This window comes from Ruegeria atlantica (genome assembly GCF_013033965.1).
Taxonomy (GTDB): domain Bacteria; phylum Pseudomonadota; class Alphaproteobacteria; order Rhodobacterales; family Rhodobacteraceae; genus Ruegeria; species Ruegeria atlantica_D.
This window is the reverse complement of the sequence record NZ_WQFE01000005.1, coordinates 165,295-221,549: the sequence shown is the minus strand read 5'-3', so window position 1 is coordinate 221,549 and position 56,255 is coordinate 165,295. Positions and strand designations below refer to the sequence as shown.

Here is a 56,255-nt window from a genome sequence, read left to right as displayed (position 1 = left end):
CGATGGTTTTGAGGCGCTCAAAGGGGTGTCTTTGGATATCGAACAGGGCGAAATTCTGGCGTTGCTTGGCCCAAATGGGGCCGGAAAGACGACGTTGATTTCCACGGTGTGCGGTATAACCACACCGACTTCGGGCACCGTCACGGTTGGTGGGCACGATATCCAAACCGAGTTCCGTGCCGCGCGCCGGATGATCGGGTTGGTGCCGCAGGAAATCGCGCTTGAGCCGTTTGAAAAGGTTTGGAACACGGTTCGGTTCTCGCGGGGTCTGTTCGGATACAGCAGCGACAATGCCCGGATCGAAGAGATTCTGCGCAAGTTGTCGCTGTGGGACAAGCGCAAGAATGCGATCAAGGAATTGTCCGGCGGCATGAAGCGTCGGGTGCTGATTGCCAAGGCGCTGGCGCATGAGCCACGCGTGCTGTTTCTGGATGAGCCGACTGCCGGTGTGGATGTGGAATTGCGCAAGGACATGTGGGAGATCGTGGCCGAGCTGAAACAAGCCGGGGTCACCATTATCCTGACAACACATTACATCGAAGAGGCCGAAGCCATCGCCGACAGGGTGGGTGTCATTGATAAGGGTGAGCTGCGGTTGGTACAGGACAAAGACACCCTGATGGCCCAAATGGGCAAAAAACAGATCGAAGTTATGCTGACCGATCCTATCCAGGCCATTCCTGAGAGTCTGACCGCGCACAATCTGACGCTGAACGGTAATGGTGACGCGCTGGTGTATACCTATGACACGCACGCAGACCGCACCGGGATCACCACGTTGCTGAATGATGTAGCGCAGGCGGGGCTTGTTTTGCGCGACGTGCAGACCCGGCAGTCGAGCCTGGAGGAGATTTTCGTGAATCTTGTGTCCGGAGAGTCCCCATGAACTGGTCCGCAGTCGCAGCCATATACCGGTTTGAGATGGCCCGGTTCTTCCGCACACTGGCGCAGAGCTTTCTGTCTCCGGTCCTTTCGACCTCCTTGTACTTTGTGGTCTTTGGCACTGCCATCGGCAGCCGCATTCAAGAGGTTGAGGGCGTATCCTATGGTGCGTTCATCGTGCCCGGGCTGATCATGCTGTCCGTTGTGATGCTGGCCATCTCGAACGCGTCATTCGGGATCTACTTTCCTAAGTTTCTGGGTACGATCTACGAGTTGCTGTCCGCCCCGATTAACTTTATCGAAATCGTCATCGGCTATGTCGGGGCTGCGGCCACAAAGTCGCTGTTTGTCGGGCTCGTGATTCTTGTCACGGCCACGTTCTTCGTGGACATACGCATCGAACATCCTTTTGCGATGGCCGCCTTCCTTATCCTGTCTTGTCTCAGCTTTTCACTGCTGGGCTTTATCATTGGTATCTGGGCCAGCAATTTTGAGCAGATGTCTTTGGTGCCTCAACTGGTCGTTACGCCGCTGATCTTTCTGGGCGGCACCTTCTATTCGATCTCGATGCTGCCACCCGTCTGGCAGACGATCACCTTGTTCAACCCGGTTGTTTACCTGATCTCCGGGTTCCGCTGGTCGTTCTATGGTCTGGCGGATGTTCCGATCGGATTCAGTCTGTTGGCGATTCTGGCTTTCACCGGAATTTGTTTGGCGTTAATTGGGTGGATTTTCAAAACAGGCTGGCGCATCCGCAGCTAAGGTTTGGGCCGGGCGGTGCGTTGCATTTTTGCCCTCCATGTGTGTGAAATTGGTTCACGTCGCGTCTTAGGCCCGAACACTCCCTTGTTTAGCGCAGACCTGCACTCTACATCGGCACCCATGAAACTCAGCCTTCCGTTTGTCAATAAACAGCCCCTGGTGGCCGTGGTTCGATTGTCGGGCGCCATCGGAATGGCAGGGCGCGGGTCGTTGAACGACACCGCACTGGCCCCCGTTCTGGAAAAGGCGTTTCGCAAAGGTAAACCCGCCGCCGTGGCGCTTGAGATCAATTCGCCCGGCGGCTCGCCTGTGCAAAGCTCTTTGATCGGGGCACGTATCCGACGGCTGTCGGATGAGCTGGACGTGCCGGTCATCGCCTTTGTCGAGGATGTCGCGGCCTCGGGCGGGTATTGGCTGGCTGCGGCCGCTGACGAGATTTGGGCCGACGACAGCTCGGTCCTGGGGTCGATCGGCGTGATTTCGGCCGGGTTCGGTGCGCATGTGTTTTTGGCGCGGCAGGGGATCGAACGGCGGGTGCATACCGCAGGCCGGTCTAAATCGATGCTCGACCCGTTTGCGCCGGAAAAGGAAGAGGATGTCGCGCGGCTGCAAGGCCTTTTGGGCGATATCCACGACAACTTCATTAACCATGTCAAAACCCGCCGTGGCGACAAGTTGGATCAGAACGCGGACCTATTCACGGGCGAAGTCTGGCTGGCCCGACGCGCGCAGGAGCTGGGCTTGATCGAAGGCGTTGCGCATCTGAAGCCGAAAATGCAGGAGCGGTTCGGCGACAAGGTGAAGTTCCGCCGCTATGGTCTGCGCAAACCGATCTGGTCGCGGTTTGGGGCCTCTTTGGCCCAGGACGCAATAACCGGGCTTGAGGAGCGGGCGGCCTACGCGCGCTTTGGTTTGTGACGTGATTATTAAGATTGTCACCCTTTTTCTGATCGCCATGGGTGTCCTGGCGATGTTCGGCAAGCTGCGCTTTCCGGGGCAGAAAAGGCTGCAATCTGCAAGATGCCCGCGCTGTAAGCGATTCAGGATCGGTAAAGGCCCCTGCGCCTGCGAAAAAGGAGGCCGTACATGACGGCATGGCTGTTATCCGGCCTTGGATTGCTGATCCTGCTGCTGGCAGGTGATGCTTTGGTGCGCGGCGCAGTTAACCTGAGCCTGCGTCTGGGCGTACCTGCCTTGATCGTCAGCCTGACCATTGTGGCCTTTGGAACCTCGGCCCCCGAATTGTTGATCGCGATCAGCGCGATCAAGGAAAACGCGCCAGGGATCGCGCTGGGTAACGTGGTTGGGTCTAACACGGCGAACATTCTGTTGGTTCTGGGCCTGCCGGCATTGCTTGCCACCTTGCACACCAGCGAATGTGACAGTCGAAAGAACTATGTTTTCATGCTGCTGGCCACTGTGTTGTTCATTGGATTGGCATTTTGCGGTGTGTTCAATCTGGCCAGTGGCGCGATACTGCTTGCTGCTTTGGGTCTGGTCCTGCTCAACGCGTTCCGCGAGGCGCATGCACATCGCAAAGCTTGCGGCGAGGCCTGTGCGGAAGAGGATGAGCTTGAAGGCCTGGAAGAGGCCGATCCGGACATGCCATATTGGAAGCTTTCGATCTACTTGGTCCTGGGCCTGATTGGTCTGCCGATGGGCGCGCATCTGCTGGTTGACAACGCCACGATTATCGCTCGGACCTATGGTGTCAGCGAAACGATTATCGGCCTGACACTGATCGCAGTTGGAACATCCCTGCCGGAACTCGCAACGACGGTCATGGCGGCCCTGCGCAGACAGGCCGATGTCGCGTTGGGTAACGTGATCGGGTCGAACATGTTCAACCTTTTGGCCATTGTCGGCATCGCCACGCTATTCGGACGTATCCCGGTCGACCCGGAGTTTCTGCGTTTCGATCTGTGGGTCATGCTGGGCGCATCGCTACTGTTGATCCCATTCGTATTCTTAAAGAAAGATATCACGCGCAGCTGGGGTCTGCTGTTGACGCTGCTGTATGCGGTGTACATCGTCTCGCTGTTGGCGTGATCGGAAGATAGGGGGAAATCCATGGCCCGAGCATTGGTGACCGGTGCAGGTATCCGTCTTGGCCGCGCAATGGCCCTGTATCTGGCTAAACGTGGATATGACGTCGCCGTGCATTATGCGACGTCGGAACAACCAGCTGCTGAAACCGTGGCCGAGGTGCAGGCGCTTGGGCGAAACGCGGTTGCCATGCAGGCCGATCTGCTGAATGAGGCGCAGGTCGAAACCCTGTTGCCGCGCGCGGCTGAGGCGTTGGGTGGGCCGATCACCTGCCTGGTGAACAACGCGTCGATCTTTGAATACGACAACCTTCAATCCGCCACACGGCAAAGCTGGGACCGGCACCTCGACAGCAATCTGCGCGCTCCATTCGTGCTGACGCAGGCGATGGCCGCGCAGGGGCTGAAACCGGGCACGGACGAGGCGGGCGAGCCCGTTGCCACCGGTCTGATCGTTAACATGGTGGATATGCGGGTGCGCAAGCTCACGCCTGAATTCATGACCTATACGATTGCCAAGATGGGCCTGTGGGCCCTGACCCGGACCGCAGCTCAGGCGCTCTCGCCGTCGATACGGGTTAACGCGATCGGGCCGGGTCCGACGATGCAGGGCCACCGGCAAAGCGAAGAACACTTCAGCGCGCAGCGCGCAAACACGGTTCTGGAACGCGGGTCGAACCCGTCCGATATCACTGCCGCCCTGGGCTATTTCCTGGATGCGCATGCGGTCACAGGCCAACTATTGTGCGTTGACGGAGGTCAGCATCTGGGGTGGAAAACTCCGGACGTTCTGGGCTTGGAATAGGTAAAACTGCTGCAAGTTTTGCACCGCTCTCGGTTCTGTTACCTTCGCGTTACAAAAATGTCTTTTTTTTCATGCACTTGCCTTGTGAATTAAAATATTTCAAACAAAAACAACAGGTTAAATATTTGCTTAATTTTTGTGCAAATCAAGGAATCCTTAATGATTCAAGGGAATTTCGCCAAGCACGGAAACTTATCTTCACACTTATCCACAGAAACCGTGGATTTGTTTTCTCTTGATCTGAGGGCCACAAGATTGCAGCCATGGTCAGAGAATCATATCTCAGGCAAATGACAACAGACAGCGACCCAATCCCCGATACTCAACTGACCGGCTATGCCTGTATTCAGCGTTATGTGAAGACGCTGGACAGTTCACCGGGGGTGTATCGGATGTTGGATGCGGACAGCCGTGTGCTGTATGTCGGCAAAGCGCGCAACCTCAAGGCGCGGGTGTCGAACTATGCGCGGCCGGGGCATTCGGGGCGAATTGAGCGGATGATCGCGGCGACAGCTTCGATGATGTTCCTGACTACGCGGACCGAGACCGAGGCGCTGCTGCTTGAGCAGAACTTGATCAAGCAGCTCAAGCCTAAATACAACGTGCTGCTGCGGGACGACAAAAGCTTTCCCAATATTCTGGTCGCCAAGGACCATGCCTTTCCGCAGATCAAGAAGCACCGTGGCGCGAAGAAGGAAAAGGGTGCCTATTTCGGTCCCTTCGCCAGTGCGGGAGCGGTCAATCGTACGCTGAACCAGCTGCAGAAGGCATTTCTGTTGCGGAACTGTTCGGACTCGATGTTCGACAGCCGCACGCGACCCTGCCTGCTCTATCAGATCAAGCGGTGCTCGGGGCCGTGCGTTGGTCTGATTTCGGATGGGGACTACCGCGAAAGCGTGAAAGATGCCGAGCGGTTCCTGTCCGGGCGGTCGACCAAAGTGCAGGAGGAACTGGCAGAACAGATGATGGCCGCGTCCGAGGCAATGGAGTTCGAACGTGCAGCCGGACTGCGTGATCGCATCCGCGCGCTGACGCAGGTGCAGACCTCTCAGGGCATCAACCCGCGCGGCGTGGCCGAGGCGGATGTGATCGGCCTTTATATGGACAGCGGGCAGGCCTGTGTTCAGGTGTTCTTCATCCGTGCCAATCAGAACTGGGGAAACAAGGATTTCTATCCTCGTGTCGGTGTGGATGTGTCTGCGGCCGAGGCGATGGAGGCATTCCTTGGTCAGTTCTACGACAACAAGGAGCCGCCCCGGCAACTGATCTTGTCGGACGCCATTGAAAATGCCGACCTGATGCAAGAGGCGTTAAGCGAAAAGGCAGGGCGCAAGGTTGAAATCCTTGTGCCTCAGCGCGGTGAGAAACAGGAATTGATTGCCGGTGCCTTGCGTAATGCGCGGGAATCTCTGGCCCGTCGGATGTCGGAAAGCGCCACGCAGGCCAAGCTGCTGCGCGGTGTGGCCGAGGCATTTGACCTGGACGGTCCGCCGAACCGGATCGAGGTTTACGATAACTCTCATATCCAGGGGACCAACGCTGTTGGCGGGATGATTGTCGCTGGTCCCGAGGGGTTCATGAAAAACGCCTATCGAAAGTTCAACATTCGGGGTGATGATCTGACCCCCGGTGACGATTTCGGGATGATGAAAGAGGTTCTGACCCGCCGATTTACCCGGCTACAAAAGGAAGACCCGGATCGTGACAAGGGGTTGTGGCCCGACCTGTTGCTGATTGACGGCGGCGCTGGGCAAGTGAGTGCAGTGCGAGAGATCATGGTCGAGCATGGGGTCGAAGACATTCCGATGGTTGGCGTTGCAAAAGGCGTCGACCGTGATCATGGCAAGGAAGAGTTCCACCGAACCGGACAGCGCCCATTTGCGCTCAAACGAAACGATCCGGTGCTATACTTCATCCAGCGACTACGGGACGAGGCGCACCGGTTTGCAATCGGCACCCACCGCGCGAAACGCGCCAAAGCCGTCGGGGCGACGCCGCTGGATGAAATCCCGGGTGTGGGGGCGGCCCGCAAACGGGCTTTGCTGGCACATTTCGGCAGCGCCAAGGCTGTAAGCCGGGCCAATCTGGCGGATTTGAAAGCGGTGGAAGGGATCTCAGCCGGTTTGGCGCAGAAGGTCTATGACTTCTTCCACGACAAGGGCTAGGCCTTGCGTCCACGCCACAGGATATACAGGCCCGAGGCCACGATCAGCACGCTGCCGATCCACATCGTCTGATCCAGATCCTCGCCAAAGAAGACCACGCCCAGGGCGACTCCGAACAACAGACGCGAATAGCGGAAGGGTGTGACGGCGGAGACCTCTCCGGTCCGCATGGCTTTCATCAAGGACGTATATGCGATTGCGCCTAGGATAACTGCCCCGGCAAGATGCAGACTTGTGGTCACTGGCACCGGTGCGATGGGGGCCTGTTCCCAAAAGCTGTAGGCAATCCCAGCGACAATCACGCTGACAAAGCCATAGAAACCCAGCACTTCGGTTCCAAGACTGGCAGGGGCGGCTCTACTAGCGAGATCGCGACCAGCAAAGCCAAGCATCCCCAGCACAGCCAGCAAGGACAGGATGGTGAAGCTGTCTCCGGTCGGTTGGATGATGATCACAACGCCGATCAGGCCAACAAAGATGGCGCTCCACCGTCGCCAGCCGACGGTCTCGCCGAACAGAAGCGCGGCACAGGCGACGACCACCAAAGGGGTGGCCTGCAGGATGACAGTTGCTGATGACAAGGGAGTCAGCGTGATGGCGAGAACATAGAGTAACCGCCCAAGAATTTCGAAAACGGCACGGATTTTCATCGCAGGCGACAGCACATCTGGTTGCAGCAACCGCGTGCCCCGCGCGGTGGCGACACAAGCAAAGACCACCGCACCACCGAGACCGAAAAGGACCAGGATCTGCCAGATGGGCAGGGCAATCGCGGCCGCCTTCAGCAGCGCGTCCTCCAGTGCGAAACATGCCATCGCACCAATCATCCACGCGCTACCGATCAGGTTTGCGCGCGCGTCGGTCTTAATATTCGGAGTCATGGGTCGTCTTTGCCATTGGGCCTGATCGGCGGCACTCTGACGGCAATCCGCCCCGAGGCCAAGGCCAATAACCGGTGCCGCGCCCGGCTGCGGCGCTTTGACCAAGCCTCTGTGATCGGTGCAGTTTTTTTCCGCCCCGTCTTTTCTGTCCCCGACCGGCAATGTAGGGTCCGTTTCATGAAGTGGAACCTGCCGAATATCCTGACCGTCCTGCGGCTGCTGGCCGCGCCCGGTCTGGCCGTAATGTTTCTGTATTTCACCAGACCCTATGCCGACTGGTTTGCGCTGATCCTGTTCCTGACCGCCGCGATTACCGACTGGTTCGATGGCTATCTGGCGCGGGCATGGAAACAGGAAACCAAGATTGGCGCCATGCTGGACCCGATTGCCGACAAGGCGATGGTGGTGATCGCGCTGATGATCCTTGTGGGCTATTCGACAGAACACTGGACGCCCTGGCTGGTGCTGCCAGCCACGGTCATCCTGTTCCGTGAGGTATTCGTCTCAGGCCTGCGCGAATATCTGGGCGATACGGCCGGGACGCTGAAGGTCACAAAACTGGCAAAATGGAAAACGACCGCGCAGATGGTGGCGATTGCTATTCTGTTTTCGCAGGGGATTTTCGAGCACTATTTTGTGATGGCCACGTTCGGCATGGATGCCGCTACGATGGATCTGGTCCTGACGGGTCAGTTGGAAGACCTCAATCATATGCGCTGGCATCTTGAAGCGATGTTCTGGTCTGGCCGGATTGGCTTGTGGTTGCTGTGGATTGCTGCCGCGCTGACATTGATCACCGGCTATGATTACCTACGTAAAGCCATGCCCCACCTGAAGGAGAGCTAAGGGATGGACGTGCTGTATTTTGCCTGGGTGCGCGAACGGATCGGTCTGCCGAAAGAACGGATCGAGACCGAGGCCGCGACCGTATCCGATCTGGTTGCTGAACTAAGCGCGCGTGAAGATCGCTATGCCGCCGCATTTGCGGACCTGTCCGCATTGCGCGTCGCTTTGGATCAGGAACTATCCGATTTCGACGCATCACTTGTCGGCGTGCGTGAAGTGGCGTTTTTTCCGCCAATGACTGGCGGCTGACGCCATGCGCATCGCGGTTCAGGAAGAAGAATTCGATCTGGGGGCCGAGGCCAATACCTTTGCTGCTGGCGACGATGCGAATGGGGCTATCGTGACCTTCACAGGCGTTGTGCGGGACCTTGCATCAGGCGAACTGGATGTGATGGAGATCGAACATTACCCCGGCATGACCGAACGCGCGCTGACCAAAATCGCAGAAGAGGCACAGAGCCGCTGGTCGCTGGGCGATGTTCTGGTGATCCACCGCCACGGACGTCTGGCCCCGGGCGACCGGATCATGATGGTGGCCACCGCCGCCCGGCACCGCAAGGACGCGTTCGAGGCGGCGGAATACCTGATGGACTACCTGAAATCCCGCGCCCCGTTCTGGAAGAAAGAGATCACCAACTCGGGTGCGGAGTGGGTTGCCGCAAAAGACGAGGACGAAGACGCGTTGAAGCGTTGGTAGATGAGGCCGACGGATCAGGCGAGTGTCCCACCACACCGAAGATAATCTGCCCGGACTAGGCTGCAGTTCCAAACAATCGAGCACGAGGTCCTGTGCTCAGTCCGCGTTGTTGATACGTCCGCGTAGTTCTTCCGCATCTTGCCGGGCCGCACGCAGGCCGTCCATCGCCGCGGCCAGCTCCGCCTCGGTCTGGGTCAGTTGGTTAGTCAACTCAGCCTCACGCTGCTGCAAGTACGTGATTGCCTGATCCCGGGTTTCCTCGGCCTCATGCAACTCCTGACTCATGCGGTCCAGGTCGGCGACGTCGCTTTGGCGAACACGCGACAGGCGATGGGCCAGCCAGTTGGCAAACCACCCCATGCAAAAGGCGGCAAACAGTATGACGGCGGTGGCGATGATGAATTCGATTCTGTTCAACTTACTGGTCCCCTGCGGCCGAGTCTGTTTCCGTGTCTGTTTCCGCGGCTTCGGCCTCGGCCTCTGCGTCCTGTGACGTCTCGGTTTCGTCCTCCATCGCTTCCAGCGCGGTTTGGGACTCGGTGGTAGGTTCGGGCCGGATCAGGCGGAAATCGATGCGTCTGTTTTCCTCGCGCCCTTCCTCAGTGTCATTGTCGGCGATCGGCTGCGTTTCACCATAGCCCATGGCGGTATAGCTGGCGGTCGGTACACGCCGTGCACGCAACTCGTTGAGGATGGATTGTGCCCGCGACTGGCTTAGCTGCTGATTCATTTCTTCGCGGCCCTGACTGTCGGTGTGGCCTTGAATTTCCAACCGGATGGGCCCGCATTCCCGGAGAATGTCGGCAATCCGGTTGACTGTATCGCGCGAGTCAGCAGCGACCGTCGCCGAGCCCGGTTCAAAAGCGATTTTCGAACCTGACTGAACCTCTGCGATACGCTCTTCGCAAACATCCGGATCGGGCAGTTTGTCGGCGGGTTCAGGTGGTTTTTGATAGGTAATTGACAGGCTGAAGTCCTGCGCTTCGCCAAGTTTGCCCGACAATAGTCCTGAAATATCAGCCCGGGTTTTGGGATCATGGCTGACCCCGCTCAGAATTACCTCGTCCGGCGTCACGGTCAGCGCGCCATTGTGCAGTTGCGACAACGCCTCAAGCCCGCTGAGGACGCGAATGGGCCAATCGGCGGGCAGGTCGGGGGCGATGCGGGTTGCAGTATGAACGTGTTCGAAACCAAAGGCGGCGCGGGCATAGCTGTCGACCATGTCGCGCAAGGTTTCATCCCCCAATCGGCCGCGCATTTGCACCAATCCTTCGGGGCTGCGCGTTGCAGAGAATTCGGGCGGGCCGGATTGGTCTTCCGCTTCGGGTTCCGGCAGAACCGCGTGCAGGGCAAAGACCTCGGGCAGCGCATTTTCCAGCTCGCCGATCACTTGGTCGAACACTGCGGTACCAGTGCCTTCGGCTGCGACCAGAGTGATATCCGCATCTGACAAGGTAACCGTACCCTGACCAATTTCCGATAGGGCTCGAATGCTCAGTACGGCGGCATCAGGCCAGCGGGGTGAGGGTTCACCCAAACCGATGGTGCAGGAATAAGGTCCGGTCAGCCCTGCATCCCGTGCCGCCGAGACAATCCGGTCCCGCGCCTGTTCGTCCTGGGCCGAGCAGGCGTCGAACCGCCCGCCATCTTCGTCGATCAGGTAGCGCACGGTAAAAGGGGTAATGACCGGACGCGGCGCCGAAATGGAAAGGCCAATGCGCAGGCTGGGCGGCGCTGCACGCGTCAGCTCTTGCTCCAGCCGCTCCTTTTCCTGCTGGCTGTCGGCAATCGCTGTAACTTTCACTAGCCCGGGGCTGGCCGAGATTTTAGCCCGTGGCAACCGGGCCAGCGCCTCAACCGCGTAGGCAAGCGCATCGTCCCAGCCTTTGGGCTTTGGATAGTCGGCGGTTTCCAGCAAATCAGATACAGGCCCGTCATTCAGCCTTCGCAACCTGTCTGTTAACGCGTCGCGATCTTCACTGACCGGGATCAGGCCAATAACCGATATTCCGCTGTCATTGCGTAGAATTTCGGCTGAAAAGCGAGGGGGCGCCAACTGTGTTGTGGGCGCGACCTCCATTTCATCAATGACGCGCGAGGTGTCAACTTCGGTTCCGGCGGCCGTCAGAGCGTTGAACCGTGTGGCTTCATCCGAGGCGGTGCCGGTCAGAACCACGCGCAGCCCGTCCGACTGGACCTCGGCCCAGTCGTGGCCTTTCAGATCCAGCGCGCGACGCACCGCGAATTCCGAGGCTTCTTCGACCTTTGTCACAGCATAGCTTGCCGCCAGCAAGGACAACCCGGCGGATGCAAGGAAGACAAACGTAACGACGAAGACATAAGGCAGGCGCATGTGCGAACAATCGACTCCACGGGTGAGTGTGCAGAACTCTTACAGAGGCCTAGGCCGAGGTGCAATCAGAGCAACAAGGCGACGCAGAGGAAGATCAGCGGAATAAGGCCGGTGTCGCGGTTGGCGCGGAACAATTGCAGCAGTTTGGCGTTGTCCTCAATATCAAGTCCACGCAGTTGCCAGGCCATGTGCCACCCCATCGCCCAGGGTCCCGCCAACGCGACGACCAAAGCGACAAGCGAAGCCTGCGTGGTTGCTGCGTCGATGATTGCCAGCCCCAACAAAGCGACGGTGGCCACCAGAAAATACTTCAACCATCGCGCGGTGTCGGTTCCAAACAGCCGGGCCGTGGACTTGATCCCGATCAGCTCGTCATCTTCGGCGTCCTGATGGGCGTAGATCGTGTCGTAGAACAGCGTCCATGCGATCCCGGCCAGATATAACATGATCGCGGGTATACCCACGGTTCCCGTGTGCGCAGCCCAGGCCAGCAGGATGCCCCAGTTGAAAGCCAAACCCAGAAACACCTGTGGCCACCAGGTGAAGCGCTTGGCGAAAGGATAGATCGTCACGGGCAGCAGCGACAGCACGCCCATCGCAATTGCGGCCTGGTTGAAGGTCAGCAGAATCATCAGCGCCAGCAGGCATTGTAGCCCCATCCAGATCAACGCCTGCCGCACGCTGACCTGACCCGATGGAATCGGGCGGGATCGGGTGCGCTCCACCTGACCGTCAAATTCGCGGTCGGAAATGTCGTTCCAGGTACAACCCGCGCCGCGCATCAGAAATGCCCCGAACGCGCAGCCGATGGCGATCCACATATCCTCCCACCGGGGGTTGCCATCGCTGAGCATGGCCAGCGCCAACCCCCACCAGCAGGGAATCAACAGCAACCATGTTCCAATGGGCCGGTCTGCGCGAGAAAGGCGCAAGTATGGACGGGCAAAAGCGGGTGCATGTGAATCGACCCAGTTGCCGCTGACAGCGTCGGCAACTTGTCCGTCTGGTGTTGGGGCATTGCCTTGCATATGTAAGGTCTCATGAGTGCAAAGATTAGACTGTATGTAGAGCACCCACTGGGGCAGGGGCAATCGGTTCCTTTGACGCGCGAGCAGGCCCACTATCTGTTCGGCGTCATGCGTCTGGTCGTTGGTGGGCAAGTCGCCCTGTTCAACGGGCAGGACGGAGAGTGGCTGGCCGAGGTTGCCGAGGCTGGCAAACGGGGTGGCATTCTAACTTGCGTGGACCAGACCAAACCGTTGCAATTGCCGCCCGACCTGTGGCTTCTGTTCGCGCCGATCAAGAAGGCGCGCACCGACTTCATCGTTGAAAAAGCAGCGGAAATGGGCGCGGCGCGGATCATGCCCGTGCAGACCGAGTTCACCAATTCCGAACGCATCCGTCAGGACCGCCTGCAGGCCCATGCGGTCGAGGCGGCCGAGCAATGCGGGGGCACCTATGTGCCCGAAGTCACCGACCTTCAGCGGCTTGATCGGGTGCTGGATAGCTGGCCCGAGGGTCGGCAACTGATGTTCTGTGATGAGGCTGAGGTTGGTTCGGTCCTGCGTCTTGCGACCAATGACAAGGATCAACCCTGGGCTATTCTGATCGGGCCCGAAGGTGGCTTTTCCGACCGCGAGCGCGCGCGGTTGGTGGCGTTACCCTATGCGCATGTGGTCAGCCTGGGTCCGCGCATACTGCGCGCGGACACAGCTGCTGTAGCGGCGATGACGATGTGGCAGCAGGCATTAGGAGATTGGGCGTGACTTGGCGGGAGGCGAGGGAAGAAGACGTTCCCGAGATTGACAGGTTTCTCTTCCAACGTATCCAGACGTCCATGTTCCCATTGGCTAACTTGCGGGATTTCGGTTTGCGTGGTTCGGATCCGCGTGCCGTGAACTTGTGGACCATGGGTGATGGTCCGCGTGACGTTTTCGGGATCACAAACGAAGGCATGGTCCTGCCGCAATGCCCCGAATGCTCGGATGATGAACTAAGCCAGGCGATTCGCCTGATCCGAGGGCGTAAACTGTTTGGCATCGCGGCCGAGGCCACGCAGGCCCGCCGGGTCATGCGGCTTGCAGGCTGGGAAGGCAGGCCCGCAACGCTGAACAGTGACGAGCCGGGTTTTACTTTGGATTTGGATCAGATCGTGATGCCCGACGTGACCGGGGCTGACCTTGTGCCACTTGGCCATCTGGACCGGAACATCTCCGAAGGCTGGCGGCAGAGTTATCTGATCGAAGCGATGGACTTCGACGCCGAGCGTGCGCACGAGCAGGCGAAGACCGATATCGCTGCCTATATTGAGCGTGACTCGCACCGGGCGTTGTTGATGGATGGGCAGCCGGTTGCCATGACCGGGTTCAATGCCCGCTTGCCCGAGGTCGTCCAGATCGGAGGTGTGTATACCCCGCCGGGCTTGCGTGGCAGCGGATATGCGCGACTGGCAGTGGCGCTGCATCTACAAGAAGCTCATAGAAATGGCGCAGCCCGCGCTGTTCTATTTGCCGCTAGCGATGCTGCTGCGCGTGCCTATATAGCTATTGGGTTCAGGCCAGCCGGCCACTATTCCCTGATTCTGTTCAAAAACCCCGAGGATACGGCATGAGTTTCATCCGACCCGAAGCCAAACTGGCCCTTTGGCGCTGGCGCGAAGTTCTGATCGCTGGCGTCGTTCTGTTGGTCGGCCTCAGTTGGATCAGCGGGCCCGGTGGATTGCTGGGTTGGCTGGGGTGGGTACTGATCGCGGTCTCGGTGGCGCTGGCTGTTGTTGGTGTTCAGCGTGGCCGGTTCCGGACAGGTGCAGGTGGCCCCGGTCTGGTGACAATCGACGAAGGCCAGATCACCTATCTTGGGCCGCTGACGGGCGGTATCGTTGCGACACGTGAAATCGAGCGGCTCGCGCTGGACCCGACATCGGCTCCGGCGCATTGGGTTTTGGATCAGCCGGGGCAGCCGACGCTTCACATTCCTGTGAATGCGGAAGGGGCCGAAGCACTGTTTGACGTCTTCTCAGCGCTTCCGGGATTGAAAACCGAACAAATGCTGTCGGAACTGAACGGTGGCGCGACGCATCCGGTGGTTATCTGGGAACGCACACCTTCGCGTCCAGCCCACTTGCGGCTGCATTGACACTGGCGCGGTTTAAGACCACGAAAGACCGAACGACAGACACATCAGGATCGGAGCACGGTTCATGTCCATCCCCCAGTCCGGCGGCGGACCGATCGAACGCCATGAGCAACTGGCCGAATATCTGGAATCAGGCTGCAAGCCCAAACAGGATTGGCGTATCGGAACCGAGCACGAGAAGTTCGGTTATTGCAAGGACACGCTGAAGCCGCTGCCCTTCGAAGGTGAACGCTCGATTCTCGCCGTGCTGCAGGGGCTGCGCGATCTGCACGGCTGGGACCCGGTGGAAGAGGCCGGCAAGCTGATCGGGCTGGAAAAGGACGGGGCCAATGTATCCTTGGAACCCGGCGGGCAGTTGGAGCTGTCCGGCGCGCCGCTCGAGACCATTCACGAAACCTGTGACGAGGTGAACGCACATCTGCGTGACGTGAAGGACATTGCTGACAAGATCGGCGTTGGGTTCATCGGCCTTGGGGCCGCTCCGATCTGGACGCATGAAGAAATGCCGCTGATGCCCAAAGGGCGTTACCGGTTGATGAATGACTATATGGAAAAGGTCGGCACCATGGGCCGGTCGATGATGCGTCGGACGTGTACGGTTCAGGTCAACATCGACTTTGGGTCCGAGGCCGACATGGTGCAGAAACTGCGCGTCGCACTGGCATTGCAGCCAGTGGCAACCGCTCTGTTCGCCAATTCGCCGTTCTTTGAAGGCAAGCCCAACGGCCAGAAAAGCTGGCGCAGCTATATCTGGCGGCATCTGGATGACGCGCGCACCGGCATGCTGCCCTTTGTGTTCGAGGACGGATTCGGATTCGAAGCCTGGGTGGAATACGCCTTGGATGTGCCGATGTATTTCGTCTATCGCGACGGCAAGTATATCGACGCGCTGGGACAGTCCTTCCGGCACTTTCTGCAAGGCAAACTGCCTGCTTTGCCAGGCGAAACACCGACACTGTCTGATTGGGCAGATCACCTGACTACCGCCTTCCCCGAGGCGCGGATCAAGAAGTTCATGGAAATGCGCGGCGCTGATGGTGGCCCGTGGCGCCGCCTGTGTGCCTTGCCCGCGTTTTGGGTCGGTTTGACATACGATCAGGGCGCGCTGGATGCGGCCTGGGAACTGGTCAAAGGCTGGGATGCCGAGACACGCGAAGAATTGCGCGTTGCGGCTGCCAGAGACGGGCTGCAAGCACAGGTCGGCGACATCAACATGCATGATCTGGCGCGCGAAGTGGTCTCGATTGCCGATGCCGGTTTGAAATCCCGCGCCTTCCCCGGCGCAGGTGGACTAGTGCCGGATGAAACGCATTTCCTGAACGCGCTGAAAGACAGCATCGAGACCGGCAAGGTTCCGGCGGATGAGTTGTTGGACCACTACAATGGCGACTGGAACGGCGATCTGACCCGGATTTATCCCGATTTCAGTTACTGAGCTGTCTCTGATGCGTGTTGCTATTAGGAGAGTATTTGCCGATTAACTCGATGTGACCTTGCTATTCGGCAGGGTGTATCGACTATGCTTGGCTGGATATTCCCGAGCGTGATGACGTCATGGCCCGTATCAGCGAACTGCACTATTCCAACGCCTACGCCGCGCAAAGCGGTGTTTCGGAGTTTCTTGAGGTAGCGCTGAGATCCGATGAGGACCCGGCGAATTATACTGTGTCGTTCTATCAGGCGAATGGTCAAGTCGGGATCGAGATCCCGCTGGACCACCCGTCGGTTCAGGTTTCGATAGACCCTGACAACAATGAACAGGTCTTTGTAATCTCAGCGGATTTCTTTCCGATCCTGCTGACGGATCCCAATGGTGGTGGTCCGAACAACTACGAAGCTTATGCTTTGACCAATACGTCCACGGGCGAGGTCATTGATTTCTATGATATCGGTGGCGGAACCACGAATATCGTTGCCCAAAACGGGTTGGCCGCGGGCGAAACGTCGGAAAACCTTCCGGTTCTTGTGGGGCCGAACCAGACCACAACGACCTTGCAATTCAACCAGCCCGACCCCGACACACTGGTATATGCGCCGCTGTCGCCGGGCGATACCGGCGCGCCGTGTTTCACTGCGGGCACTTTGGTGGATACGCCAAATGGCCCGCGTCGGGTTGAAACTCTTGGGCCGGGCGACCTGGTGGTGACGCAGGATGATGGTGCCTGTGCCATTCGCTGGGCGGGCGGGCGAACCGTTTCGGGGCAGGGACGTTTCGCACCCGTTCAGATCCGTTCTGGAACGTTGGGCGCTGAACGGGATGTTTACGTCTCGCCTCAACACCGTCTGTTGGTCTCAGGCTGGCAGGCTCAGCTGCTGTTTGGCGAAGATGAGGTGCTCGTTGCGGCCAAGTCGCTGATCAACGACATCACCATCACATCGGCACCTTGTGACATTGTCCACTATGTCCACCTGTTCTTTGACCGGCATCAGCTGGTGTCGACCTCTGGCATGATCTCGGAAAGCTTCTTTCCCGGCGCGCAAGCCCTGTCGAACCTTGATCGCGAAACCGCGGACGAGCTGTTTGCCCTGTTCCCCGAGCTTCGAGACCGTCCGCGCAGCTATGGGCCGACCATTCGCCCGGTGCAGTGCGGCCCACAAGCGGCAATGCTGCGGGCGATCTGATCCGCCCCTCTTGCTTTCGCGGACTGCTGTGATAGCAGAGCCTCAACAGCATTCAGGGAACCGTCATGGACGATCTTAAGGCAAAATATCTGGGTCAGATCGCCGATGCAGGCGACGAAAACGCGCTCGAAGCGATCCGTGTCGCGGCCGTCGGCAAAAAGGGCGAAGTCGCGCTGAAGATGCGTGAGCTGGGCAAGATGACGCCCGAAGAACGCCAGGTTGCAGGCCCCGCGCTGAATGCCCTGAAGGATGAGATCAACTCGGCCCTGTCTGCCAAGAAGGCCGCGCTTGCCGATGCCGCGCTGGATGAGCGTCTGCGCACCGAATGGCTGGACGTCACCCTGCCGACCCGCGCGCGCCGTCAGGGCTCGATCCACCCGGTCAGCCAGGCGACCGAGGAACTGACCGCGATTTTTGCCGAACTGGGTTTCTCGGTGGCCGAAGGGCCGCGGATTGAGACCGACTGGCATAATTTCGACGCCCTGAACATCCCCGGCCACCATCCTGCACGGGCCGAGATGGACACGTTCTACATGCACCGCGCCGAGGGCGACAATCGCCCGCCGCATGTGTTGCGCACCCATACGTCTCCGGTGCAGATACGCTCGATGGAGAAACAGGGCGCGCCGATCCGCGTGATCTGTCCGGGCGGTGTATACCGCGCCGATTATGACCAGACGCACACGCCGATGTTCCATCAGGTCGAGGGGCTGGCCATTGACAAGGACATCTCGATGGCGAACCTGAAATGGGTTCTGGAAGAGTTCGTGAAGGCGTTCTTCGAGGTCGACGATGTCGAACTGCGCTTCCGCGCCTCGCACTTCCCCTTCACCGAGCCATCGGCTGAGGTCGATATCCGCTGTTCCTGGGACAACGGTCAGCTGAAGATCGGCGAGGGCGACGACTGGATGGAGATTCTGGGTTCCGGCATGGTCCACCCCAAGGTGATCGCCGCCGGTGGGATTGATCCTGAGGTCTATCAGGGCTTTGCCTTTGGCATCGGCATCGACCGTCTGGCGATGTTGAAATACGGCATTCCCGATTTGCGGGCGTTCTTTGATTCCGATTTGCGGTGGTTACGTCACTATGGGTTTGCGGCGCTGGATATGCCGAACCTGCATGGTGGTTTGAGCCGTTAGAGAGATCATTGGACGACTGGCTAACAGCATATCGCGATTGGTGGAAACGTAGGGTTTCCAACCACCCGTTGCCTTGGCTGTTATGCTTGCTTCTTGCGCTGTTTGTGTTGCCAACGCTCGCATCGTGGGTTTGGGAAAGCGACTCGACTGCCGTTCTGATCGCTTTTTTCGCGTCCGCGTTTTTGTTTCTGCCGGGCATTCTTATTGCTGGGCTTGAATTCATGCGGACAGGAAGTTTCCTCCTGCGCGACAGGATTCAAAGAGAGAAAACCAATGACCTGATCAATAAACAGAACAGCAGTTTTTGGAAGTGGTGGTAGATAGTGTATCTACTGGGGCTTTGTTTTTCGAAATTCTATGATTGGAGTTTCGCGTTCTCTTCCCGAAATAGTCGCTGGGTGGGAAATGTAATTCTCTGTGGATGGTTCGTTCTCTTTTGTGTGCTTGCGAGTTTTCTGCCAGGATGGTTGAGCGCTCTAATTTTACTCGCGTCTTCGCCATTTTCATTCCTTTTCATGATGGCAAATCAGAAGGTTTGGGAAAAACGAGATCAAGCGGTGCGAGACAGAGATGCACAGTTGTGGAAAACTAAGAAGCTAATTGATCGTTTTAAGAAATAGGCGTGGAACAAGGCCGACAGGCCGCCGCGCCATCGCCAGACCGCCCGCACGGGCTGGCGATTTGTCTCCGCCAGCGCTCCGTTTGAACGTAACACGGACTTGGCCAGAATAAACCGCCCACCACAACCCAAAGATCGCCACCCCGCGGTCTGGCGACGGCGCCACTTGTCACAATCTCCCACGGGGTTGTGACGTGACAGCGGGCGCAGGCTCGCTAGGGTTCATCGGATGATTTACCGACTGCTCAGCCTTTTTTTGATGACCGCCTCCGTCGCCTATGCCTTTGCGCCCCGAGGGGACACGTGCCACGGCGATACTGCCTGTCAGGTCGGCGACCGCTCGTATCATGTGCTGGAGCCTGACGGGTGGGATGGCGAAACGCCTCTGCCGGTGTTGCTGCACTTCCACGGCTGGGCGCGGCAGGGCACCGTGGTGGTGAACCATGAGCGGATCGCTGGCGCGACCAAACTACGTGGTGTTTTGCTGGTGGCCCCAAACGGGTTAGGCAAAAGCTGGGATTTCTGGACATCCGATACGCGCGATGTGCCTTTTGCCGACCGGGTGCTTGAGGATGTGGCCCAACGCTACCCGATTGACCCGGATCGCATCTTTATCTCGGGCTATTCTTTTGGTGGTGCGATGGCGTGGCGCTATGTCTGCCAGTCGGGCAATGACACCGCCGCGCTTCTGGGCATCGCCGGCACCATTCGCCAGACCGAGGACTGCCCACAAGCTCCGGCGCAGGTACGCCATGTGCATGGGACCGGCGACAAAGTGATGGATTTCCCTTTTGGGCCGGGTGGGGATACGACCTATCCCGTGGCGCTGTGGCGGCAAAAATTCGGCTGCGAAACCGCCACCCCGCGCGGGGATTGGAGCGTGGTACCGATCCTGACGCTCAGTCGGGTGGAATGGACCGACTGCGCGCACGGTCAGATTGCGCTGGATACGCATCCCGGCGGGCATTTCATCCCACACGGCTGGATCGGACGGCAACTGGATGAGCTTTTGGGCCGCACCCCTACCTATCCGTGACTTACAGCGCTTGCACCTTGGCGTAATCTTTGCCATTGCCTGTGCCGACTGGATGTTTGCCAAAAAAGGCCCCGTGCAATGAAATTCACCCTTTCCTGGCTGAAAGACCACCTCGATACCGATGCGTCGGTGGATGAGATTGCAGAGACGCTGACCGATCTTGGACTGGAAGTCGAAGAGATCGTGAACCCTGCGGACCGTCTGGCGGGCTTTACGCTGGGCTATGTGAAACACGCGGAAAAGCATCCGGATGCGGACAAGTTACGCGTTTGCACGGTTGCAACCGATGAGGGCGATCTGCAGATCATCTGTGGTGCCCCCAACGCGCGCGAGGGTATCACTGTCGTTGTCTGCAAACCGGGTATGTATATCCCGGGTCTGGACCTGACGATCAGCGTCGGCAAAATTCGCGGTGTCGAAAGCTTTGGCATGATGGCGTCCGAACGCGAGCTGGAGCTGTCGGACGAGCATGATGGTATCATCGAACTGCCCTCGGGCGAGGTAGGCGACAAGTTCGTTGATTGGCTGGTCGAGAATGAACCGGCGAAGGTCGATCCGATGATCGAGATCGCGATCACGCCGAACCGTCCCGACGCGTTGGGCGTCGCAGGCATCGCGCGCGATCTGGCCGCGCGCGGTGTCGGTACGCTGAAAGAGCGTGATTATGTGCCGGTGCCGGGTGATTTCGAAAGCCCGATCAAGGTGACAATTGATGAGGATACGCTGGACGGCGCGCCGCATTTCACCGGTCGTCTGATCAAGGGCGTCAAGAACGGCCCCAGCCCGCAATGGCTGCAGGATCAGTTGAAGGCGATCGGTCTGCGTCCGATCTCGGCCTTGGTCGATATCACCAACTACATGACCTTCGATCAGAACCGCCCGCTGCACGTGTTCGATGCAGACAAGGTGCAGGGCAACCTGCGTGTTCACCGTGCCAAAGGCGGTGAAAAGCTGGTGGCGCTGGATGAGAAGGAATACACCCTGCAGCCCGGCATGATGGTGATTTCGGATGACAAAGGTCCCGAGTCCATCGCGGGTATCATGGGTGGTGAGGAAACCGGTTGTACTGAAGAGACAGTGAATGTGTTTCTTGAAAGCGCGTTCTGGGATCATGTTCAGATTGCGCTGACGGGTCGAGCGCTGAAGATCAATTCCGACGCGCGATATCGCTTTGAACGTGGCGTTGACCCTGAATACACTCTGGAAGGGCTGGAACACGCGACGCAGATGATCCTGGATATCTGTGGCGGTGAAGTATCCAAGGTGGTTGAGGCGGGCAAAGCGCCGAACCATGCGCGGGCTTACAAGCTGGACTCGGCGCGGGTGCAGTCACTGGTTGGCATGGACATCCCCGAAAGCGAGCAACGCCAGACCCTGACCCGCCTGGGTTTCCGTCTGGAAGGCGAGATGGCGCACGTCCCCAGCTGGCGTCCCGACATCATGGGCGAAGCGGATCTGGTGGAAGAGGTTGCGCGGATTGCCTCCCTGACCAAACTGCAAGGCAAACCTTTGCCACGCGTAACCGACGGCATCCCTAAGCCGGTGATGACCCCGACACAACGCCGTCAGTCGATGGCGCGTCGTACCTGTGCGGCGTTGGGGTACAATGAGTGCGTCAGCTATACCTTCATCGATCAGGCCTCGGCCGCGTTGTTCGGTGGCGGAGATGAGGCCACGCAGTTGGAAAATCCGATCTCGTCGGAAATGAGCCATATGCGCCCGGATTTGCTGCCTGGCTTGTTGCAGGCTGCTGCCCGCAATCAGGCCCGTGGCTATGCGGATGTGGCCCTGTTTGAGGTCGGCCCGGTGTTCTATGACGGCGAGCCCGGCGATCAGAAAACCCAGATCACCGGCCTGTTGGTCGGGCGCAATGGTCCCAAAGACGTGCACGGTGCGTCGCGCCCGGTTGACGTGTTTGATGCAAAGGCCGACGCCGAGGCCGTCCTGGCCGCCATAGGCGCGCCCGTCAAAGTTCAGATTCTGCGGGATGGTGATGCCTGGTGGCATCCGGGCCGTCACGGAAAGATCTGTCTGGGTCCGAAAAAAGTGCTGGGTGTCTTTGGAGAACTGCACCCGCGTATCCTTCAGGCTATGGATGTCAAAGGTCCTGCAATGGCCTTCACCATCTGGCCGGAAGAAGTGCCTCAGCCCAGAAAATCCGGTGCGACCCGTGCCGCTCTGGAATTGCGCGACCTTCAAGCAGTCGAGCGGGACTTTGCCTTTGTTGTGGACGAAGGCGTCGAGGCGCTGACGCTGGTGAACGCCGCAGCAGGTGCCGACAAAGCCCTGATCGAAGACGTGCGCGTGTTTGACGAATTTATCGGCGGTAGCCTCGGTGACGGCAAGAAGTCTCTGGCCATCACGGTGCGCCTGCAACCAACGGACGCAACCCTGAAGGAAAAAGACATCGAAGCGGTAGCCGAGAAGATCATCGCCAAGGTCACCAAAGCCACCGGAGGCGTTCTGCGCGGGTGATGCCTTACCGCCTCCGGTGGGAGTATTTTTGAAAAGATGAAAGGGCGGTCGCGCCCTTTCTTTGGTTGTGAGGAGCAAAAAGATGCTGAACGTTTACCTATCAGGCGAAATTCACACCGATTGGCGGGAACAGATCATCGAGGGGGCTCAGGGTCTGGATATCACGTTCAACAGCCCTGTGACCGATCACGCCGCCAGCGACGATTGTGGTGTGGCCATCCTTGGGGCCGAGCCGAACAAGTATTGGCACGACCACAAGGGCGCGATGGTCAACGCGATCCGCACGCGTAAGGGTATCGCGGATGCCGATGTGGTCGTGGTCCGGTTCGGTGAAAAGTACAAACAGTGGAACGCGGCCTTTGATGCGGGATATGCTGCGGCGCTGGGGAAATCGCTGATCGTGCTACACGGTCCCGATCATCAACACGCGCTGAAGGAAGTGGACGCTGCCGCGCTCGCCGTGGCCGAAGAACCGGGCCAAGTCGTTGAAGTGCTGCGATATGTTCTGACGGGCGCGTTGCCAAAGTAACGTACGCTACGTTTGACTTGCCTGAATTCCGGGTGCTTCCTACCGTCAGTTAGGGCAGTAGGGGAGAGGCGTCCATGGAATTCGATTATGTTGTCGTAGGTGGCGGATCCGCCGGCTGTGTAATGGCCGCGCGTCTTAGCGAACATCCGGACACGAGCGTTTGCCTGATTGAGGCGGGCGGAGCGGGTGAAGACCTGTTGATCCGGGCTCCGGCCCTCGTGGCGGCCATGGTTTCGGGGCGACCCAAGCTGAACAACTGGGCTTTTCAAACCGTGCCCCAACCCGGATTGAACGGCAGGAAGGGGTTTCAGCCGCGCGGTAAGGCATTAGGGGGCTCATCGGCGATCAACGCCATGCTCTATGTGCGCGGTCATCCCAGCGACTATGATGAATGGGCGGATTTGGGATGCGAAGGTTGGGATTGGGAAAACGTGTTGCCCTACTTTCGCAAGGCCGAGGGCAATGCGCGCGGCGCGGATGGCCTTCACAGTGCAGACGGCCCCTTGCAAGTGTCGGACCAGTCTGAGCCACGTGCCATCTCTCATGCGTTTGTAGAGGCCTGCGGCCAACAACAAATTCGCCAGACGGACGATTTCAATGGACCGGAACAGGAAGGTGCGGGCCTGTATCAGGTCACGCAGTTTCACGACGGTGCGCATAAGGGAGAGCGTTGCTCGGCGGCTGCGGCCTATTTAAGGGGCGTTGCGACGCGACAGAATTTGACAATCATGACACGGGCAGAAGCCCAGAAGATTCTGTTGGATGAAAAGCGTGCATCCGGTGTGCTGCTGCGTCAAAAGGGTAAGTCGGTTGAAGTTCGCGCCCGCCGGGAAGTCATCCTTTCCAGCGGTGCGTTTGGCTCGCCGCAATTGCTGATGCTGTCCGGGATCGGGCCCGAGGCAGAGTTGAAACAGCACGGCATCCCTGTCCTGCATGACTTGCCCGGAGTAGGTCAGAATCTGCAGGACCATCTTGACTATGTCCTGAGCTATCATTCGAAACGTAAGGACGTTGTCGGGCTGACACCGGGTGGGTTGTGGAATCTGGCCAAGGCGGGTTTGGATTGGCGTCGCACCGGAGCGGGCCTGTTCGCTACCCCCTTTGCCGAGGGCGGCGCGTTTGTTAAATCTGACCCATCCACTGCCAAGCCAGATCTTCAGCTGCATTTTGTTGTCGGTATCGTTGACGACCACATGCGCAAGATTCACTTGCCACACGGGTTTTCGTGCCATGTTTGTGTATTGCGCCCGTACAGCCGGGGCAGCGTGGGTCTAAACACGGACCGGGCCGGAGAGCCGCCGCGCATTGACCCAGCTTACCTCAGCGATGACCGTGATCTGGAGCTGTTGAAACGCGGAGCGCGTATCATGGAGTCAATTCTCGAAGCCGAGCCTCTGGAACCCTGGCGGAAGAAGCGCCTTTATGCCCATGACGGCAGTGACGATGCGTTGGAGGCCGATATCCGTAACCGGGCAGACACGATCTATCACCCGGTTGGAACCTGCAAGATGGGCGTCGATGATATGGCCGTTGTGGATACCGAGGGACGTGTTCGTGGGATGGAAGGTTTGCGAGTGGTGGATGCATCGGTCATGCCCACCTTGATCGGCGGCAATACAAATGCACCCACCATCATGATCGCCGAAAAGATCGCGGACGCGATCAGTCCCGGGGTGGCGTAACCAAGCCTTTCTGCACAGCGGGGCGTTCCAGGAACCGGTCGAGATAGGCCACCAGATTTGCGTGGTCTTCCCAGCCGACAAGGTCATGGGCATTGTAGAACTCGAGCCCGCGCAGCCACGGTGCGATTGCGATATCGGCAATCGAGTATTCACCGGCAATCCATTCCTGACCCTCCAGCTGTTGGTTCAAGACATTCAGCAGCCGTTTGGCCTCGTTCACGTAACGCTCGCGCGGGCGCGGGTCTTCGATCTCGCTGCCTGCGAATTTGTGGAAATAGCCCAGTTGCCCGAACATCGGACCGATGCCACCCATCTGGAACATCACCCATTGGGTGACCCGGTGCTTATCCGCATTGGTCTGACCCAGAAACTTCCCGCTTTTCTCGGCGAGGTACAGCAGGATCGCTCCGCTTTCGAACAGACTTATGGGTGTGCCATCCGGACCATTCGGGTCGATGATCGCAGGTATCTTGTTGTTGGGATTCAACGATAGGAACTCGGGGCTTTTGACATCCGAATCCGAGAGCGTGACCAGATGGGGTTCATAGGGCAGGCCGGTTTCTTCCAGCATGATCGACGCTTTGACCCCATTTGGCGTTGGGAAGGAATACAGTTGAATCCTGTCCGGAAACTGAGCGGGCCAACGGGCGGTGATCGGGTGTGATGCGGTGTCCAGCATGGGGTGCTCCTGTTATGGGTTGCTTGCAATAGTTAGGCATGGCTGTCCTGTCTTGCCAGCCTCTGGGCTGTGCGTACCCGGTCAGGGCCTGTGTATGTGGGAACAACGGGGAAAACCCGTGTATCTCGCACCTAGACCAAAGCTCTCTCTTGGACCACTATTCCGCCAATCCCGCGCCGACGCCGCGGGTTTGCCGTGAATCGAAAGGAGATGCGCGTGGATGAGGTCGTAACACAGGTGGGTGCATTCGCCCCGCTGATCATAAGCGCGGTCAAGGCGCTGATCGTACTGATCCTTGGCTGGATCGTAGCTGGTGCCATTGCGGGCATGGTCCGGCGCCGGATCAATGCGACGCCGCATATTGATCAGACGCTTGGGAATTTTGTAGCCAGTCTGGTGAAGTGGGTCATACTGGCCATGGTGCTGGTTGCAGTGCTGGGCATTTTTGGGATTCAGGCAACAAGCATCGTTGCCATTCTGGGTGCTGCATCGCTGGCCATCGGTTTGGCCCTTCAGGGGACGCTCAGCGATCTTGCTGCAGGTGTCATGCTTGTCGTCTTCCGCCCCTACAAGCTGGGTCAGTATGTGGATATTGGTGGAACTGCAGGTACAGTTAAGGACCTGAACCTGTTCACGACTGAACTGGTGACGCCGGACAACGTTCAGATCATCGTTCCGAACGGACAGTCCTGGGGATCGATCATCACCAATTACTCGGCTCATGACACGCGACGTGTCGATCTGGTGTTCGGCATCGATTATGGCGACAGCGCTGACGAGGCGATGAAGATCATTCTGGATGTCGCCAAGGCGGACGATCGTATCCACAGTGATCCGGAACCTTGGGTGCGTGTGACAAATCTGGGCGACAGCTCAGTCGATCTGACAGCGCGCCTGTGGTGCGCGGCAGCGGATTACTGGGACGTCAAGTTCGAGACAACCAAAGCTGTGAAGGAAGCGTTTGACGCCAAGGGCGTTTCGATTCCCTACCCACATTCGGTGGAGATTCACAAAGAAGGGTAAATTCTCCCGCCCATCGCGCGGGCATTGGAAATGCCCTCCTCCGGTTGGGCCTGGCGCCGCGCTTTCAGCGCGGCGTTTCTTTTTTTAGGCTTCACGTCTTGTACCGGGAACGAAAAGCGGCGCGCCAAAGGCGCGCCGCCATGCCCAACGCTGAAAAGCAGCCGCTTCAGCGGCTCCTTTCAGGGGCGGGAGTGCTTCAGGCGTTGACGATTGCCTCGGGCGAGACAACGTCCAGACCCAGCGCGGTACCTACGGCCTCATATGTCAACTGACCGGCATGTACGTTCAGACCTGCCAGCAGGTGCGGATCGTCCTGACATGCTTTCTTCCAGCCTTTGCTTGCCAGAGACAGCATGAACGGCATGGTCGCATTGCCCAGTGCGATGGTCGATGTGCGCGCAACTGCGCCCGGCATGTTGGCCACGCAGTAATGCATCACACCGTCAACTTCGTAGATCGGATCGGCATGGGTGGTCGCTTTGGAGGTTTCAAAGCAGCCGCCCTGGTCAATTGCAACGTCAACCAGAACCGCACCGGGTTTCATGGTGGACAGCTGTGCGCGCGAGATCAGTTTGGGTGCCGCAGCGCCCGGGATCAGAACTGCACCGATGACCATGTCGGCATCCTGGATCAGTTCGGCGGTAGCACCGGCTGTCGAGTACTGGCTTTTGAACGTGCCGCCGAAGACGTCGTCGAGGTAACGCAGGCGTGGTAGCGAGCGGTCCAATACGGTGACATCCGCGCCCATACCCGCAGCGATCTTAGCTGCGTGGGTGCCCACAACGCCGCCGCCGATAACGATGACTTTTGCAGGGCCAACACCAGGAACGCCGCCCATCAGAACGCCGCGGCCGCCATTGGCCTTTTGCAGGGTCCACGAACCAACCTGAGGTGCCAGACGACCGGCAACTTCGGACATTGGCGCCAGCAGCGGCAGGCCACCTTTGGAATCGGTTACCGTCTCATAGGCGATTGCGGTGCAGCCCGACGCCAGCAGGTCATGGGTCTGGTCTGGATCGGGAGCCAGGTGCAGGTAGGTGAACAGCAACTGGCCTTCGCGCAGCATCTTACGCTCGACCGCCTGAGGTTCTTTGACCTTTACGATCATGTCTGCGGTCGCAAACACTTCTTCGGCGGTGTCGACGATGCGGGCACCTGCAGCGACATACGAGTCGTTGTCAAAGCCGGAACCCATGCCGGCATTGGTTTCAATGATGACCTCGTGGCCGCGCGCTACAGCTTCTTGCGCAGCGTTGGGGGTCATGCCAACACGGAATTCCTGGGGTTTGATTTCCTTGGGGCAACCGATTTTCATGTTTTGCTCCTCCATTCATAAACTGCCCAAATTATGGGCAATTCGGGATGCAATTTCTGTGAAACTCTGCCCGGGAATTGGTTTTTCTTTGGGAGATTTTCCTGTATTATTAATAAAACCCGCAAAGGACTTGCGCGAATGAGCCTTGACACGACAGATAGAAAGATTCTGGCCGCCCTGCAACGCAACGGCAGAATGTCGAATGCTGAACTGTCAGATCAGGTGAACTTGTCGCCTTCGGCCTGTCACCGGCGTGTCCAGCGGCTTGAGGCCGAAGGGTACATTCGCAATTACGTCGCACTGCTGGATGCACGCAAGATGAACGTCCCAACCACGGTGTTTGTCGAGATTACACTGCAAGGACAGGCCGAAGAGCTTTTGGATGCGTTCGAAAAAGCGGTGGCGCGTATTCCCGACGTTCTTGAATGTCACCTTATGGCCGGAACGGCGGACTATATCCTGAAGGTTGTCGCCGAAAATACCGAGGATTTCGCCCGAATTCACCGTCAGTACCTTTCGCGGCTTCCCGGGGTGGCGCAGATGCAAAGCTCGTTTGCATTGCGCACAGTGTTCAAAACGACGGCCCTGCCGGTGTGAGTGTCAGGTTGGTGTGGGCTCGATGAGCGTGATCAGCCTGCCAGCATTGGTTCAAATCTGACGCTTGTATCCCGGCGCGGGTCGGTTCAATTATGGGGAAAGACCGTACATCTGCCTGTTTCCTCGACCCCGCGCCGAACTGCAATCGGACCAGCGTGGAGCTTTCATCAATTATTCTGGTGACATCAGGCGGTTACACTTTCTGGGTATGGTCGGAACCCGTTGACTGATAAGGAGCAGATCTTGGCTTACGAACACAACGATGCCCCAAAAGACTGGCTGGAAGCCGAGTTGGAAGACACGCTGGATGAAGATTTCGAGATTGAGTTCAGCGAGCCGATGCTGTCGATGGAAGTTCGCAAGATCTATAAGGATCAGCATCCCGACATGTTGGACCGCAAGGTCTATTTCCGAAACCTGTTGCGATTGCAGGCTGAACTGATCCGGGTTCAGGATTGGGTTCAACACACCGGTGCCAAGGTGTGCATCCTGTTCGAAGGTCGCGACAGCGCCGGAAAAGGAGGGGTGATCAAGCGGATTACCCAGCGACTGAACCCGCGTGTTGCTCGCGTGGTCGCCTTGCCCGCGCCGAGCCGTCGGGAACAAAGCCAATGGTATTTCCAACGCTATGTGCCGCATCTGCCTGCAGCCGGTGAAATCGTTCTGTTTGACCGGTCCTGGTACAACCGGGCTGGCGTCGAACGGGTTATGGGATTCGCCAGCGAAGATCAGGTCGAACAGTTCTTTCAGGACGTTCCCGAATTCGAACGGATGCTGGTGCGGTCAGGTATCATCCTGTTGAAATACTGGTTCTCAATCACCGATGAAGAGCAACAGTTGCGATTCCTGATGCGCATTCACGATCCGATGAAGCAGTGGAAGCTGTCCCCGATGGATCTGGAGTCGCGCATTCGGTGGGAATCCTACACCAAGGCTAAAGAGGATATGTTGTTCCGCACGAACATTCCCGAAGCGCCCTGGTACATCGTGGAAGGCAATGACAAAAAGCGCGAACGCCTGAATTGCATAGAGCATCTGCTGACAAAGATTCCGTATTCGGACGTACCGCAGGAAAAGGTCGATTTGCCAGATCGGAAGTATAACCCCGAATATGAACGCCGGATTTTGCCGGACGAGCTATATGTTCCAAAAGTCTACTGAATTTCGGAAGTAGAAAGTGGTGCGAGGCAAGGCTGCCCCGGCCTCGCACCGTAAGACGCGTTAAGCGGCGTCCATCATGCAGTCGAAATCATAATATGTGAACACAAAGACATCGCCTGAACCGTCGCCGGACATGTCAGAGCAAGTGGTCTCAACATCGCCCGCCGGGTTGTTGTCGCCATTCATCACCATATCGAAATCGTCGGCTTCGGGTTCTGCATCAGCATAGTCCGTGTCGTTCCAATCGAATTGGTCGAACTGAGCCTGAATCGATTGGACGAATGCCCGGATCTCCGCCAGAAACTCCTGCACGTCGAAACACGCAAATTCTTCGGGTTCTTCCGTTCCAGGCGTTTCCGGCTCCGGCTCCTCGGTCTCGGTGACATCGGTGTCGGGTGTTTCGGGTTCCGGTTCCTCGGTCTCAGTGACATCGGTGTCGGGTGTTTCGGGTTCCGGTTCCTCGGTCTCAGTGACATCGGTGTCGGGTGTTTCGGGTTCCGGCTCCTCGGTCTCAGTGACGTCGGTGTCGGGTGTTTCGGGTTCCGGCTCCTCGGTCTCGGTGACATCGGTGTTAGGCGTTTCGGGTGTCGGTTCCTCGGTGTCGGTATCCGGTGTTTCGGCTACTGGTTCCTCGGGCTCGGTAACCTCGGGGTCAGGTACTTCCGCCACGGGCTCTTCGGGCTGCGGGGTTTCCTCAACCGGAGGCGTTGGGGCTGGCGGCGTGGCTGAGCCGTTATCCAGCATGACCTCACCCTGGGTGGTGGCGAAGTTCTGCGTCACCATCACAGCGTCGAAACCCTGCATATCGCCGGTTTCAATGCCGATTCCGATGTATTTGAAATCGGGGTTCAGAATATTCGCACGGTGGCCGGGGCTGTTCATCAGGTTCTGATGAAGCTGCGCGACATCATCGCTGATACCGGGCGCGCCGCGTTCGGATTGCCAAGCGATGTTTTCACCTGAGCGCCAGTTGCCCGAGAAATCGAACCCAGCCATTTCCATCCGCTGCGTGGCGCTGGAACCGCCCGAGCCTGTGTGGCTGAACCTGTCCGTTTCCAGCATCCATTCGCTGTGATCCTCGGACGAGTCGTTCAGGCGGGTTTCAAGCTGTAAGGGGTCCAGCCCGCGGGATGTGCGCTCTTGGTTGATAAGCGCCAGCATTTCTCGTTCGATACTACTTGCAGTCGACATTATTGCCTCCGATTGGTTTTTTGTCGTGGTAGACCGCGCCAGTTACAAAGGCCGGGTGCTGTGTTCATAGGGATGGAGTGTTCGGAGGCGAGTTTTGGCGGCGCGGCGCTACCGTCACGAGATTCGCTGCGCTGCAAAATGCCGGGCAAAATGTTGCTGAAGGGGAAATGGCAGGTTGTCGCGCGTGGGCGGCCCGAGTCGGCATAAATCATCCGACCCCAAAAACGACAAACCCCCGGGCGATGCCTCGGGGGTCGTCAAATAGTGTCATCCAAAGCTGGACGAGCGAGGTTTTAGAGCAAACCTTCGCGCTGTGCTTTCTTACGTGCCAGTTTACGGGCACGACGGATCGCTTCAGCCTTCTCGCGCGCTTTTTTCTCGGACGGTTTCTCGAAATGTTGCTTAAGCTTCATTTCACGGAACACGCCTTCGCGCTGCAGCTTTTTCTTCAGGGCACGAAGCGCCTGATCGACGTTATTGTCGCGAACACTAACCTGCATGTGGTTGTCACCACCTTTCTAGATAGAGTTGCAAGGAAATTGCAGGAGTTGGCCGTATAGCAAAGCGCCTCTATCTTGTCTAGTACTGGCCCCGAGAACCGGAGAACCGCCATGACCACCACTTATGAAGACGCCAAGCAACAACTGTTGGACGCGATTCTGATCCATGTGCCGTTTGACGGCTGGTCAGAAGCCAGCTTTCGCGCGGCTATCTTGGATTGCGATATGGATGACACACTAGCGCGCGCGATCTGTCCGCGTGGCGCGGTTGATCTGGCGCTGGCTTTTCACGCGCGCGGTGACGCAGCGATGGAAGATCGACTGAAATCCGCGGACCTGAGCGAGCTGAAGTTTCGCGACCGAATCGCTGCGGCCGTCCGGTTCCGGCTTGAGGCGGTTCCAGATAAAGAGCTTGTGCGCCGGGGCATGACCTTGTTTTCTTTGCCCACCCACGCAGCCGATGGGGCAAAAGCGCTGTGGCAGACCTGCGATCTGATCTGGGACACGCTGGGCGATACATCGGACGATATGAACTGGTACACGAAACGGGCGACATTGTCGGGCGTCTATTCCTCGACCCTGCTGTTCTGGCTGGGCGACGACTCTCCGGATCATCAGAAAACATGGGAATTTCTGGATCGGCGTATAGACAACGTCATGCAGTTCGAAAAGATCAAGGCGCAGGTGAATGGTAACCCGCTGTTCAAACCGTTTCTTGCGGTTCCGAACTGGCTGGCGGGTCAGGTCAAACCGCCGATGAAAATGCGAGCCGATTTGCCGGGCATGCTGAATCCTCGCAAGTAAGCGTCTGGGCCTTCCAGAATTTGCCTGCTAGGCATTGGGCAAAGGAGATTTGCCCATGACCCAGATGATGCGCGCTGTCGAAATCACCAAACCCGGTGGCCCGGACGTTTTGCAACTGACGGAACGCCCTGTGCCCGAACCTCAAACCGGTCAGGTTATTCTGAAAGTCGCCTATGCGGGGGTAAACCGGCCCGATGCATTGCAGCGCGCCGGGGCATACGACCCGCCTCCGGGTGCCAGCGATTTGCCGGGGCTTGAGGCTTCGGGCGAGATTGTTGCCGTTGGTGCCGGTGTTGCCGGATTGGCAATTGGCGATCAGGTTTGTGCATTGTTGCCCGGTGGCGGCTATGCGGAATACGTGGCGACGCCTGCCGCGCATTGCCTGCCGGTTCCAAAGGGCATGGGATTGAAAGAGGCCGCCTGTCTGCCCGAAACCTTCTTTACGGTCTGGTCCAATGTGTTCACCCGCGGTGGATTGAAGGCGGGTGAACGGTTTTTGGTCCATGGCGGGTCCAGCGGTATAGGCACAACGGCGATCCAGTTGGCGAATGCGTTTGGCGCGCGGGTGTTTGCAACCGCGGGGTCTGCCGAAAAATGTGAAGCTTGCGTAAAACTTGGCGCCGAGAAGGCAATCAACTACCGCGATGAGGATTTCGTTGGCGTCATGCGCGCCGAGGGTGGGGCGAACCTGATCCTTGATATGGTCGGTGGTGATTACATCCCACGTAACGTCAAGGCCCTGGCCGAGGATGGCCGTCTGGTTCAGATCGCGTTCCTGCAAGGGCCAAAAGTCGAGTTGAATTTTGCGATGATGATGGTCAAACGCCTGACGCTGACCGGCAGCACTTTGCGGCCACAAAGCGATCTGGCGAAGGCGAAGATCGCGCAGGATCTGGGCGAGGCCGTCTGGCCATTGCTGGAGGCCGGGAAGGTGGCCCCCGTCATGGACAGTGAGTTCGATCTGGCCGAGGCGTCGGCCGCCCATGCGCGCATGGAAAGCTCGGGTCATATCGGCAAGATTGTCCTCAAGGTCTCCGACTAAACTACAAGCGCGGGTATATCCCGCGCTGTTTCCCATCAGGCCACTGCACGGCGGTACAGATGCCAGGTTGCGTGGCCCAGAACTGGCATGACAACAATCAGTCCCAGCAGCATCGGGATGGCTCCGATGATCAACAGGGCCGCCACGATGAACCCCCATGCCAGGATGACACCAGGGTTTTGACGCAACACCCGGACAGACGTGACGACCGCCACTGGCAGGCCAACCGGCCGGTCCAGAAGCAGCGGAAAGCTGACGACGCTGACCGCTAGTGCGACCAGCGCAAAGAGGAAGCCGATCGCATTGCCAAAGATGATCATCGACCAGCCTGCGCCCGTGGTGAAGACCTGAGTCACGAAGGCTCCGAACGAGGTTGGCAGATCAGGCCCTAGCGTATGCACATAGATGCTTTGCGCGACCATCAGCCAGACCAGCAGCAGCATGACCAGATAGAACCCCAAAGCCAGAATTGCCCCGAAGGACGGTGATCGGAAGACGCCAAATGCGTCCAGCCAATGTACTTCGCCGCCCAGTTCGCGTTTGCGGCTGATTTCATAAAGGCCAACGGCGGCGATTGGACCTACAAGCGCAAATCCCATGATCAGTGGTGCCAGCAGAGGAACCATATTGCGGTTCAGGCCGAACCCGAACATCAACAGACCTGCGACCGGGTAAATCAGAACGATGAAAATGGCATCAGCCCGCGTTTCAAGGAAATCATTATACCCGGCCTGCAAACAGGCCTTCAGGTCCTGCATTGTCAGGGTTTGCACCTGTGGCAGGTGCTGCGTATCCGCGCTGCCGATGCGGTTCACGCTTTCGGTGATATGATCGCCGGTCGCGCCGATGTTTCGTGCGGCCCAACTGATCGGATTTCCAATGGTTTTGGCCATCTTGACCCCTCCCTATGCCAATGCGCAGCGGGGTGAATCCGGCGTTGGTTGCCTTTGGCCGGACCAGCCGGCAACGCTCAGACCTTAGTATAGCACAGTTTTTCGCGTTGTGGTTGCGCGGCAGCGAAAACCTACCAATTGCCCTGTTTCACAGTCGTGTTAGCTTGGCGTCAGGCAACAGGAGGTCAGCATGCAGCAAACGGCAAGAACCGTCGTCATTCATGAACACGGCGGCCCCGAAGTTTTGAAGATCGAAGACCGGCCTTTGGGCGATCCCGGACCTGGTGAGGTTCGCATCCGCCACCGGGCCTGCGGGCTGAACTTTATTGATGTCTATCAGCGCACCGGGTTGTACCCGTTGGAGTTACCGCATGCGCTGGGCATGGAAGCTGCGGGCGTGATCGAAGCCGTTGGTGAAGGCGTCACCCATTTGACGCCGGGCCAGCGCGCGGCTTACGCCGCCGCCCCTGCGGGTGCCTATTGCGAGGCACGCGTTATGCCTGCGGCGCAGGTATGCCCATTGTCCGAAGGGATTTCCTTTGATGCGGCAGCGGCGATGATGCTCAAGGGGATGACGGTGGAGTATCTGTTTCACCGGACAACGCCTTTGAAACGGGGGGATACGGTTCTGTTTCACGCTGCGGCTGGCGGCGTTGGCCTGATTGCTTGCCAATGGGCGAAATCCGAGGGAATAACCCTGATCGGGACGGCCGGAACGGATGAGAAATGCAGCCTTGCGCAGTTCAACGGGGCTGCGCATTGTATCAACTACCGGACTGAGGATTTTGCCGAGCGTGTGGCCGAAATAACCGGCGGCAAGGGGGTGGATGTGGTGATGGACTCCATCGGCGCGGATACGTTCAATGGCTCCCTGGACTGCCTGAAACCTTTGGGAATGATGATCTCATTCGGGAACGCATCGGGGCCAGTTCCATTGATGGATATCGGCATTCTGGGCAAGAAAGGCTCGTTGAAAATCACCCGGCCGACATTGTTTACTCACATCGCTGACCATTCCGTCTGTCAGGCAATGGCGCGGCGGTTGTTCGGAAAAGTCGAAGGCGGCGAGGTCAAGATTCATATCGACCAGCGATTTCCGCTCGAAGACGTGGCCGAGGCTCATCGGGCGCTTGAGGCCCGCCAGACGACCGGCAGCACGGTCTTGGAGCTGTAGAAACACGTGGACCCGGCTGATCGAGGCCGGGTCCGACGAAACAGCGCGTGTATTTAGAAACGATAGGCCGCGCGGATCTGTACTGTGGTGGCATCCACGTCGATGCCCGATGAGTCAAAGTTGCTGAATTCATGATACAGGATTTCGCCGCCGACGCTGACATTGGGCGCAACAATCTGTTCATAGCCCGCGCCCAGGAACCAGCCGTCGTCGCTGCCCAGACTATTGGTTCCGGCTTTGGCGTAACCGCCAACACCGTACAGCAGACCCGTGGGCGTGACTTTGTAGCCAGCGCGCGCCTTGATGCGCCAAACGTCTTCGACCTCGATGCCCGGGGTCAGGTCAATCCCGGTCCAGTCATAATCGAAACCGCCGCCCACAACCCAGTCTCCAAGGTCATAGTCGTAGCCCAGGATGATACCGCCTATCGTGCCATCACCGCTGGCCCCTGACACGTTTGTGTCGATATCGGCGTAACCAAACTGGCCACCGGCATAAAAACCGGTCCAATCGCCCGAGGATTGTGCAATGGCAGAGCCTGCGGCAAGCGTTGCGGCTGCTGCGGCAAGAATGATCCTTGCTTTCATGCTGTATTCCTTCCGTTCAAAACGTTCCAGAAGAGCTTTGCTGCTCGCTGTCTGTAATGGTCACTACGGCCCGGCGCTGCGGCCGGATCACAGTTTGTTCGGCTACTCCGATCCCAATTCATCGCTCATCGACGCGTGCCTGCGTTTTTAGGGCCGGTGAGGCATGAGTGGTTCTTGTCCTTTGCAAATAGGTAGGCAGCCAAAATGGACGTTTCAAACGACGATCGGCGGCAGAGAGATCTGCCGCCGATTTAGCGATTTCTGTCAGCGAATTATTGCTGCAGTTCTGCCGGGGTCTTGTCGGCGATGTTTTCCCAGTTGGCGCTGGCTTGATCGATAAAGCCAGGGATGTCGCCTTCCCAGCGCTGTTGGATGTCTTGCGACAAGTTCAGGTACAGCTTGTTGTCGACGATCTTCCAGTAGGTCGGGTCGCCATCAAATTTGAAGCCCATCGCGGCACCGAAAGCGCAATACCCACCGTATGCAGGCAGATATGCCTCTGGGTTCTCTTCGAACGCGGCTTTGTTCTCTTCATTTGCAAAGCGGTACATCGCGTCGTTGTGCAGAGTGGTGATGCGGTAGTCACCTTTGGTCGGTTGACCTTCGGTGAAGTATGCAACCGGATCGTAGCCCTGCAAGGCCAAACCGGTCGAGCTTGCGTTCAGTTCAACACCGGCCGCCAGAGCCGAACCTGCGATAGCAACAGACAGCGCGACGCCGCCGATAAGAGATTTGAACTTGTTCATTGTTTTCACCTTTCGTGAAGAGGCCGTCACGTGACGCAGAAAATTGCGCCGAGACAACCTTGGAGTTTTTTGTCCGTGAGACCCGCAATTGGTCGTCACAGAACCCAAGTGGGCAGGCGGCTCATCACGTTCAAAGCAATCAATTGTGAATGTGCGAGAGCGAATAGGCACTGTTCACAAATGCAGAGTCGGGTTCAGTTTTTGACTGCGAAACCCAGAACGAATTCGGTTACTTTCTCCGCTGGCATTTCGCAGGGGCGAAGAAGATATCCGTTGTTCGTCAGATAAAGATTCAGGCTGATATAGTCGCCACCGTCCAATGCATGAGCGACAAGTTTCTGAGACTTGCCGTCGGAAAACTCCGTTCGACTGACGATATACCGCCTGCCATGAGCATGGCCGGTCGAAGACCCCATGGGGATGGCGAAAAAGGCGCTCAGGAAGGCGTCAGAGGCGCTCAAGACTGTCCGATTTTAGGTTCAGTGCCGGATTTGATGCGGGCAATATTCGCGCTGTGGCGCCAATAGACCAGCATGGTCAGGATACCCGCCAGAACCAGCGTTTGAGAGCCCGTCAGCAGAAGGACCCAGAAAATGGACATGCCCGCCGCTGCAAGTGCCGCAAGCGACGAGATACGCCAGATCGCAGCAGCAACCAGCCAGGTCAGGCAGCAGGCCACGCCAACGCGCCAGTCCAGCGCCAGCCAGATACCCAGAAAGGTGGCGACCCCTTTGCCACCCTTGAAACCCAGCCAGATTGGAAAGCAATGGCCCAAAAGGGCGGCCAGCGCTGCAATCTGCGCGGCATCCTCACCGGCAAGGGCACGCGCCACCAGAACGGCAACCGCGCCTTTTGCCGCGTCGAAGATCAGGGTCAGGGCTGCGGCGGTCTTGTTGCCAGTCCGCAAAACATTGGTTGCGCCGATATTGCCCGATCCGATGTTACGCAGATTGCCCAGCCCCATCACCTTGGCCAGGACCATGCCAAATGGAATCGACCCCATCAGATACGCAAATGCTGCCCAGAGGATCAGTTGGGTCGTCGTACTGTCAATGAGGGGCATCAGGGTCTCCGGTAGACTTCTTGGCCTGCAACAAAAGTTGCGGTGACCTTACCCTGCATCCGCTGGCCGTCAAACGGTGTGTTCTGGGATTTCGATTTTAACGAAAACCGGTCCAGCACAAAGGGCACATCCGGGTCGAAAAGCACCAGATCGGCAGGTGCCCCTTCGGACAGGCGGCCGCTGTCCAGACCTAACCTTTTTGCCGGATTCAGGGCCATCGCACGAAACAGCGTAGGCAAATCCAATTGTCCGGCGTGATACAGGCGCAGAGCGGCAGGTAGCAGCGTTTCAAGCGCCACCGCGCCCGAGGCCGCCTCTTCAAATGGCAGGCGCTTGCTTTCTTCGTCCTGCGGCGTGTGCATCGAGCTGATCGTGTCGATCAACCCGGCACGAACCGCTTCGATCACCGCTTGCCGGTCATCCTCGGATCGCAGCGGCGGCTTGACCTTGAAGAAGGTACGATAGTCCGCCACGTCCAGCTCATTCAGGGTCAGGTGGTGGATCGAGGTGCCGGCAGTGATGTCCAGACCATTCCGCTTGGCCCGCTCCAGCGCGGGTAGGGCGCGGGCGGTGGTGATCTGGTCGGCGTGATAAGCGGCCCCGGTCATCTCAAGCAGCGCAATGTCGCGATCCAGCCCCATCCGTTCGGCCATGGGTGACACCGCAGGCAGGCCCCGCAGAACGGCGAACTTGCCGCTGGTGGCTGCGGCACCATTGCTGAGGATGGGTTCTTGTGGGTGGGCGATGACCAGCGCACCGCAGGCGCGGGCATAGGTCAGAGCGCGGGAAAACACCTTGGTATTGGCGACGACATGGTCGCAATCGGTGAAGGCCACGGCCCCGGCATCCTGCAGGAACCCGATCTCGGTCATCTCGCGCCCTTCGCGGCCCTTGGTCAGCGCCGCCATAGGCAGGACATTGACAGGTGCGTCGGCCTGCGCTCGCCTGGTTGCGAATTCCAAGGTTTCCGGCGTGTCGATAGCAGGGCTGGTATCGGGACGGGTGACGATGGTGGTCACGCCCCCGGCTGCGGCGGCCAGACCGGCGGACTTATAGCTTTCCTTGTGCCGCTCACCCGGTTCGCAGACCTTGACGCCGATATCGACGATGCCGGGCGCAAGGCATTGCCCGTTGCAATCTATGACCTCACCATCCAGCGCCGGGGCAGCCCCTTTGCCGCGCGCGGCAATCTGGCCATCGGATACATGCAACCAGCCAAGGCCGTCCGTCCCGGTCTCCGGGTCGATCAGGCGGGCGTTTGAGAAGAGTACAGCAGTCATTTCGAGGCCTCTTGGGCTTGGTGCAGTGCCGCCAATGCGGCATCCGGGTCGGACAGATGTTCAAATGCAAAAAAAGGGTGGCGAGAAAAAAGCACCGCTCGGCGGCCGGAACGAAAGTTCAGAAACCGGTCGATTTTTAGGGACTTTGATTTGAGATCCTTGTTGAGTTTCCACGCATTTTCCTTGGTCACGACATAAACACGCTGTGACCGGGCAAACCGATCGGCCCACAGCACAAACCAAAACCCGATTGTGCAGAAAAACAACTTCCAAAAATCCCGGACGGTGTCAAAGAGCCACGGGCTTGCCAGCCAAAGTGTCGCGAAAAGAACGAGCATGCCCTTATACGCCCAGGCAAACCGAGGTGGGAAATACCCCTGATCCGGGCGGCCCGCCCACAGCACAGCTTCCCCATCGGGAATCCGTGCGTGCCACCAATCCTCGTTGGCACCGGTCATCCAATCGCCCTTTCAATGGCGGCTTTGGTGGCGGCGGGGTCAGCCTGATACTTGATTAGATGTTTGTCGCCGCCCTTGGTGACGATCTGAACAAAGCTGCCCATGATGTTGACCGACTGGATCTGGTTCAGCGGTACAACGCGCGGTCCGGGACCGGTGAGACTCGTTTCGGACATTTGCCAACTGACGGTCAGTTCCTCCGAGGCCAGATACCATGCGCGCGCGCCAACTGCGGCAAGACCGGCGGGGGCTCCGGTCCAGACATACGGGTTGCCGATCAGCCACAGCACGATCATCGCAACGGCCATGGCCCCGGCGGCCAGCCACGTATTGGTGCGGATATACGCGCCCCTGTCGGGGGAAAATGTCACAGGATCAGCCACAAGATGCCTCCGATGACCGCCAGCGCTATGACCGCCAAAACAGCCGAACCTATGCGGCGGGGCTGGTCGTCTTGTGGCACAGATTGAGGAGTAGAGAACGGTTTGGCGCTTTCGGTTTCAATCGCACCGCCGGTCCAGTTTGTCGCTTCTTCGGTGTACAGGCCGATCAGGTGCACCTTGGAATCCGGTCGCAACGTGGCAGCACGACCACCAAAAGCGGCGCTGCGCAGAACCATGACCCAGCCTTCTACGCCTTCCAATGCTGCACGGTCCAGCTGATCTTTGGATACGCCACAGCCTTCGTTCAAATAGCCAAAAAGACCTAAATCCTCGAGGTCAGAGACCGGAAAGACGTCAATCTGTGCCGGATCAAGACCTTCGACGCCCAGAATCTGATCGGCGGCACCGGGTTCACGCAGGAACTTCGCCTCTTCCGGACGCATGTCGAGGTGAAACAGGCGCAGAACGCCATGCTCGTGGGGGGCGACGATCAGATCACTCATGCGGCCTCACGCAGGTTACGGGCCAGCAGCTCCATCGCGGCCATGCGAACGGCGACACCCATTTCGACCTGTTCCTGAATGACGGATCGGTTGATGTCGTCTGCCAATGTTCCGTCAATCTCGACCCCGCGGTTCATCGGACCGGGGTGCATGACGATGGCGTCGGGTTTGGCCTGTGCCAGTTTCGCAGCGTCGAGGCCATAGCGGTGGTAGTATTCCCGCTCTGATGGGATAAAGCCGCCGTCCATCCGCTCTTTCTGAAGGCGCAGCATCATGACGACGTCGACGTCCTTTAGACCTTCGTTCATGTCGTCGTAAATTTCGGCCCCAAAATCTGCGAATTGCGACGGAACCAATGTCGGCGGCCCGATCAGGCGAATACGGTTTTCCATCTTACCCAGCAGGATCAGGTTTGACCGTGCAACGCGGGAATGAGCGACATCGCCGCAGATCGCAATGTTCAGCCGGTGCAGGCGACCCTTGGCACGACGAATGGTCAAAGCATCCAGCAGAGCCTGCGTCGGGTGTTCGTGCTTACCATCGCCGGCATTCAGTACCGCGCAATTCACTTTCTGCGCCAACAGATCAACGGCACCTGAATGTGGATGGCGTACCACCAACAGGTCTGGGTGCATTGCATTCAGCGTCATGGCCGTGTCGATCAGCGTCTCGCCCTTTTTGATCGAGCTGGCCTGCATCGCCATATTCATCACGTCCGCGCCCAGACGCTTGCCCGCGATTTCGAAACTGGCCTGCGTGCGGGTCGAGTTTTCGAAGAACATGTTAATCTGTGTCAGCCCCGACAGCACGTCGGAATGCTTGGTCGACTGACGGTTCATGTCGACGTATTTCTCGGCGAGATCAAGGATGGCGGTGATATCGGATTGCGACAGGTGCTCGATGCCAAGAAGGTGACGATGGGCGAAACGCATGGGCGGGCTCCTGTCTGACAATCGGGCCGCTTATAGGAAGACGCGCTGCGCAAGGCAACCTAAGGATTAGATTACTCGGGTAGTTTCTCGCATCCGCCTTCGGGCAGGCATTGTTCACCGGGCTTGCACCACTTGCCATAACCGCAATCGATAGCCTTGACGGGAACACATCCCTGATTTTTCGAACACTTGAACCCCTGACGGCACTGTGACCCGGTTTTTTCACAAAGATACCAGCCAGGGCGCGAGCATCCTCCGCCTGGCAGGCAGGACGATCCGGATCCGCAAATACGGCCGTCGTCACATGTCAGAGAGGGCAGTTCCTGAATGTCGGGTGTTATCTTCTCGCATTCCCCACGGGCGTTGCAAATGCTGCCGCCGGGGCAGTCCAAGCGCGATCTGCACTTGTTTTGCCCGGCCGGAGCGCATCGTGTGCCGCCTGCAACGCAGCGCTCAAACGGACCACAGGTTCTGCCTCCGCCGCAATAGGTGCCGCCTAAGGGAATACAGTGCCCGTCAAAGCTGCATCTTTGGCCGCCCGAACAACAGGTACTGCCACATTTGAATTGGCCGGCACGGCATTGGCCGTATCTGTCCTGAAATTGCGCAGTAGCCGGACCGCTGAGGACGGTCAGCAGCAAACTGAGAAAAAGGAATCGCAAAACACACACCATGAATAGGCCAATGGTCGGTGCGATGGTTCGTCCGATCAAGGTCTATCTGCTTTCCCTCGTTCAAAAGGTGGTTAGATTGATGGGTATGGAATCGGCTTTGGATTATCATACCGCGCGGGCGCTGCTTGAATGGCAGATTGAGTTGGGCGCAACGGATGCAATCGGTGATGCGCCGATTGACCGCTATGGGCTGCCTGACACCGCACCCAAATCCAAGAAGCCCGCAAAAGCTCAGACCGCGCCGGAAAAGCCCAAACAGGTTGATCCGGTTGCGGTTGCGAAATCTGCGGCTCAGGCCGCAGGGTCGCTGGATCAGTTGCAGGCGGCGATGGGTGCGTTTGACTACTGCGAGCTGAAACGCGGCGCGCGGCAGTTGGTTTTTGCCGATGGCACGCCGGGGGCGCGGGTGATGATTATCGGAGAGGCTCCGGGTCGGGATGAGGACCGCGAGGGTAAGCCCTTTGTCGGGCGGGCCGGGCAATTGCTGGACCGCATGTTGGCTGCGATTGATCTGAACCGGGCAGAAAACGCCTATATTACCAACGTCCTTCCGTGGCGGCCGCCGCAGAACCGGGATCCCAAGCCCGAAGAGATCGGCATGTTGAAGCCGTTTCTTGAGCGGCATGTGGCTTTGGCCAAACCCGAGGTCCTGGTCGTGATGGGCAATATTAGCTGTCAGGCCGTTCTGGGCAAACGGGGGATCACGCGACTGCGCGGTCAATGGGATCAAGCGCTGGACTTGCCAGTGATCCCGATGTTCCACCCCGCTTACTTGTTGCGCCAGCCGCTGATGAAACGGCAGGCATGGGCCGATTTGCTCGAGTTGAAAGCATGGTTGGAGGGCAAAGCATGAAAATCCTCGCATTTTCGGACCTGCATCTGGCAAGCAGCCGCGCCGCCGATCTTGTGGTCGCCAGCGCCGAAGCCGATCTGGTTATCGGAGCAGGGGATTTCTGCAACAGACGACACGGGCTGGATGACGCGATGACCATGCTTGCGGGCATTTCCGCTGCAATGGTCGTGGTACCTGGCAATGCCGAAAGCGCTGAGGAACTGGCCGACGCCGCGCCCGAAGGGGTGCACGTATTGCACGGCACTGGGATGACAGTCGACGGGTTGCGACTGTTCGGCCTTGGATACGGAGTGCCGGTCACACCGTTCGGCGACTGGTCCTGCGATCTGACCGACGCCGAAGCGGCTGAGTTGCTGGACCGCTGCGATACGGCTGACATTCTGGTCGCGCATTCGCCGCCCAAGGGGCATGGCGACCTGACATCGATGGGCGAAGCTATCGGGTCCGCTGCCATTCGCGACGCGATAGAGCGGTTGCAGCCGCAACTGGCCCTGTGCGGCCATATCCATGATAGCTGGGGGTATCGCGGTTCAATCGGTGTTACCCAGATTGCAAACCTCGGCCCCACCGTAAACTGGTTCGAGGTCGCCATATGATTGAGCCGGTCACGCTGTTGGCATTTATCCCGGCGGCGATTGCCCTGAATTTCACGCCCGGGGCGGATATGATGTTTTGCTTTGGACAAGGCCTGCGCTCGGGCGCGCGGCCGGCAATTGCGGCCAGTGCGGGGATTTCTACCGGGTCAATGGTTCATGTTCTGATCGCGGGGCTCGGGCTGGGGGCAGCTGTGGCGACGATGCCCTGGTTGTTTGACGTGATCCGGTGGACAGGCGTCGCTTATCTGCTGTTCCTTGCGTGGGGCGCGTTTCGAAATGGGGCAGTATCCGCCGACACGCCCGCCAAGCCGACCCGGCATGCATTCCGGGACGGGCTGGTTGTGAACCTGACCAACCCCAAGGTCATCCTGTTTGTTCTGGCCTTCATTCCGCAGTTCGTGGACCCGGCAGCCGGGCCGATCCTTCAGCAGTTCCTGATCTTTGGCTTGATTATCTCGCTGGGTGGTTTCGTGGTGAACGGGTTGGTCGGTGTATTTGCCGGTGGTGCGGGACGGATGCTGATTTCAAACCCGCGCGCCTCGCGGATCATGGGCTGGGTGACCGGGGGAATTTTCACCGCTTTAGCCCTCCGGCTAGCCATTACGGAAAGGGCCTGACGGAATATGTCGCGCATTGATGAGACCAAAGACTTCATTGCTGTCCGGATCGCCGTTCTGACTGTTTCAGATACACGCTCGGTCAACGAGGATCGGTCTGGCCAAACCCTGGTGGACCGGATTGAAAGCGCCGGACATACGGTTGCCGATCGCAAGATCGTCCGTGATGAGCGCACCCAAATTGCCGATCAGTTGCGCCTCTGGATTGCTGACCCTGAGATAGACGTGGTGATTTCGACCGGAGGTACGGGCCTGACGGGCCGAGACGTAACGGTCGAAGCACATCGTGACGTCTATGAGAAGGAAATCGAGGCTTTCGGAACGGTATTCACCATCGTTTCAATGGAAAAGATCGGCACATCCGCCGTTCAGTCGCGCGCAACAGGCGGTGTGGCTGGTGGCACCTATCTTTTTGCATTGCCCGGCAGTCCCGGCGCTTGCAAGGACGCTTGGGACGGGATTTTGGAAAAGCAGTTCGACTATCGCCACCGTCCCTGCAATTTCGTCGAAATAATGCCCAGATTGGACGAACATTTGCGACGGAAGTAGACTGGTCGCACGTTAAACCGATCATAACCGCTTTGTGGCTTGGCATTTTTTGCGGCTCAGCTACCTTTTGCGAATGGCAGCCTGATGCAACCGGGGTGATTTTTATATGCGATTTCTGAGGCAAAGCCTTGTCGGAGTCTTTCTGGCGTCGCTGACGCTGGCCCTGTTGTTTGTGGCGGCACAGATGATTACCGGCGCGGTGCAGGACGTTCTGACGCGCGAAGAGTCTGCTCCGCAGGCGCGCGAGAGGGTGTTTGCCGTGAGCGTGCGCCCCGCAGAATTGGAAACCGTCACCCCATATCTTGAGGCTTTCGGCGAAGTTCAAAGTCGCCGCAGGTTAGAGCTGCGCGCCGCACTGGGTGGGCGTGTGATCGGGTTGGCAGAAGATTTCGAAGATGGCGGTGTGGTGACGGCAGGCGAAGTTCTGGTCGAACTTGATCCGGCAGACGCCCAATCCGCGCTGGACCGGGCAAAATCCGATTTGCTGGACGCGCAGTTTGAAGAGCGTGATGCGGAACGGTCGCTACTGCTGGCGCAGGACGAATTGAATTCGGCCGAGGCGCAGGCAGAGCTGCGCGGGCGCGCCTTGCAGCGCCAGCAAGACTTGCAGACCCGCGGAGTCGGGGCCGCAGCAGCCGTGGAAGAGGCCGAGCTGGCCGAGGCTGCCGCGCAGCAGGCAGTTCTGGCGCGGCGGATTGCGCTGGCGCAGGCCGAATCCCGCGTCGATCAGGCGACCACCCTGTTGTCACGGGCGCGCATTGCGCTTGAGGCGGCTGAGCGCGATCTGGACGACATGACAATCCGCGCCCGGTTTGGGGGCACGTTGACCGATGTAACACTGGTCGAAGGGCGGTTGGTCTCTGCGAATGAAAAGCTGGCCGAACTCGTCGACCCCAACGCGCTGGAAGTGGCTTTCCGCGTTTCAACCGCGCAATACGTTCGATTGCTGGATGCAGCCGGCGATCTGATCGACGCGCCGGTCGCCGTCTCGCTTGAGGTCACGGGCACCGATCTGACCGCCCAAGGGCGTATAAGCCGCGACAGCGGGTCGGCGGGTGAAGGGCAGACCGGGCGCTTGATCTATGCCCGCCTGGATGAGGCGTCGGGGTTCAAACCGGGCGATTTTGTTACCGTCACGGTGCAGGAACAACCATTGGACAACGTGATACGGTTGCCGTCTTCGGCGCTGGATGCGGTCGGAACGGTGTTGGTGTTGGATGAAAATGACAGGCTCGAAGCGCTGCCGGTGCAACTGATCCGCCGTCAGGGCGATGAGGTCCTGCTGCGCGGAGAAGGGTTGGTAGGGCGAGAGGTCGTGATTGGTCGCACTCCGCTGTTGGGTTCGGGCGTGCGCGTCCGGCCATTGCGGATAGATGACAGCGCCGGGGCCGCGCCGGATCTGGTTGAACTGTCCGAGGAACAACGCGCCCGGCTGGTCGCTCAGGTCGAGGCCAGTACGCGCATGCCAGAGGACGTCAAAGAACGGGTTCTGGGCCAATTGAGCGAGGCCAAAGTACCCGCCTCGTTGGTGCAGCGGCTTGAAAACAGGGCGGGGGGCTAAGCGCCATGATGCGCGAGATCCCCAGCGCGGCAGGCGGTATCCTCAGTTACTTCACACGTCACAAAACGGTGGCAAACCTGCTTCTGCTGGTGATGCTGGTCCTGGGCGCGGCGGCAATCCCGAACATGCGGGCACAGTTCTTTCCGGATGTGATCCTGGAACGCGTCGACGTGAGTGTGGACTGGGATGGGGCCGGTCCCGAAGACGTGGACAACGGTATCGTTCAGGTGCTTGAGCCCGCCTTGCTGGCGGTCGAGGGTGTCGCCAGCACCGAGTCCACCTCGCGCGAGGGGCGCGCCAGCATTCGGCTTGAGTTCGAGCCGAACTGGGACATGTCCCGCGCGGTCGAAGAGGTCCGGACTGCCGTCGACGGTGTTACCAGCCTGCCCGACGATGCCGAAGAACCGACGATCCGTCGGGGCGCCTGGCGGGACCGGGTTACAGATGTAGTTGTGACCGGACCTGTCGATCCTGATCATCTGGCCAAGTTCACGGACGAGTTGATCAACCGTCTGTTTGCGGTCGGGGTAACGCGCACCACGATCCGGGGACTTGCCGCGCCGCGTATCGTGGTCGAGATACCGACTGCCCAACTGATTGCCAACGACATCACATTGTCCGAGGTCGCATCGGCCATCGCGGCTGAGGTCAACGCAAACCCTGCCGGAGATGTAACCGGCGCGAATGCCCGTATCCGCACAGGTACGGAAAAGCGCACCCCAGAGGAAATCGAAGGCATCGCCCTGCGCAATTTTGCTGACGGGTCAAAGTTGCTGGTGGGCGATGTGGCGCAGATCCGTGTGGAGGGGGTCAATCGCAATCGCAGCTACTTCGTGGGCGAAAATCCGGCGATGTCCGTGCGCGTAGATCGCTCGAATCTAGGTGACGCGATCGAAATTCAGCACACGGTCGAAGATGTCGTTAAGGACATGCAGGCCAGCGTTCCCGAAGGTGTGACGATCGAGCTGATCAGAACCCGCGCTCAGGCGATCACCGACCGTCTGGATATTCTGGTCGATAATGGCCTTGTTGGCTTGGGCCTTGTGGTCTGTCTGCTGTTCCTGTTCTTGAATGCCCGCATCGCCTTTTGGGTTGCCGCTGGTATTCCGGTGGCCATGTCTGCGGCGATTGCTTTCATGTATATCGGCGGGCTGTCGATCAACATGGTGTCCCTGTTCGGGCTGATCATCACGCTCGGCATTGTTGTGGATGACGCCATTGTCGTGGGCGAGCATGCTGATTTTCGCGCGCGCCGGCTGGGTGAGGCACCGATGGTGGCTGCCGAACGGGCGGCACGGCGTATGGCGATGCCGGTTTTTGCGGCGACCCTGACAACCGTGATCGCCTTTTTCGGCCTGACCTTGGTTGGCGGCCGGTTCGGAGAGTTGATCCGCGACATCCCCTTTACGGTTATCGCCGTGTTGATTGCCTCGCTGATCGAATGCTTCCTGATTTTGCCGAACCACATGGCGCATGCCATCGCGCATTCCACCAAAGAACACTGGTATGACCTGCCCAACCGTGTGGTCAATCGCGGGTTCCGGTGGGTGCGCGATCGCCTGTTCCGCCCGTTGATCGCCTGGGTCGTCTGGGCGCGCTATGTGGTGGTCGCATTGATGGTTGTGATCCTGGCCAGCCAGATCGCCCTGTTCATTCGCGGCGACGTGAACTGGCGGTTCTTTAACGCACCCGAGCGTGGCTCGGTCACGGGCAACTTCATAATGGTCGAAGGCGCCACCCGCGCCGAGACTGTGGCCATGATGCATGAGCTGCAGCGTGCGACCGAAGAGCTGGGCCAGATCTATGAGGAGCGCCACGGTCGCAACCCGATCGACTATGTGCTGACCGAGGTGGGCGGCTCTGCAGGTTGGGGATTGGCGGCAGCAGATGGCAAAGACGCGGACCTGTTAGGTGGCATTTCCATTGAGCTGATTGACGCGGATCTGCGCCCCTATTCCAGCTTTGAATTTGTTGGTGAGCTGCAGGACTTCGTACCGCGTCACCCGAAGGTCGAGCTGCTCAGCTTCCGGGGTTGGCGCTCGGGTCCTGGCGGCGATGCCATTGATGTTCAATTCTATGGCTCGGATGTGAACACGCTCAAGGCCGCGTCCGAGGATTTGCAGACCGAGCTTTCGAAATACCCTGAGGTTTCGGCGCTGGAGGATAATCTTGCCTATGACAAGGAAGAGTACATTCTGGACCTGACGGCACAGGGTCAGTCGCTGGGGTTCAGGATCGAAACGCTGGGACGTGTATTGCGCGACCGGTTGAACGGGATCGAGGCGGCGACCTTCCCGGATGGCCCGCGCAGTGCCGAGATCAGGGTTGAGCTGCCCGAAGGAGAGCTAACCGCCGATTTCCTGGAACGCACGCTGATGCGCACACCGGATGGTGTGTATGTACCGTTGGCCGATATCGTGTCGGTCGAGCGGAAATCCGGCTTCTCGACCGTTCGGCGCGAAAATGGTCTTCGAGTGATCTCGGTGAACGGTGACATCTCGGAAGACGACCCAACACGCGCGGCGGAGATTGCCCGTGCCATGGGCGAGGAAATCCTGCCAAAAATTGCCTCGGAACGGCAGGTCGAATGGCGGATGGCCGGTCTGAGCGAGCAGGAAGACGAGTTCTTGTCCGAAGCGCGCACCGGCCTGATCCTGTGTCTGACAGGGATCTATCTGGTTCTGGCCTGGGTGTTCGCCAGCTGGACACGGCCGCTGGTCGTGATGGCGATAATCCCCTTCGGTCTGGTGGGCGCGATCTGGGGGCACTACCTGTGGGACGTCCCGCTAAGCATGTTCACGGTTGTTGGCCTGTTGGGGATGACCGGGATCATCATCAACGACTCGATTGTTTTGGTGACGACCATCGATGGGTATCAAAAAGAGCGCGGGCTGGTGCCGTCGATTGTCGAAGGTACGGCGGATCGTTTGAGGCCAGTGATGCTGACGACCATGACCACGGTTCTGGGGCTAACCCCGTTGCTGTATGAAGGATCGCAACAGGCGCAATTCCTCAAACCCACCGTTATCACTTTGGTCTATGGGCTGGGTTTCGGGATGTTGCTGGTTCTGCTGCTGGTCCCGGCGCTGCTCGCCATTTTGAACGATCTGTCCCGCCCAATGACAGCTATGCGCCGGGCGGCGCGCGCGCCGGACCGTGTTGTGCGGGGGGCTCTGGCTTGCACGGGTCTTACCTTGCTTTTGTGGTTTGCGCTCACGATGGTCTGGCCCGCGATTTACGGTGCACCCATCGGGGCCTTGTCCGGGATCTACGCTGCCGAGGACGGCATGGCCGTTCTTCGGATGGGCCTGGGTGCCTTCGTTGCGGGTGCTGCGCTGATATTGTGTGTCAGTGTGACCGTTTCTGGTTTGATTTACGTCCGGCTCAAAGGGTCCGCGACCTAAGCCCGGCGCAATGCAGTTTCAAGCAGATCTATGACGCGGTTGCTCATCTCAAGTTCGCCACGGCGGATCTGGTCCACCGGAAACCAACGAGCATCGAGCGCGTCGTCGCCTGCAACGGGGTCGCCAGATTGATACTGACAGGCCACTCCTACCAGAAGGTAGTGGGTCAGGACTGCGCCACTTTCGTCGCGGCGCAGTAAATCGAGATTGTCTAGATAGTGCTGTGGTTCTGCTATGACCGAAGTTTCCTCACGCAGCTCCCTTTGGGCGGCCTGCAGAACGGTCTCGCCCCATTCCACGTGGCCGCCGGGGAATCCCCAAAGGCCAGCATCAGGCTGCTTGCTGCGCTGAACCAGCAGCACCTTGTCCTGATGCAGGACAACCGCCAAGGCACCTATTTTCGGGGTTTGTGTCATGAAATCACCGGGCTCAGCCTGCGCTGCATCCCCGAATGTCGACCGCGTGATTAGAACCCAATACGGTGATCCGAATTTCCGAACGGTCCAAGGCAAACGGTCCCCCGGATGCGTTGATCACCTCAGAGGTTGCTATCAGAGTATTGCCGGTCCGCGACGTCTCGGTCTGCGATGCCCAGAGCGTGGGATTGCCCGGCTCGATTACGGCAACCTCGCGACCACCGGCCGAGGGCATGGTAACTCGGGCCTCGATCTTCATCCCATCTGATGTGGGCGACAGGTGGCAGCTGGCGTTGGACACGCTGGCCTCTTGTTCAGAGAAGGGCCGCTGGGCGAGCGCTGCGGCGATGGCCGGGTTGCGCCCGGCCTCTGCGTCGAGCGTGTGATCGAAATCCAACTGTTCAGGGATGCAGACATCCTTGCATACGCCAAGGTCCATTGTTCCCTGCAGGCGCACGGGTTTGGCCGGGTTCTTCGGCGTGATCTCGACCGGCAGAACCAATTGATTCTCATATCCGATCGATTGCAGCCCATTCTGGTCAAAGACATCCGGCGCGGGCCATGTAATAGACACATCTCCCACGTTGTCTGAGCGATTCCAGTCGAATTGCGGTGGGATGCCCGCATCCCCCGGCGCCCGCCAATAGGTTTTCCAACCGTCCTGCAGCGTCACGCGCACGGCGCTGAGATACGTGCCCTTTGCGGTGCGCCCGCCATCCAGAATGTCCAACTCGGCAACGGGACCCTGTACCTGCGCTGTCGCAGGTAAAGTCAAGCCAAGGACCAGGGCGAACGCCGGAAATGTCTTTTTTATACTCATTCCATATAAATGCGCGGTCAGGGCAGGGATTCCAAGTCACGTTCCGGTCACTGGGATGAAATCTGCGGAAATGTGCGCTGATCCCTTGCCATTCCGGGTGACCAAGGGTCATTGTTGAACCAGACCAGCTATGAGATTTCGGCCAATGGATCTTACCGGAAAACTGTTGATTGCGATGCCCGGCATGGGCGATCCGCGTTTTGACCATTCGGTGGTGTACTTGTGCAGCCATGGCGAAGATGGCGCAATGGGGTTGATTATCAACAAACCTTCGGACTTGCGGCTGAAAACCCTGTTGGGCCAGCTCAATATCCCCTGCCGGATTCCGGTCGTGGGTGAGCGTCTGGTTCATTTCGGCGGTCCTGTCGAGATGTCGCGCGGATTTGTCCTGCACAGCTCAGACTACGAGGCCAACCTGCATTCCATGCACATCACGGATGAGTTCAGCATGACGGCGACGCTGGATATCCTCGAAGACCTTGCCTCGGGGCGCGGGCCTCTGAATTCCACGTTGGTGCTGGGCTATTCCGGCTGGGGGCCCGGTCAGCTTGAGGATGAGATAGCGATGAACGGCTGGTTGACGACCGAAGCGTCGCCGAAACTGGTTTTCGACGTGCCGGATGATGAAAAATGGCAAGGTGCGCTGGCGACTTTGGGCGTTGATCCTTTGATCCTGTCAGCAGAATCCGGGCGCGCCTGATCAGCTGTTTCGCGGGGCTGCGGCGCGGCGCAGGCGGTCGTTGATAGCTGCGCCCAACCCGTGGCTCGGAATTGATGTCACGGCAATTGGCCTGCCAGTGTCGTTCAGGCTGTGCAACGCGGCGAACAGATTTGCCGCGGCCTCTGTCAGATTACCCTTTGCCGACAGGTTCAGGTCGCAGTCTACAGGACCAAACCCCAGCAGAACTTCATCGCCTTGTGCGGCGCTTGCGTTCAACCGAACCGGCGCATCCGGAGCGTAGTGCGATTGCAGCTGACCGGGCGCGTTTAGTACGTCGCCGGGCAGATGGTGGTGCAACTGAGTCTTCAGAACAGCCTCGATCTGTTCCAGCGCCACACCGCCGGGGCGCAAAAGCGTTGGTTCGCCAGCAAGGCCCACGATGGTGCTTTCCAGCCCGACCCCGCACGGGCCATCATCCAGCACTGCAGCAATGCGTCCGTTCAGTCCGGACAGCACGTGTGCGGCGGTTGTCGGGCTGATTTGCCCAGACGGATTTGCAGACGGGGCAGCGACCGGCCCGTCGAATTCGGACAGCAGCACGCGCGCTGCGGGGTGCGCCGGAACCCGCACCGCAAGGGTTTCAAGCCCGGCGGTCACCAGCGACGACATGCCGTGACCCGGTCGCAGGGGCAAAACCAAGGTCAATGGTCCGGGCCAGAACGCGGCTGCTAAGGCCTCGGCCTGATCCGACCACATCACGAACCGCTGCGCGGCCTCGACAGAGGCCACGTGGGCGATCAGCGGATTAAAGCTGGGGCGTCCCTTGGCGGCATAGATTCCGGCTACGGCTTCTCCGTTACGGGCATCCCCGCCCAGGCCGTATACCGTCTCGGTTGGGAAGGCCACCAGAAGGCCCTGCCGCAGCAGGTCTGCCGCCTGCGCGATTCCGGCAGGATCGGCGGATAATGTCAGAGTGCCGTTGGGGATCATTGGTGGTGACGCCGCGTTTTGATTGCGTATAGCTATTGGACCGATACGTAATCGGTAGAACCCAGATGCATAAAGGTGGGCGGTGGAAATTCCAAGCCCGCTGGCGTAAACGCAATCAGACAGCCCCGAGGGAAGACATGCCATATCGCGCGCCAATTTCTGATTATGAGTTCCTGTTCCGCCACGCGGTTGGCTTTGAACAGATCGCCACGACCGAGAAATTCTCGGAAGCCAGCGACGATGTGGTCAGTGCAATTCTGACCGAAGCCGGGAAAATGTGCGAAGAGGTGATGGCCCCGCTGCAGCGCCCCGGTGATCTTGAACCGGCGCGGTTGGAGAACGGCGTGTTGCGCACCTCGCCCGGATATGCCGGCGGCTGGAAAGCCATTGCCGAAGGCGGCTGGATCGGGATGAGCGGTGATCCGGAATATGGCGGCATGGGTCTGCCGATGACGCTGACCACCGCCGTAAACGAAATGATGTCGGCGGCCTGCCTGTCGCTGCAACTTGCGCCGCTGATGACGCAGGGCCAGATCGAGGCGCTGGAGCACCACGCCAGCGACGAACTCAAGGCACTCTATTTGCCCAAGATGATGGCGGGTGAGTGGTCAGGCACCATGAACCTGACCGAGCCGCAGGCCGGGTCAGATGTGGGGGCGCTCACCTCAAAAGCAGAAGCCAACGGGGATGGAACGTTTTCTGTGACAGGGCAGAAAATCTTTATCTCATGGGGTGACAATGATTTTGCCGAGAATGTCTGCCATCTGGTTCTTGCGCGGTTGCCAGATGGCGTCCCGGGAACCAAGGGAATTTCTCTGTTTCTGGTGCCCAAATACCTGCCGGACGAAAATGGCAAGCCCGGCGTTGCGAATGATTTGAAGGTCGTTTCGGTCGAGCACAAGATGGGCCTGCACGGCTCGCCAACCTGCGTGATGCAGTTTGACGGTGCCAAGGGTTGGCTCGTGGGTAAGGAACATGGCGGCATGGCCGCGATGTTCACCATGATGAACAACGCGCGTCTGGGTGTTGGTGGTCAGGGTGTGGGAGCGGCCGAGGGTGCTTATCAGCATGCACTGGCCTACGCGCTGGAGCGCAAGCAGGGCAAAACACCGTCGGGCACGATCATAGATCATGCGGATGTGCGGCGGATGCTGATGAGCATGCGGGCCGACACGTTTGCCGCACGTGCGATCATGCTGGCCAACGCTTCGGCCATTGATATGGCCAACGCAATCGGCGACGCTGACTGGGCAGCTCGTGCCGCTCTGCTGACGCCAATCGGGAAGGTCTTTGGTACCGAAACAGGCATGCGCGTGTCTGAGGCCGGGGTCCAGGTCCATGGCGGTATGGGGTTCATCGAGGAATCCGGTGCAGCGCAATACTATCGGGATGTGCGTGTGACGGCGATTTACGAGGGCACCAACGGCATTCAGGCGATGGATCTTGTAGCGCGCAAGATGATGGACGGTGGCGAGGCCGCCTCGCGGCTGCTGGATGAGATCGAAGATCATGCTGAAGAGGCCCGCGCAACCATGCCTGAACTGGCTGGCCCCGTTTGGGAAGCTACGGAAAGCCTGCGTGAGACGACCGAATGGATCGTGGCGCAGTCGGACATGAACACCCGTTTTGCCGGCGCGGTGCCATATCTGCACGCCTTTGCACGTGTGCTGGGCGCGCATTTTCACCTCAAAGCGGCATTGGCCGAACCGGACGGCCCGCGCTTCAAACTGGCGCGGTATTATATCAACGCCCTGTTGCCTGAGTATGCCGGATTGTTGGTGCAGGCGCAGAATGGTGCGGATGACATCTACGCGCTTAGCGCTGATGAACTGGCAGTTTGATGGACGGCGATAGCCCTTTGGCGATCCGGTATCCGTGGCCCGAACCTCCGGCCGAGGGTGAGGCGATCGAAGTCGCTGAAGGCATGCTTTGGATGCGATTGCCGCTGCCGATGGCGCTGGATCACGTCAACATCTATGCGCTGGATGACGGCGACGGCTGGACCGTGATCGACACGGGCATGTCGTCGAATAAGACCCGGCGCATCTGGGAAAAACTGATGGCCGGTCCGTTGGGTGGCAAGCCCATCAAGCGGGTGGTGGTGACGCATCATCACCCCGACCATGTGGGCAATGCGGGTTGGTTCCAATCCGAACACGGCGTCGAGCTGGTGGCTTCGCGCACCTCCTGGCTGTTTTCGCGTATGCTGCAACTGGATGTTCAGGAAAGCTGGCCGCAGGAAACGCTGGATTATTATCGCAGCGCCGGCATGGCACCTGAAGTTTTGGCCAAACGGATGGCCGAGCGCCCGTTTAACTATTGCGACACCGTTTATCCGATGCCGCTTGGGTTCACTCGGATCAAGCAGGGCAGCGTGATACGCATGGGTGGGCGCGACTGGGATGTGCACATGGGCAACGGCCACGCCCCCGAACACGCCACATTCTGGAGCCGCGACGACGATCTGGTGATTACCGGTGACCAGATACTCAGTTCGATCAGTCCCAACTTAGGTGTCTATGTCACTGAACCTTTGGCCGACCCGGTTGCCGAATGGCTGGAAGCCTGCGAGCGGCTTGAGGGGTTGGCGCGACCCGATCATCTGGCGCTGGGCGGGCATAAGCTGCCATTTACCGGGTTGCCCATCCGGATGAGGCAGTTGATCGACAATCATCACGGCGCTCTGGATCGATTGCAAAACTGCTTGGACCAGCCCAAGACTGCTGCCGAATGTTTCGTGCCCTTGTTCAAAAGACAGATCACTGGTGGCGAGTATGGGCTTGCGCTGGTCGAGGCAGTTGCACATCTGAACCATCTTTACCACATTGGTTCTGTCACCCGAACGCGCCGCGCGGACGGGGCGTGGGAGTTTCAGCGCAAAGGGTAAAGCCATGCAGGATCAGATCGAAACATCGGCCGAGGCCGCCGAAGCCGCAGCCTTGCCGCGCTGCTACGAAGTGCATGCCAACTCGGAAACAGAGTCAGGGGCAAAAGACCTACCCGGCCAACTGCAGAAACCGGTCGAGACGAAAAGCCCGGCGCAATGGGCTTATGAACGGCTGATCCTCTATATCCAGAACTTCGAAAAGACGCTTACCGGCGACCAAGAGGTCGCGATGGGGTTCACCGGCGGTGACGCAGGTGTCATGCGAATCGAAGGGATGGGGTATTTCGACCCCGATATCATCACCTTTTACGGATCTGATGCGACCGGCGCGCGCACTCAGCTGGTGCAGCATGTCAGCCAGTTGAACGTGATGCTGCGGGCTTTGCCCAAATCGGTCGAGGATAAACCCGCCAATCGCATCGGGTTCCGGCTGGCCAAGGATCTGGAAGAAAGCTGATCACCTGACTTGCAATTCACGTCTGCGCAGCCTTGAATGAGTGCATCATTCAAGGGAGCGTCGTGTGACCACTTTCTCTGCTGTTACAAGCGCCTACAGAGGGGCGTGGGCCCGACGCCGTGTCTTTGTACCGATTTACATTGTTGTTCGCCTGCTACTGGTCGCGCTGATTTCGCCCGGCGTGGCGATCACGGTAAATCTTGCTGTATCGCTGTCAAACCAGACGGCACTGACCGATCAGGCGATCGCTGCTTTCATCCTTTCACCGGCCGGGTTCATAGCCGCCGTTGTGGTGCTCAGCCTGTTTCTGCTGGCTGAGGTGTTTGTCTTCTCGGTCATGGCCGGATCACTGCGGATGGCAGAAGCCGACCCCTGGCGGTCGGGCAGTTCTGCGATCCGGCTGATATTGTCACGACTTCCATCCTTGTTTGGCTTTGCTGTGCGCTTCGTCATGCGCGTTCTGTTGTTGGTGCTGCCTTTTTCGGTCGTGTCCTCCGTAATCGCGTGGTGGACGCTGACGGAATATGACATCAACTATTACCTGACCTTTCACCCGCCCTCATTCTGGGTGGCCGTGGTTTTGATCGGGGTAGTTGTTCTGGTGATGGCCTGGGTGCTTATCCGGCGCTTGTCAGCTTGGGCTTTGTCGCTGCATCTGGTTTTGTTCGAAGGTGTTCACCCTGGGCATGCATTCGGGATCAGCGCCAGTCGGATGGAGGGAAAACGCGGGCGCCTCAAGACAGAACTGGCCATCTGGCTGGCTGTT

Annotated in this window: 58 protein-coding genes (2 of these 58 only partly in view); 37 read left to right on the top strand and 21 right to left on the bottom strand. The window is 58.8% G+C overall.

Translation table 11 applies throughout. The features are described from left to right. The 6 genes from GOW16_RS12240 to uvrC all read left to right on the top strand — a co-directional run. On the top strand, positions 1-886 hold the 3' portion of the coding sequence (locus GOW16_RS12240; RefSeq protein WP_170415274.1) for an ABC transporter ATP-binding protein. 44 nt of this gene lie to the left of the window's left edge; the window shows 886 of its 930 coding nt (coding positions 45-930); the start codon falls outside the window, past its left edge; it ends in the stop codon at positions 884-886. Next, positions 883-1,644 carry an ABC transporter permease gene (locus tag GOW16_RS12235; protein WP_170415273.1) on the top strand — a complete coding sequence of 254 codons (762 nt, stop codon included), beginning with the start codon at positions 883-885 and terminating at the stop codon, positions 1,642-1,644. Before GOW16_RS12240 ends, GOW16_RS12235 begins: the two co-directional genes overlap by 4 nt. Before the next feature lie 120 nt (positions 1,645-1,764). Continuing rightward, a complete protein-coding gene (locus GOW16_RS12230; RefSeq protein ID WP_170415271.1) occupies positions 1,765-2,562 on the top strand; it encodes a S49 family peptidase in 798 nt (265 codons plus the stop codon). A gap of 168 nt (positions 2,563-2,730) precedes the next feature. Continuing rightward, a complete protein-coding gene (locus GOW16_RS12225) occupies positions 2,731-3,693 on the top strand; it encodes a calcium/sodium antiporter (protein ID WP_170415269.1) in 963 nt (320 codons plus the stop codon). A 21-nt stretch (positions 3,694-3,714) separates the two neighbouring features. After that, positions 3,715-4,494: an SDR family oxidoreductase gene (locus GOW16_RS12220; protein WP_170415267.1), complete on the top strand. Its 780-nt coding sequence runs from the start codon at positions 3,715-3,717 to the stop codon at positions 4,492-4,494. Between the two features lie 290 nt (positions 4,495-4,784). Further along, positions 4,785-6,659: an excinuclease ABC subunit UvrC gene (gene uvrC / locus GOW16_RS12215; RefSeq protein ID WP_170415357.1), complete on the top strand. Its 1,875-nt coding sequence runs from the start codon at positions 4,785-4,787 to the stop codon at positions 6,657-6,659. Here uvrC and GOW16_RS12210 read toward each other — a convergent pair. Then, positions 6,656-7,540 (bottom strand): DMT family transporter, encoded by an 885-nt coding sequence (locus GOW16_RS12210; protein ID WP_170415265.1) that lies wholly within the window; start codon positions 7,538-7,540, stop codon positions 6,656-6,658. The genes uvrC and GOW16_RS12210 overlap by 4 nt on opposite strands. Positions 7,541-7,717: 177 nt before the next feature. On the opposite strand from GOW16_RS12210, the gene pgsA reads away from it, so the two are divergent. The 3 genes from pgsA to GOW16_RS12195 are packed head-to-tail and all read left to right on the top strand — an operon-like array spanning position 7,718 to position 9,083. After that, the gene (pgsA, locus tag GOW16_RS12205; protein ID WP_170415262.1) at positions 7,718-8,386 is read left to right on the top strand and encodes a CDP-diacylglycerol--glycerol-3-phosphate 3-phosphatidyltransferase; all 669 of its coding nucleotides are present in this window, start codon (positions 7,718-7,720) and stop codon (positions 8,384-8,386) included. A gap of 3 nt (positions 8,387-8,389) precedes the next feature. Beyond that, complete coding sequence (gene moaD, locus GOW16_RS12200) at positions 8,390-8,635, top strand: molybdopterin converting factor subunit 1 (RefSeq protein WP_113789363.1); 246 nt, start codon at positions 8,390-8,392, stop codon at positions 8,633-8,635. A 4-nt stretch (positions 8,636-8,639) separates the two neighbouring features. After that, positions 8,640-9,083, top strand: a complete 444-nt coding sequence (locus GOW16_RS12195; RefSeq protein WP_170415260.1) for a molybdenum cofactor biosynthesis protein MoaE — start codon at positions 8,640-8,642, stop codon at positions 9,081-9,083. Between the two features lie 96 nt (positions 9,084-9,179). Here GOW16_RS12195 and GOW16_RS12190 read toward each other — a convergent pair whose 3' ends face one another. The 3 genes from GOW16_RS12190 to ubiA form a co-directional block, all read right to left on the bottom strand. Next, positions 9,180-9,500 (bottom strand): hypothetical protein, encoded by a 321-nt coding sequence (locus GOW16_RS12190; RefSeq protein WP_170415258.1) that lies wholly within the window; start codon positions 9,498-9,500, stop codon positions 9,180-9,182. Position 9,501: 1 nt separating this feature from the next. Further along, positions 9,502-11,436, bottom strand: coding sequence for an OmpA family protein (locus GOW16_RS12185; RefSeq protein WP_170415256.1), 1,935 nt, complete (start codon positions 11,434-11,436; stop codon positions 9,502-9,504). Positions 11,437-11,501: 65 nt separating this feature from the next. Beyond that, entirely contained in the window at positions 11,502-12,464 is a 963-nt protein-coding gene (gene ubiA / locus GOW16_RS12180; RefSeq protein ID WP_170415254.1) for a 4-hydroxybenzoate octaprenyltransferase, read from the bottom strand. A gap of 12 nt (positions 12,465-12,476) precedes the next feature. Between ubiA and GOW16_RS12175 the strand changes: the two genes are divergently transcribed. The 11 genes from GOW16_RS12175 to GOW16_RS12125 all read left to right on the top strand — a co-directional run bounded on the left by GOW16_RS12175 (position 12,477) and on the right by GOW16_RS12125 (position 24,673). Then, on the top strand, positions 12,477-13,202 hold the full coding sequence (locus GOW16_RS12175) for a 16S rRNA (uracil(1498)-N(3))-methyltransferase (protein ID WP_170415252.1): 726 nt from the start codon (positions 12,477-12,479) through the stop codon (positions 13,200-13,202). Further along, positions 13,199-14,047, top strand: a complete 849-nt coding sequence (locus GOW16_RS23065; RefSeq protein WP_368039891.1) for a GNAT family N-acetyltransferase — start codon at positions 13,199-13,201, stop codon at positions 14,045-14,047. Before GOW16_RS12175 ends, GOW16_RS23065 begins: the two co-directional genes overlap by 4 nt. Continuing rightward, entirely contained in the window at positions 14,044-14,571 is a 528-nt protein-coding gene (locus GOW16_RS12165) for a hypothetical protein (RefSeq protein ID WP_170415250.1), read from the top strand. Before GOW16_RS23065 ends, GOW16_RS12165 begins: the two co-directional genes overlap by 4 nt. 64 nt (positions 14,572-14,635) lie before the next feature. After that, on the top strand, positions 14,636-16,006 hold the full coding sequence (locus GOW16_RS12160) for a glutamate--cysteine ligase (protein ID WP_170415248.1): 1,371 nt from the start codon (positions 14,636-14,638) through the stop codon (positions 16,004-16,006). Between the two features lie 119 nt (positions 16,007-16,125). Next, on the top strand, positions 16,126-17,193 hold the full coding sequence (locus GOW16_RS12155) for a Hint domain-containing protein (RefSeq protein WP_170415246.1): 1,068 nt from the start codon (positions 16,126-16,128) through the stop codon (positions 17,191-17,193). A gap of 65 nt (positions 17,194-17,258) precedes the next feature. After that, positions 17,259-18,332 (top strand): phenylalanine--tRNA ligase subunit alpha, encoded by a 1,074-nt coding sequence (gene pheS, locus GOW16_RS12150; protein ID WP_170415244.1) that lies wholly within the window; start codon positions 17,259-17,261, stop codon positions 18,330-18,332. 8 nt (positions 18,333-18,340) lie between these two features. Continuing rightward, positions 18,341-18,652 (top strand): hypothetical protein, encoded by a 312-nt coding sequence (locus GOW16_RS12145; protein ID WP_170415242.1) that lies wholly within the window; start codon positions 18,341-18,343, stop codon positions 18,650-18,652. 528 nt (positions 18,653-19,180) lie between these two features. Beyond that, the gene (locus GOW16_RS12140; protein WP_170415240.1) at positions 19,181-19,987 is read left to right on the top strand and encodes an alpha/beta hydrolase family esterase; all 807 of its coding nucleotides are present in this window, start codon (positions 19,181-19,183) and stop codon (positions 19,985-19,987) included. Between the two features lie 78 nt (positions 19,988-20,065). Further along, on the top strand, positions 20,066-22,462 hold the full coding sequence (pheT, locus tag GOW16_RS12135) for a phenylalanine--tRNA ligase subunit beta (RefSeq protein WP_170415237.1): 2,397 nt from the start codon (positions 20,066-20,068) through the stop codon (positions 22,460-22,462). 82 nt (positions 22,463-22,544) lie between these two features. Beyond that, entirely contained in the window at positions 22,545-22,991 is a 447-nt protein-coding gene (locus tag GOW16_RS12130; protein WP_170415235.1) for a YtoQ family protein, read from the top strand. A 74-nt stretch (positions 22,992-23,065) separates the two neighbouring features. Beyond that, entirely contained in the window at positions 23,066-24,673 is a 1,608-nt protein-coding gene (locus tag GOW16_RS12125) for a GMC family oxidoreductase (RefSeq protein WP_170415233.1), read from the top strand. Here GOW16_RS12125 and GOW16_RS12120 read toward each other — a convergent pair. Next, entirely contained in the window at positions 24,654-25,352 is a 699-nt protein-coding gene (locus GOW16_RS12120; RefSeq protein ID WP_170415232.1) for a glutathione S-transferase family protein, read from the bottom strand. The two genes, GOW16_RS12125 and GOW16_RS12120, sit on opposite strands and share 20 nt — an antisense overlap. Before the next feature lie 216 nt (positions 25,353-25,568). Between GOW16_RS12120 and GOW16_RS12115 the strand changes: the two genes are divergently transcribed. Beyond that, on the top strand, positions 25,569-26,375 hold the full coding sequence (locus tag GOW16_RS12115) for a mechanosensitive ion channel family protein (protein WP_170415230.1): 807 nt from the start codon (positions 25,569-25,571) through the stop codon (positions 26,373-26,375). Between the two features lie 196 nt (positions 26,376-26,571). On the opposite strand, the gene ald is transcribed toward GOW16_RS12115, so the two are convergent. Further along, a complete protein-coding gene (ald, locus tag GOW16_RS12110; protein ID WP_170415228.1) occupies positions 26,572-27,690 on the bottom strand; it encodes an alanine dehydrogenase in 1,119 nt (372 codons plus the stop codon). A gap of 138 nt (positions 27,691-27,828) precedes the next feature. Between ald and GOW16_RS12105 the strand changes: the two genes are divergently transcribed. Together GOW16_RS12105 and ppk2 are read left to right on the top strand one after the other, a co-directional pair. Continuing rightward, on the top strand, positions 27,829-28,287 hold the full coding sequence (locus GOW16_RS12105; protein ID WP_058278916.1) for an Lrp/AsnC family transcriptional regulator: 459 nt from the start codon (positions 27,829-27,831) through the stop codon (positions 28,285-28,287). A 243-nt stretch (positions 28,288-28,530) separates the two neighbouring features. Further along, complete coding sequence (gene ppk2 / locus GOW16_RS12100; RefSeq protein ID WP_170415226.1) at positions 28,531-29,448, top strand: polyphosphate kinase 2; 918 nt, start codon at positions 28,531-28,533, stop codon at positions 29,446-29,448. A 60-nt stretch (positions 29,449-29,508) separates the two neighbouring features. On the opposite strand, the gene GOW16_RS12095 is transcribed toward ppk2, so the two are convergent. Both GOW16_RS12095 and rpsU read right to left on the bottom strand, forming a co-directional pair. Continuing rightward, the gene (locus GOW16_RS12095) at positions 29,509-30,639 is read right to left on the bottom strand and encodes a CAP domain-containing protein (protein ID WP_170415224.1); all 1,131 of its coding nucleotides are present in this window, start codon (positions 30,637-30,639) and stop codon (positions 29,509-29,511) included. Between the two features lie 293 nt (positions 30,640-30,932). Next, entirely contained in the window at positions 30,933-31,139 is a 207-nt protein-coding gene (gene rpsU, locus GOW16_RS12090; RefSeq protein ID WP_005614280.1) for a 30S ribosomal protein S21, read from the bottom strand. A gap of 111 nt (positions 31,140-31,250) precedes the next feature. On the opposite strand from rpsU, the gene GOW16_RS12085 reads away from it, so the two are divergent. Continuing rightward, positions 31,251-31,943 carry a COQ9 family protein gene (locus GOW16_RS12085; RefSeq protein WP_170415222.1) on the top strand — a complete coding sequence of 231 codons (693 nt, stop codon included), beginning with the start codon at positions 31,251-31,253 and terminating at the stop codon, positions 31,941-31,943. 55 nt (positions 31,944-31,998) lie between these two features. After that, a complete protein-coding gene (locus tag GOW16_RS12080; protein ID WP_170415220.1) occupies positions 31,999-32,985 on the top strand; it encodes an NAD(P)H-quinone oxidoreductase in 987 nt (328 codons plus the stop codon). 35 nt (positions 32,986-33,020) lie between these two features. Here the strand turns inward: GOW16_RS12080 and GOW16_RS12075 are convergent, their stop codons facing one another. Continuing rightward, positions 33,021-33,878 (bottom strand): DUF2189 domain-containing protein, encoded by an 858-nt coding sequence (locus GOW16_RS12075; RefSeq protein ID WP_170415218.1) that lies wholly within the window; start codon positions 33,876-33,878, stop codon positions 33,021-33,023. Positions 33,879-34,068: 190 nt separating this feature from the next. Between GOW16_RS12075 and GOW16_RS12070 the strand changes: the two genes are divergently transcribed. Next, the gene (locus GOW16_RS12070; protein WP_170415216.1) at positions 34,069-35,052 is read left to right on the top strand and encodes a quinone oxidoreductase family protein; all 984 of its coding nucleotides are present in this window, start codon (positions 34,069-34,071) and stop codon (positions 35,050-35,052) included. Positions 35,053-35,105: 53 nt separating this feature from the next. Here the strand turns inward: GOW16_RS12070 and GOW16_RS12065 are convergent, their stop codons facing one another. The 9 genes from GOW16_RS12065 to GOW16_RS12025 form a co-directional block, all read right to left on the bottom strand. After that, positions 35,106-35,639 carry an outer membrane protein gene (locus GOW16_RS12065; RefSeq protein WP_170415214.1) on the bottom strand — a complete coding sequence of 178 codons (534 nt, stop codon included), beginning with the start codon at positions 35,637-35,639 and terminating at the stop codon, positions 35,106-35,108. Positions 35,640-35,911: 272 nt separating this feature from the next. Continuing rightward, positions 35,912-36,385, bottom strand: coding sequence for a YHS domain-containing (seleno)protein (locus GOW16_RS12060; RefSeq protein ID WP_170415212.1), 474 nt, complete (start codon positions 36,383-36,385; stop codon positions 35,912-35,914). A gap of 194 nt (positions 36,386-36,579) precedes the next feature. Next, complete coding sequence (locus GOW16_RS12055; RefSeq protein ID WP_254429750.1) at positions 36,580-36,846, bottom strand: hypothetical protein; 267 nt, start codon at positions 36,844-36,846, stop codon at positions 36,580-36,582. Then, positions 36,843-37,448 (bottom strand): glycerol-3-phosphate 1-O-acyltransferase PlsY, encoded by a 606-nt coding sequence (gene plsY, locus GOW16_RS12050; RefSeq protein WP_170415210.1) that lies wholly within the window; start codon positions 37,446-37,448, stop codon positions 36,843-36,845. Before plsY ends, GOW16_RS12055 begins: the two co-directional genes overlap by 4 nt. Then, positions 37,448-38,728 (bottom strand): dihydroorotase, encoded by a 1,281-nt coding sequence (gene pyrC, locus GOW16_RS12045; RefSeq protein ID WP_170415208.1) that lies wholly within the window; start codon positions 38,726-38,728, stop codon positions 37,448-37,450. The genes plsY and pyrC overlap by 1 nt, the downstream gene beginning before the upstream one ends. Further along, the gene (locus tag GOW16_RS12040) at positions 38,725-39,186 is read right to left on the bottom strand and encodes a hypothetical protein (RefSeq protein WP_170415206.1); all 462 of its coding nucleotides are present in this window, start codon (positions 39,184-39,186) and stop codon (positions 38,725-38,727) included. The genes pyrC and GOW16_RS12040 overlap by 4 nt, the downstream gene beginning before the upstream one ends. Beyond that, the gene (locus GOW16_RS12035) at positions 39,183-39,569 is read right to left on the bottom strand and encodes a hypothetical protein (protein ID WP_368039890.1); all 387 of its coding nucleotides are present in this window, start codon (positions 39,567-39,569) and stop codon (positions 39,183-39,185) included. Before GOW16_RS12035 ends, GOW16_RS12040 begins: the two co-directional genes overlap by 4 nt. Continuing rightward, complete coding sequence (locus tag GOW16_RS12030) at positions 39,554-40,072, bottom strand: hypothetical protein (protein WP_170415204.1); 519 nt, start codon at positions 40,070-40,072, stop codon at positions 39,554-39,556. Before GOW16_RS12030 ends, GOW16_RS12035 begins: the two co-directional genes overlap by 16 nt. Then, positions 40,069-41,004 (bottom strand): aspartate carbamoyltransferase catalytic subunit, encoded by a 936-nt coding sequence (locus GOW16_RS12025; protein ID WP_170415202.1) that lies wholly within the window; start codon positions 41,002-41,004, stop codon positions 40,069-40,071. Before GOW16_RS12025 ends, GOW16_RS12030 begins: the two co-directional genes overlap by 4 nt. 759 nt (positions 41,005-41,763) lie before the next feature. On the opposite strand from GOW16_RS12025, the gene GOW16_RS12020 reads away from it, so the two are divergent. The 6 genes from GOW16_RS12020 to GOW16_RS11995 all read left to right on the top strand — a co-directional run bounded on the left by GOW16_RS12020 (position 41,764) and on the right by GOW16_RS11995 (position 49,258). Next, the gene (locus GOW16_RS12020; RefSeq protein WP_170415350.1) at positions 41,764-42,531 is read left to right on the top strand and encodes a uracil-DNA glycosylase; all 768 of its coding nucleotides are present in this window, start codon (positions 41,764-41,766) and stop codon (positions 42,529-42,531) included. After that, positions 42,528-43,127 (top strand): metallophosphoesterase family protein, encoded by a 600-nt coding sequence (locus GOW16_RS12015; RefSeq protein ID WP_170415200.1) that lies wholly within the window; start codon positions 42,528-42,530, stop codon positions 43,125-43,127. Before GOW16_RS12020 ends, GOW16_RS12015 begins: the two co-directional genes overlap by 4 nt. After that, complete coding sequence (locus tag GOW16_RS12010; protein ID WP_170415198.1) at positions 43,124-43,744, top strand: LysE family translocator; 621 nt, start codon at positions 43,124-43,126, stop codon at positions 43,742-43,744. The genes GOW16_RS12015 and GOW16_RS12010 overlap by 4 nt, the downstream gene beginning before the upstream one ends. A gap of 6 nt (positions 43,745-43,750) precedes the next feature. Further along, positions 43,751-44,293, top strand: coding sequence for a molybdenum cofactor biosynthesis protein B (moaB, locus tag GOW16_RS12005; protein WP_170415196.1), 543 nt, complete (start codon positions 43,751-43,753; stop codon positions 44,291-44,293). A gap of 106 nt (positions 44,294-44,399) precedes the next feature. After that, positions 44,400-45,854, top strand: coding sequence for an efflux RND transporter periplasmic adaptor subunit (locus tag GOW16_RS12000; RefSeq protein WP_170415194.1), 1,455 nt, complete (start codon positions 44,400-44,402; stop codon positions 45,852-45,854). A gap of 5 nt (positions 45,855-45,859) precedes the next feature. Beyond that, positions 45,860-49,258, top strand: coding sequence for an efflux RND transporter permease subunit (locus tag GOW16_RS11995; RefSeq protein ID WP_170415192.1), 3,399 nt, complete (start codon positions 45,860-45,862; stop codon positions 49,256-49,258). On the opposite strand, the gene GOW16_RS11990 is transcribed toward GOW16_RS11995, so the two are convergent. Together GOW16_RS11990 and GOW16_RS11985 are read right to left on the bottom strand one after the other, a co-directional pair. Beyond that, on the bottom strand, positions 49,255-49,674 hold the full coding sequence (locus GOW16_RS11990; RefSeq protein WP_170415190.1) for an NUDIX hydrolase: 420 nt from the start codon (positions 49,672-49,674) through the stop codon (positions 49,255-49,257). The two genes, GOW16_RS11995 and GOW16_RS11990, sit on opposite strands and share 4 nt — an antisense overlap. 13 nt (positions 49,675-49,687) lie before the next feature. Continuing rightward, positions 49,688-50,494, bottom strand: coding sequence for a protein-disulfide reductase DsbD domain-containing protein (locus tag GOW16_RS11985; protein WP_170415187.1), 807 nt, complete (start codon positions 50,492-50,494; stop codon positions 49,688-49,690). Between the two features lie 145 nt (positions 50,495-50,639). Between GOW16_RS11985 and GOW16_RS11980 the strand changes: the two genes are divergently transcribed. Then, positions 50,640-51,194 carry a YqgE/AlgH family protein gene (locus GOW16_RS11980; RefSeq protein ID WP_170415184.1) on the top strand — a complete coding sequence of 185 codons (555 nt, stop codon included), beginning with the start codon at positions 50,640-50,642 and terminating at the stop codon, positions 51,192-51,194. Here the strand turns inward: GOW16_RS11980 and GOW16_RS11975 are convergent, their stop codons facing one another. After that, positions 51,195-52,145 (bottom strand): L-threonylcarbamoyladenylate synthase, encoded by a 951-nt coding sequence (locus GOW16_RS11975; protein ID WP_170415181.1) that lies wholly within the window; start codon positions 52,143-52,145, stop codon positions 51,195-51,197. A gap of 137 nt (positions 52,146-52,282) precedes the next feature. Between GOW16_RS11975 and GOW16_RS11970 the strand changes: the two genes are divergently transcribed. The 4 genes from GOW16_RS11970 to GOW16_RS23060 form a co-directional block, all read left to right on the top strand. Continuing rightward, a complete protein-coding gene (locus GOW16_RS11970) occupies positions 52,283-53,986 on the top strand; it encodes an acyl-CoA dehydrogenase (protein ID WP_170415178.1) in 1,704 nt (567 codons plus the stop codon). Next, complete coding sequence (locus GOW16_RS11965) at positions 53,986-55,032, top strand: MBL fold metallo-hydrolase (protein ID WP_170415176.1); 1,047 nt, start codon at positions 53,986-53,988, stop codon at positions 55,030-55,032. Before GOW16_RS11970 ends, GOW16_RS11965 begins: the two co-directional genes overlap by 1 nt. 4 nt (positions 55,033-55,036) lie before the next feature. After that, entirely contained in the window at positions 55,037-55,489 is a 453-nt protein-coding gene (locus GOW16_RS11960; protein WP_170415173.1) for a DUF6173 family protein, read from the top strand. Positions 55,490-55,553: 64 nt separating this feature from the next. Continuing rightward, positions 55,554-56,255: the beginning of a glycerophosphodiester phosphodiesterase gene (locus GOW16_RS23060; protein ID WP_170415170.1), read on the top strand. It continues 1,137 nt past the right edge of the window; 702 of the gene's 1,839 nt are visible here — the first part of the coding sequence; its start codon is at positions 55,554-55,556; the stop codon falls past the right edge of the window.

Bases quoted from the DNA above. Each gene is read 5' to 3' on its own strand.
- GOW16_RS12235 (WP_170415273.1), top strand. From the start codon at position 883: ATGAACTGGTCCGCAGTCGCAGCCATATACCGGTTTGAGATGGCCCGG.
- GOW16_RS12230 (WP_170415271.1), top strand. From the start codon at position 1,765: ATGAAACTCAGCCTTCCGTTTGTCAATAAACAGCCCCTGGTGGCCGTG.
- GOW16_RS12225 (WP_170415269.1), top strand. From the start codon at position 2,731: ATGACGGCATGGCTGTTATCCGGCCTTGGATTGCTGATCCTGCTGCTG.
- GOW16_RS12220 (WP_170415267.1), top strand. From the start codon at position 3,715: ATGGCCCGAGCATTGGTGACCGGTGCAGGTATCCGTCTTGGCCGCGCA.
- uvrC (WP_170415357.1), top strand. From the start codon at position 4,785: ATGACAACAGACAGCGACCCAATCCCCGATACTCAACTGACCGGCTAT.
- GOW16_RS12210 (WP_170415265.1), bottom strand. From the start codon at position 7,540: ATGACTCCGAATATTAAGACCGACGCGCGCGCAAACCTGATCGGTAGC.
- pgsA (WP_170415262.1), top strand. From the start codon at position 7,718: ATGAAGTGGAACCTGCCGAATATCCTGACCGTCCTGCGGCTGCTGGCC.
- moaD (WP_113789363.1), top strand. From the start codon at position 8,390: ATGGACGTGCTGTATTTTGCCTGGGTGCGCGAACGGATCGGTCTGCCG.
- GOW16_RS12195 (WP_170415260.1), top strand. From the start codon at position 8,640: ATGCGCATCGCGGTTCAGGAAGAAGAATTCGATCTGGGGGCCGAGGCC.
- GOW16_RS12185 (WP_170415256.1), bottom strand. From the start codon at position 11,436: ATGCGCCTGCCTTATGTCTTCGTCGTTACGTTTGTCTTCCTTGCATCC.
- ubiA (WP_170415254.1), bottom strand. From the start codon at position 12,464: ATGCAAGGCAATGCCCCAACACCAGACGGACAAGTTGCCGACGCTGTC.
- GOW16_RS12175 (WP_170415252.1), top strand. From the start codon at position 12,477: ATGAGTGCAAAGATTAGACTGTATGTAGAGCACCCACTGGGGCAGGGG.
- GOW16_RS12165 (WP_170415250.1), top strand. From the start codon at position 14,044: ATGAGTTTCATCCGACCCGAAGCCAAACTGGCCCTTTGGCGCTGGCGC.
- GOW16_RS12160 (WP_170415248.1), top strand. From the start codon at position 14,636: ATGTCCATCCCCCAGTCCGGCGGCGGACCGATCGAACGCCATGAGCAA.
- GOW16_RS12155 (WP_170415246.1), top strand. From the start codon at position 16,126: ATGGCCCGTATCAGCGAACTGCACTATTCCAACGCCTACGCCGCGCAA.
- pheS (WP_170415244.1), top strand. From the start codon at position 17,259: ATGGACGATCTTAAGGCAAAATATCTGGGTCAGATCGCCGATGCAGGC.
- GOW16_RS12140 (WP_170415240.1), top strand. From the start codon at position 19,181: ATGATTTACCGACTGCTCAGCCTTTTTTTGATGACCGCCTCCGTCGCC.
- pheT (WP_170415237.1), top strand. From the start codon at position 20,066: ATGAAATTCACCCTTTCCTGGCTGAAAGACCACCTCGATACCGATGCG.
- GOW16_RS12130 (WP_170415235.1), top strand. From the start codon at position 22,545: ATGCTGAACGTTTACCTATCAGGCGAAATTCACACCGATTGGCGGGAA.
- GOW16_RS12125 (WP_170415233.1), top strand. From the start codon at position 23,066: ATGGAATTCGATTATGTTGTCGTAGGTGGCGGATCCGCCGGCTGTGTA.
- GOW16_RS12120 (WP_170415232.1), bottom strand. From the start codon at position 25,352: ATGCTGGACACCGCATCACACCCGATCACCGCCCGTTGGCCCGCTCAG.
- ald (WP_170415228.1), bottom strand. From the start codon at position 27,690: ATGAAAATCGGTTGCCCCAAGGAAATCAAACCCCAGGAATTCCGTGTT.
- GOW16_RS12105 (WP_058278916.1), top strand. From the start codon at position 27,829: ATGAGCCTTGACACGACAGATAGAAAGATTCTGGCCGCCCTGCAACGC.
- GOW16_RS12095 (WP_170415224.1), bottom strand. From the start codon at position 30,639: ATGTCGACTGCAAGTAGTATCGAACGAGAAATGCTGGCGCTTATCAAC.
- rpsU (WP_005614280.1), bottom strand. From the start codon at position 31,139: ATGCAGGTTAGTGTTCGCGACAATAACGTCGATCAGGCGCTTCGTGCC.
- GOW16_RS12085 (WP_170415222.1), top strand. From the start codon at position 31,251: ATGACCACCACTTATGAAGACGCCAAGCAACAACTGTTGGACGCGATT.
- GOW16_RS12080 (WP_170415220.1), top strand. From the start codon at position 31,999: ATGACCCAGATGATGCGCGCTGTCGAAATCACCAAACCCGGTGGCCCG.
- GOW16_RS12075 (WP_170415218.1), bottom strand. From the start codon at position 33,878: ATGGCCAAAACCATTGGAAATCCGATCAGTTGGGCCGCACGAAACATC.
- GOW16_RS12070 (WP_170415216.1), top strand. From the start codon at position 34,069: ATGCAGCAAACGGCAAGAACCGTCGTCATTCATGAACACGGCGGCCCC.
- GOW16_RS12065 (WP_170415214.1), bottom strand. From the start codon at position 35,639: ATGAAAGCAAGGATCATTCTTGCCGCAGCAGCCGCAACGCTTGCCGCA.
- GOW16_RS12060 (WP_170415212.1), bottom strand. From the start codon at position 36,385: ATGAACAAGTTCAAATCTCTTATCGGCGGCGTCGCGCTGTCTGTTGCT.
- plsY (WP_170415210.1), bottom strand. From the start codon at position 37,448: ATGCCCCTCATTGACAGTACGACGACCCAACTGATCCTCTGGGCAGCA.
- pyrC (WP_170415208.1), bottom strand. From the start codon at position 38,728: ATGACTGCTGTACTCTTCTCAAACGCCCGCCTGATCGACCCGGAGACC.
- GOW16_RS12040 (WP_170415206.1), bottom strand. From the start codon at position 39,186: ATGACCGGTGCCAACGAGGATTGGTGGCACGCACGGATTCCCGATGGG.
- GOW16_RS12030 (WP_170415204.1), bottom strand. From the start codon at position 40,072: ATGAGTGATCTGATCGTCGCCCCCCACGAGCATGGCGTTCTGCGCCTG.
- GOW16_RS12025 (WP_170415202.1), bottom strand. From the start codon at position 41,004: ATGCGTTTCGCCCATCGTCACCTTCTTGGCATCGAGCACCTGTCGCAA.
- GOW16_RS12020 (WP_170415350.1), top strand. From the start codon at position 41,764: ATGGAATCGGCTTTGGATTATCATACCGCGCGGGCGCTGCTTGAATGG.
- GOW16_RS12015 (WP_170415200.1), top strand. From the start codon at position 42,528: ATGAAAATCCTCGCATTTTCGGACCTGCATCTGGCAAGCAGCCGCGCC.
- GOW16_RS12010 (WP_170415198.1), top strand. From the start codon at position 43,124: ATGATTGAGCCGGTCACGCTGTTGGCATTTATCCCGGCGGCGATTGCC.
- moaB (WP_170415196.1), top strand. From the start codon at position 43,751: ATGTCGCGCATTGATGAGACCAAAGACTTCATTGCTGTCCGGATCGCC.
- GOW16_RS12000 (WP_170415194.1), top strand. From the start codon at position 44,400: ATGCGATTTCTGAGGCAAAGCCTTGTCGGAGTCTTTCTGGCGTCGCTG.
- GOW16_RS11995 (WP_170415192.1), top strand. From the start codon at position 45,860: ATGATGCGCGAGATCCCCAGCGCGGCAGGCGGTATCCTCAGTTACTTC.
- GOW16_RS11990 (WP_170415190.1), bottom strand. From the start codon at position 49,674: ATGACACAAACCCCGAAAATAGGTGCCTTGGCGGTTGTCCTGCATCAG.
- GOW16_RS11985 (WP_170415187.1), bottom strand. From the start codon at position 50,494: ATGAGTATAAAAAAGACATTTCCGGCGTTCGCCCTGGTCCTTGGCTTG.
- GOW16_RS11980 (WP_170415184.1), top strand. From the start codon at position 50,640: ATGGATCTTACCGGAAAACTGTTGATTGCGATGCCCGGCATGGGCGAT.
- GOW16_RS11975 (WP_170415181.1), bottom strand. From the start codon at position 52,145: ATGATCCCCAACGGCACTCTGACATTATCCGCCGATCCTGCCGGAATC.
- GOW16_RS11970 (WP_170415178.1), top strand. From the start codon at position 52,283: ATGCCATATCGCGCGCCAATTTCTGATTATGAGTTCCTGTTCCGCCAC.
- GOW16_RS11965 (WP_170415176.1), top strand. From the start codon at position 53,986: ATGGACGGCGATAGCCCTTTGGCGATCCGGTATCCGTGGCCCGAACCT.
- GOW16_RS11960 (WP_170415173.1), top strand. From the start codon at position 55,037: ATGCAGGATCAGATCGAAACATCGGCCGAGGCCGCCGAAGCCGCAGCC.